We start from the raw sequence: 57,671 nt of genomic DNA on the forward strand, positions 1-57,671 counted from the left end.
CCTTCGGTTATTCGAAGACGAATCACTTTACGTAAAAGTGGGTATGGAATTGTATTACCAACATGGAGCAGAAATTGTGAAGTGGATAAAAGATTTGGGCCACGAAATTTTCCTGGATCTGAAATTGCATGACATCCCGAACACGGTTCACCGCGCCATGAAAGGCTTGGCCGCTTTGGATATAGACATGGTCAATGTCCATGCAGCGGGCGGTTCGGAAATGATGAAAGCTGCTAAAGAAGGCCTCGTTGCTGGTACGCCGGCAGGAAGCGATGTTCCGAAATTGATTGCAGTCACTCAATTGACTTCCACATCCGAAGAAGCGATGCAGAATGAACAGTTGATCAAAGTCAGCTTGCAGGAGAGCGTGCTGCATTACGCGGACCTCGCCTGCAAATCCGGACTTGATGGCGTCGTCTGTTCCGCATGGGAAGCGCGCATGATCAAGGACCACACGAATGAAGACTTTATCTGCTTGACACCGGGTATCCGCCCGGCCGGCAGTGCGGTTGGAGACCAGAAGCGCGTCGCAACACCAGGCCGTGCAAGAGAAATCGGTTCAACCTTTATCGTAGTCGGTCGTCCGATCACCCAGGCAGCTGATCCGGTTACAGCCTATCACGAAATCAAGAACCAATGGAATGGAGCAGAGTAAAATGACGATAGCAAAAGAAGTAGCAAAATCATTATTGGATATCAAAGCAGTGAGCTTAAGCCCACAGAACCCCTATACATGGGCATCAGGGCTCAGAAGCCCAATTTACTGCGACAATCGCGTCACGATGAGCTTCCCGGCGGTGCGCAAACAGATTGCCCAAGGTCTGGCTGATCTGATCAAAGAAAAATATCCGGATGTAGAAGTGATTGCCGGAACTGCGACTGCAGGAATCCCGCACGCAGCTTGGATCGCTGACATTTTGGACTTGCCGATGGTTTATATCCGCAGCAAAGCGAAAGACCACGGAACAGGCCGAAAAATCGAAGGCAAAATCACTGAAGGCCAAAAAATGGTCGTAGTCGAAGACTTGATCTCCACAGGGGGCAGTGTCATCGAAGCTTCCAAAGCAGCTGAGTCGGAAGGCGCAAATGTATTGGGTTGCGTTGCGATCTTCACTTATGAATTGGCTAAAGGCACAAAAAATTTCGCCGATGCTGGTCTTGCGATCGACACATTGTCCAACTACAGCACACTTTTGGAAGTCGCGCACGAAACTTCGTACATCACCGAAGCTGAAATGGACTTGCTGAAAGACTGGAGCAAAGACCCCGAGAACTGGTACAAAGGGTAAGTCATATATTTATTCATAAGAGGCGAATGGGTTTCCTGAGAGGAGGATGCCCATTTGTTTTGTTTATCGGACAAAAGCAGGAATGTCTGTGTACGGGCTGTCGGATACTATGCGTTAATCCGACAACCACGAAAACCGCACGCAAAAAATGCTCTCGGATATAATTCCGGGAGCATTTTTTGCGTGCATTTTTAACTCGATTAGATCAATCTGCTTTTAAGGATTTAATCAATTCTTTGTCAGGGGTCACATAGACCGTTTTTTGGCCTTCATAGATGACAAACCCGGGTTTCGCGCCGTTCGGTTTCCGGATCTGTTTGACGGCCACATAATCTACAGGAACATTGGCTGAGTTCTGGAATTTGGAATAGTAAGCTGCAATGTTGGCGGCTTCCAGTATCGTTTCCTCGCTCGGATTGTTGCTCTCGATGATGACATGCGAACCAGGTATATTTTTTGCATGCAGCCAAGTATCCGTCTTTTTGGCGGTCTTCAGGGTCAATTGATCGTTTTGTAGATTGTTTTTGCCGACCAGGATGCTGGTGCCATCAGTGGATCGGAAACGATGAGGTTTGCTGACTTTTTTCTTTTTGTTCTTCAGTGATTGCTTGCGCTTCAGATAACCCGATTCGCTCAACTCATCCTTGATTTCTTCCAAGTCCTGCGGATCGGATAATTGGATCTGTGTTTCGATTGTTTCAAGGTATTCGTTTTCCGCATGCGTCTGCCTGATCTGTTCGTTGACGTGGTTCACAGCGGTAGTCAGTTTCTGGTACTTCGAAAAGTACTTCTGCGCATTCTGTGAAGGCGTAAGGGAAGGATTCAGAGTAATCGCGATCGGTTTCTCATCGTCGTAGAAATTATTCAGCACAACTTCTTGTTGGCCTTTATTGAATTGATGCAGATAAGCAGTCAAAATCTCGCCTTTTATCCGGAAAACATCCGCTTTCTCGGTTTCCAGCAAAGTTTGATCGAGTTTCTGCAACTTCAATTGATTTTTCTTCCGTTCGGTACTGACGATCTGAAGCAGGTCTGAAGCGACTTGATGGATGCGGTCGCGTGTTGCTTTTTCCGCATAGTAAGCATCCAATAACTGACTGAGGGTAGCGAACGACTGCTTTTCACCGATCAGGCTTTCATAAGGGAAGGGCGTAAAATGCTGTTTCCTTTCGCTTTCGTCCGTCAAGGTCGGCATCACCGATTCCAGCCTTTCCTTGAAAAGCTGGATAGCGGCCGTCACTGAGTGATTTTCTGCAGTGGCATACTGCGCTATTTCCTGCGCAGAATCGCTTCCAAGTCCTTGGAATGTCTGTTGCAAAGCCTTCCGCAAAGGGGTTTCAGGATCGAATTGGGCAACGGTGCTTTCGATTTCTTCTGGTTCAAGCGCAAACAAATCCGAACGGTCCTGATGAGGGGGCAGCTGGTAAGCTACTCCCGGATGCAGCGGCCTGAAGCTGTTCTGGTAGAAAGGCACGTGCTTCAGGCAATCGATGATGATTCTGGACTCCTTGTCGATCAAAAAGATGTTGCTGTGACGCCCCATCAATTCGACGATGAGTTCCAACTGCTGTTGATCGCCCAGTTCATCGAAGTTCCGGAAAGAGAAGATGACGATTCGGTCATTGCCCAATTGGCGAATGCCCTCAATGATTGCACCTTCCAGTTTTTTTCGGAGCACCATACAGAAGTTTGGAGCCGACTCTGGATTGGATAATGAATCTTCAATGATTTGCAGCCGCGCGTATGAAGGATGCGCAGAAAGCAGCACGCGTTTATTTTTTCTGTTGGCACGCACTGTTAAAATGATTTCGTGCTGAAAGGGTTGATGAACTTTTCCGATTCTTCCGTTTTCCAACTCTCGGTTCAGTTCACTCACCATCGCACGCGTAAAAATACCATCAAAAGACATGGATGCACCTCCTATGGGCATGTCTGAATATGCTTTAACATTATAACACAATACCCAATCCGAAAAAACTGGGTAGACTACGTCCAGAAGAGCAGGGCGACCATTCGACTTCCGTTCTGTCGGAATCAGGGGAGATATGGGTATGAAACAAAATACCGTTAGTTTTCCACCCAAACAAACAAGATGGTGATAGTTAATTTATTTTGATGGATTTTTCGTATTTTAATAAACACGATTGCGGATTGTGTCCGGTAAATCGTACGAAAACAAACCGTTGCTCATGAACAAAATGTAAAGATAATACAATCAAAAGCTTATAAATAGGTATTTTAAGATGTTTTTGATGGAGTTTTCAGAGATCTAGTTAGATTGTTTTTTGTTATCGGAACAGGGGTCAGCTAACTATTTTCAAGGTAGATAATCAGTAGGTCTTTCGGTAAAAAATAAATTTATAAACTTTTACTGAAATAAAGTTGCTTTTATCTGTGGGGTGCATTATACTGTAAAAGTAATCGAAACATGAATTCCATTGGTAGCGCTTTCCGTCTGATTCGTCTGAACCCGGCTTCAAGGTGGTGGGTTATCCCCCTCCCATTATGGAGCGCTAATTGTTCCTTCGTAATCTTGAGTAAAACCTATCCAGTCGATTGTCGTGCCGTGTTGCAGGAAAGAAGGAATGTGTTTTCCGAACTGAATCCATCGCGGCATCGAGACTTGGGGGTATGTCGCTTAGAAAAAAAGCTCATCGTAATAGTGATGGGCACTAACCTTGGGGGGATGGAGTACGTAATGGATGAATCAATACAAACCAATGCAGGGTGATTTGCTCAGTTTATCATAAACCGCATGCGCAAAATTATACTGCCATTATCCAATGGATAGCCATCTTCTTTTCTGCACGCCGATTACTGCCACTTATCAAAGTGGTAAGAATTATTTCGAAATTCGGCATTACTTTGTTCTACAAAATACAGATTAGATATCAAAGGATAGATGAACAAGCACGGTACAGGATCCTCCTGCTCCCTTGCTTGTTTATTTTTTGATCCGAAGCTTATGGAAGGTTTTATGAGAATACCTCATCTTTTTCTAATCCAACTCTTGACTTTGTTTTTTGCATTGGGTACTATTGAATTATCACTAAATAAAAGGAGCAATCAATCATGTCAGCATATACACGCGTTTCCAAAATGAATTTTTTTGATTGGCAAAGCCACGTGGAGTAGGTTGTTCTTTGTGACGTATTGATTGTCCGTAGATACAGCCTCAGATGAAACATCTGAACAGTATCTATGTGGATTACTAAAGATATTTAAGCCGCCACATAGACAATATCGGTCTGTGTGGCGTTTTCTGTATTCAGCCGCCATACTTCGTTCAGATGGCGGCTTTTTTATCACCTTTTTACAGAATAAGAAGCAGAAAAATTGGAGGAATCAGAAATGAAAAAATTATTCAGAGTACGCGCAAGCATCTTGACCTTAATGGCAGCGACAGTATTAATGGCATGCGGCAATACGGAGGGCAATAATGCGGACACCTCTTCGGACGGTTCTGCAGCAAGCTCCACCGACAGCATCAACTCGGATTTGCCTTACATCGGTATTATGCAATTGACTACCCATCCGGCACTCGATCAGATTGGGGAAGGTATTATCGACCAATTAGAAGAAGCCGGCTATGTGGATGGCGAAACAGCAACGATCGATTTCCAGAATGCGCAAGGCGATCAGTCCAATATGCAGTCGATAGCGGAGCGGTTCGTTTCGAATGATGCGGATATCATGATCGGCATCGCTACCCCTGCAGCACAAGCGTTGGCGAACGCATCCAGCGATATTCCGATCATTTTGGGAGCCATTACGGATCCGGTGGCTGCCAGCCTTGTGCAGTCAATGGAAAAACCGGGCGGCAACATCACCGGCGTCAGCGACAAGACTCCGGCCCGCGATCAGTTTATTTTGATTCAACAATTGCTTCCTGACGTCAAAACGGTCGGTATCCTTTACTCATCAGCAGAGGACAATTCAATCAGTTCCGCTAATGAGGCTGAAGAAATTGCTGCTTCATTAGGCTTGAAGACCGTCACGAAAACAGTCACTTCAACGAACGATATCGCGCAAGTCGCTGAAAGCCTTGCTTCCGAAGTGGATGCCATCTACGTACCGACAGATAATACTATCGCAAGCGGACTGGCTACATTGATCCCTGTTGCGGACGCGTATAATATCCCTGTATTCCCGGCTGTGGACACAATGGTTGAAGAAGGCGGATTAGCGACAATCGGTTTGAATCAATATGCATTGGGAACTCAAACGGGTGCTGTTGCGGCTGATATCCTGGCTGGGGCCGATCCCGCTACTTACCCGGTACAGTACGCGACCGGGATCCAACTGGTCATCAATCGAGCAAAAGCGGACCAATTGGGCATCACGATTCCTGATGATATCGCACAGAATGCCATCTTTGTAGGAGAAGGAGAGTAGATTTAATGAACATGATTATTTCCGCCGTCTCCCAAGGGTTGCTCTGGAGTATTCTGGCACTTGGTTTATTTGTAAGTTTCCGTATTTTAGATTTAGCCGATATGACAACCGAGGGGGCGTTCCCTCTCGGTGCGGCTGTGGCTGTTCAAGCCATCACTTTAGGAGCGAATCCGTATATCGCGATTATATTTGCCATCATTGCCGGCAGTTCAGCCGGACTGATCACTGGCTTTTTGATCACAAAACTGCAGATTCCCAGCCTTTTGGCAGGTATTCTGACGATGACCGGCCTCTATTCCATCAACCTGCGCGTGATGGGAAGAGCAAACATCAGTCTGTTGGGCAAGAATACAATCTTCACGGTTTTCGAAAATATGAATCTTCCCAGACATTTCGACACCATTACCTTAGGCTTGTTGGTAGTCGTCATGATCATTGGGCTCTATGTCATCTTCTTCAAAACGGAATTCGGTCAAGCTGTCATCGCAACGGGTGACAATGAAGCGATGGCCCGCTCGCTGGGTATTTCCACAAACACGATGAAAATCGTCGGATTGATGATTTCGAACGGGATCGTTGCTTTGGCGGGGTCCATCATCGCCCAGGACAATGGCTACGCCGACATCAGTATGGGTATCGGAACGATTGTCATTGGTCTTGCTTCGATCATCATCGGCGAAGTATTGTTCACGAATGTCTCTTTCAAAATGCGTTTGGTTTGCCTGATGCTGGGTTCGGTCCTGTACCGACTGATCATGGTGATGGTATTGGAGGCGGGAATGAACCCGAATGACTTCAAGTTGATTTCAGCTGTATTGTTGACCTTCTTCTTGGCGTTGCCGAAAATCAAGGAAACCTACTACATGTATTCATTGCGAAAGAAGGTGAAGCGAAATGACTAATCAGGAAGCGATGTTGACGATGTCACATGTCTCCAAAACGTTCTACCCTGGTTCGCCCAATCAGGTCAACGCACTGCAGGACGTCAATCTAACGGTCAGACAAGGCGATTTCATCACTTTGGTCGGAGGCAACGGAGCCGGCAAATCAACCTTGTTGAATGCCATTTCCGGAAACTTCCTGCCTGATACAGGCGATATCATCGTAAACGGACAAAATGTTACCTTCTTCAAAGAAGACAAACGAGCGCCTTACATCAGCCGGGTCTTCCAAGATCCAAAAATGGGGACGGCCCCACGGATGACGGTGCAGGAGAATTTATCCTTGGCATACCGCCGAGGCCAAAAACGGACGCTGCGTTTCGGAACTTCGCATGAAGAAAAAGCGTTCTTCAAAGAGGAACTGAAAAAATTGGGCTTAGGCCTGGAAAATCGGATGGGCTCGGATATCGGGCTGTTGTCGGGCGGTCAGAGGCAAGCTATCGCTCTGCTGATGGCAACGATGAAACGACCGGATATCCTGCTGCTGGATGAACATACGGCAGCCTTGGATCCGAAAACGGCCAAATTGGTTCTGGAATTGACGAATCAACAGGTAATCGACAACAACCTCACCAGCATCATGATCACCCACAATCTGCAGGACGCGATCCAATACGGAAACCGCATGCTGGTGCTGCATCACGGTCAAATCATGAACGATTACGACGCTGAAACGAAGAAAACATTGACGCCCGAAAAAGTATTTGCTGAACTTCAGGAATTATCCATCCAAGATATCTTGGTCTGACAGAAAGGTAGTGATCTTTATGTGGCATCCGGGAGATGCGATCGGCTTCATCAGCTGTTCGAACGGATTAACGAATAATGATCGCTCGTTGGAAATCGTTTCGTCGCTCAGCCGGAAACTCAAGGATGATTTTGGCCTTGAGACCGTAATGAGTGATGTCCTTTTCCTGGATAAAGAGACACAGCAAACTGAGGCCCCTGCATCCCGTGCAGGGGCTTTGTTGTCCCTTTACTCCAACGCGAGCGTAAAGGCGATATTTGACTTATCCGGCGGGGATTTGGCCAATGAAATATTGCCTTATCTCGATTTCGGGATCATCAAAAGAAATCCCAAGCCTTATTTCGGATACAGCGATAATTCCGTGATCGTGAATGCGATCCAAGCCAAAACCGGCATCCAGAATATCCTCTATAATCCCAAAGTGCTCGTGAGCCGGGAGGAAGCATTCCAGACACAAGCCCTCCGTGATTTATCCAGCCGAAATGATGCAGACTGGACTGAAACGTTCGAAACAGGCGGAAATAATCCCTCTGAGCAATCTTCGGCAGTTTTTGCAGGCGGGAATCTGCGCTGCTTCCTGAAGCTGGCAGGGACCCCTTATTGGCCGGAATTGGAAAACAAAGTGTTGGTCCTCGAATCGGCAGGCGGCAGATACGAAGCGATGTGCAGCGGCTTGGCTCAACTGGAACAATTGGGCGCGTTCGAAAAGATCAACGGCATGCTCATCGGGCATTTCACGCAAATCGAGTTAGACGGAAAAAGGGCCGCTTTTATGTCTGTGTGCCGCAACTACGCTTCGCGGTACGGGTTCCCGTTATTGGAAACGGCCTTCATCGGACATGATGACCGTTCCAAGCCGATGCGCATCGGCTGAGGGGACTGTGTCCAGTTTGATCGAGAAAAAACACAGCATCCGCCTGGCCAGCATTGACAAAAGCAACTGTGCGCGTTATTATTTTAGCAACAGAATGAATTTCCTTTAACGAGAGTCCAGAGAGACTACTAAGGAGCATATCAGGCGTACTGCGCCTTCATCATGACTTTATGCCCATTGTCTCTTTGACCATGGGCTTTTTTTCTGGAGATTTATCCTATCGCACAATTTAATAGCGAATGTGAGACTTTAAGGGGGTCCTGTGAGGCCCGCAAGGTCACTAGATGGCCGCTCTGTATCTAAATCCGGGAGCGGCTGGCCTAGAACCTGAAGAGCTTACAAATTCTTCGGGTTCTTTTTGCCTCCATTCACAAAAAAACTAATTGGAGGGCTTTAAAATGATGCAGACTACAAATCAGACCGCATTAAAAAACTTTGTAAGTGTCGAGGAACTCACGAATCTGGAAATCATGTCACTGATCCTACGTGCATCCGAATTCAAAAGTGGTGTCCAACCTGACAGGACTTTGACTGAGGGAATCTACGCTTCGAACTTATTTTTCGAGAACAGCACTCGCACACACAAAAGTTTCGAAATGGCGGAACACAAGTTGGGGATGAAAGTCATCAGTTTTGACACTTCGACCAGCAGCGTCAGCAAAGGCGAAACACTTTATGACACAGTCCTGACCTTATCGGCGATCGGCGTGGATGTGGTCGTTATCCGCCACAGCGCAGAAGCTTATTACAAGGAATTGATCGAAAGCCCGGGCGTTACTGCATCCATCGTGAACGGCGGTGACGGCGCCGGCCAGCATCCGAGCCAGTGTTTGCTTGACCTGTTGACGATCTATGAAGAGTTCCATACTTTCAGTGGTGTGAAGGTGGCCATTTGCGGCGACTTGTCGCACTCGCGCGTCGCCAAAACAAACATGCAGATGCTACAACGCCTTGGAGCGACCGTCTATTTCACGGGTCCGGAAGAGTGGTACGATTCTACTTTCGACCAATACGGCACGCACATGGACATTGATGACATCATCGGAGAAGTCGATGTCATGATGCTGCTCCGCGTCCAGACGGAACGCCATGGCGGAAAAGCAATGCGCTATACAAAAGCAGAGTATCTAGACCAATTCGGACTGACAGTCGCTCGGGAAGCACGCATGAAGGAAACAGCCATCATCATGCATCCCGCTCCTGTCAACCGCGACGTGGAATTGGCGGACAGCCTAGTGGAATGCCGCCGCTCACGGATCGTGACGCAAATGAAAAATGGCGTCTTTGCCAGAATGGCCATCTTGGAAGCCATCGTAAACGGAAGAACAACGAATGTATAACAATAACAATTCACCAGTGGAGGGATAACATGTCAGTTTGGATAAAAAATGCGAAAATGTTGGGTCAAAAAGAGGAACTTATTCCTGTAGAGATATATGTGAAAGACGATAAAATTGCCGCAATCGGCCAGGATCTGCAAGGAACGGCTGAGGATGCGACAGTCATCGATGCCAAGGGCGGTCTGGTAACTCCTGGATTGATCGACGTGCACGTGCACTTGCGTGAACCAGGATTCACCTATAAAGAGACAATCGAAACAGGAACACAGGCAGCCGCTCGCGGAGGTTTCACGACAGTCTGCGCAATGCCGAACCTGAATCCAGTTCCGGACACAGCAGATAAATTCGCTGCAATCCAACAACTGATCAAAGACACAGCCATCATCAAAGTCAAACAGTACGCGCCCATCACCGAGAACTTGCGCAGTGATGTCCTCACCGATCAGAAGCAATTATTGGAAGCCGGCGCTTTCGCTTTCACTAACGATGGTGTAGGTGTCCAAACAGCTGGAACGATGTATTTGGCAATGAAGGAAGCCGCAAAGAATAACGTCGCTCTTGTTGCGCATACAGAAGACGATTCGCTGTTGTTCGGAGGCGTGATGCACAAAGGCACCCGTTCCGACGAATTGGATCTGCCGGGCATTTTGAGCGTTACGGAATCCACCCAAATCGCCCGCGACGTGCTTTTGGCGGAAGCGACAGGCTGTCATTACCATGTCTGCCACGTTTCCACAAAAGAGAGCGTACGCGTCATCCGTGATGCCAAGCGCGCTGGGATCCATGTCACTGCCGAAGTCGCACCACATCACTTGATTCTGATCGATGGTTCCATCCCAACGGATACTGCCATCTACAAAATGAACCCGCCATTGCGCGGCGCTGAAGACCGCGCAGCCTTGATCGAAGGTTTGTTGGACGGCACAATCGACTGCATCGCAACCGATCATGCACCGCACGGCGAAGAAGAAAAACAAGGCGGTATGGTCGGCGCTCCATTCGGCATCGTCGGCATCGAGACTGCTTTCCAATTAATGTATTCCAACTTCGTCTTGGGCGGCGTCTTCACCTTGAAACAACTGGTTGATTGGATGACCGTCAAGCCAGCAGCATTGTTCGGTATGGGGTCAGGAACACTGGATATCGGTTCCCAAGCGGACATCGCCATCTTCGACTTGGCCAACGAATACGAAATCCGCAGCGAAGACTTCCTTTCGAAAGCGACAAATACGCCATTCACCGGCTGGAAAGTAAAAGGCGAAACGCTGTATACATTAGTGGACGGAAAAGTCGTCTACTCAAAATAAATAGAAGATCCGGAGTAGGCAACGAATTGCAATTCGTTGCTTATTTCTTTATAATGACTTAGCAGAATAACGAATGGATAGGTGAAAAAATGACGAAACATTTAAAGAACATGTTATTGGTCATCGTGGCGGTCATCATAACCGCTATCGGTGCGAGCATCACAGTGAAAGCTAACGTCGGCGTTGGTGCCTATGAAGCCCTTAACATGAGCATCAACCAACTTTCCGGCATCAAAATCGGGACGCTGGCAATCATTTTGAATATCACATGTGTAGGCATCCAATGGCTTTTGATGAAAAAAGATTTTTCGCTCAGACAATTGTTTCAGATTCCTGTCACATTGATTCTCGGCCAAGTGATGAACCTGATGCTTTATACAGTTTTTTCCGGTTTGACGATCGACCAGTACTGGGTGAAGATCGCCATGGTCATTTTAGGGGGCATCATAGCCGCAATCGGGGTCGGATCGATGATGGCTTTAAATTACATCAGTATGCCTTTGGAGGGCGCTTGTATGGCCTTCAGTAACCGTTTCGGCTTCAACTTCGGGAAAGTGCGCCAAATAGTCGATGTGTTGTTGATCGCAGCTGCTTTGCTGATCGCATTCTCAACCGACACCGCCATTACCGTACGCGAAGGGACCATCATCAGCATGCTTTTCTTCCCGCCAAGCATGAATTTCGTCTATGAAAAAATCAGATCTTCGGCCGCTGCGCAGGAACTCTCCATCGATCTGGACTGATTTATTTAGTCATAAACCACTAGATATGGTTTGTTTTTTAATCGATAATACTGTATGATGTATCCATAAGCTTTATTCGAAAAAAGTTTTTATCGGATAATCAATGGAGGGAACCATCATGTCGAACAAGAATGTCACAGTATACACGAAACCAAATTGCATGCAGTGCAATTTCACAAAGAAATTTTTGGATGACAACAGCATCCGTTATGAAATCAAAGATATCCAGGAATCCGAAGTGGCCCTGGCTGAAGTCAAAGAGTTGGGTTTCCAATCTTTGCCTGTAGTCGTCTTTGATGGCGTTGAGCCATTTTTCGGCTTCAGACCTGATTTGCTTGAACAATTGATCACCGCGTAGCCGCCGTTATCCGAACAGCGCCAGATTGTCCTTTCAGGGGCATCCGGCGCTGTTTTTTCTGCTAATTGTGGTGAGTCGTGTTAAAATAGAGGAAACAAAACAACAATTAGAAAGAAAGGGGAGTAAATTTTATGGAAAAATCGTTATATCACACAGAGGTCATAAATAGTGAGGGTTTGAACGGAATAGCCAGAGTATCCGATGGGTCTTCTTTACGAACGTCGGACCCACTGAAAGATTTGCCTGGATTTAATCCGGAGCAATTATTCGGCCTCTCATGGTCGACCTGTTTAAACGCAACCATCGAAGCTCTGTTGAAAGCTAGAGGAGCCCAAGCACGCAGCCAGGTGCAAGTGCATGTCGATTTCTGCAGGGAAGAAGACGGAAAAGGCTTTTATTTCGATCTGAAGGCCTTTGTTTCAGTCGAAAGCATGGAGTTAGCAGACGTCGAGAAACTTGCGCAATCCGCCCATAAACGCTGTCCAGTTTCAAAAATCATCGGTGACTACAATCATGTCACCATCGAAGTTGTCCCTTTCACAGAATAGCGCCTTTTAAATCGTCTGCTGCAATTATCAACTAATCCGTATCACTTTGCATCAGTCTGTTTTGTGATAAAATAGTTAAAAGCAGAAAAGGTGGCGTAGCATATGTTAAAGGACTTTGATTTTGATAAAAAAGACAAGACATTATCCGGCACAAAAAGGTCTGAACTCGGCAGTGAATTGGCCGCTTTGCAAAGAAAATTGGTCAGTAGCGATTCATCCATGCTGATTGTCGTCGATGGCTGGGAATCCTCAGGAAAAGGGCATATATTGAAGGATCTGACGAGAGAATTGGATCCGCGTTATTTCGAAGTAAGCGCCTTTGATGATGCCTTGGACGATTACGCAGAGCAGCGTCCTTTTTTGTGGCGTTTCGCACGGGATTTACCCGGAAAAGGGAGGATCGCTTTTTTTGACCGGAGTTTCTATTCTGAACTCATGAACGATCTGAAAGTGAAGGATGAACGACTGGAACATCACCTTGGCTATATTAGTTTCTTGGAGCGGATGCTGGTTGCTGATAACACGATTGTCCTGAAACTGTTTCTGCACCAATCCGAAAACACGATGGAAAAACGGATTTCGAAACTGAAAGAAGATCCTTACAGAGAATTCCTCATCACGAAAGACGATGAAAAACAACTCAAAAAGTACCCTAAATATTTGAAACATTTCGATAAAATACTGGAAAACACAAATTTCGAATCGTCTCCGTGGCACGTAATTTCTTCAGAGGATCTGAAAGACGCTTCCCGAGAAGCGATCAGCATCGCAATCAGCACTTTGAAAAGTCATCTTGAGCAGACCGAAAAGAAACCACCCGCGCCGATACGTTCCGGCCTGAAGGAAAAGCCACTGGCCAAAGTCGATCTGAAAGCCGCCATAACGGAAGAAGAGTATGAGGCGCAGCTGCCAAAACTGCAGGAAGAAGCGGGGCAATTGGTCTACGAAATGTGGCTGAAAAAGATTCCGTGTATCCTTGTGTTCGAAGGGACGGATGCAGCCGGCAAGGGTGGTGCAATCAGCCGATTAACGAGACTGATCGACCCCCGCAGCTATGATGTCGCCACAACTGCTGCACCTACGGAAAACGAGAGCCGGTATAACTATCTTTGGCGTTTCTATCAGACTTTCCCGGTAAAAGGAAAGATGACCATTTATGACAGAAGCTGGTACGGCCGCGTATTGGTTGAACGGGTGGAAGGTTTCACGCCAGAACACCGCTGGGCCGCTGCCTATGATGAAATCAATGAAATGGAACACAACTTGGTCCATGACGGCTTGTTGATCATTAAGTTCCTGATCGTGATCGACAAAGAAGAGCAAAAACGGCGCTTCAAGGACCGGGAAAACGACCCGGAGAAGAATCACAAGCTGACCGACGAAGATTGGCGGAACCATGAAAAATTCGAGCAATACGAAAAAGCAATGAACGAAATGATCGTCAGAACGGACACGAAAGATGCTCCGTGGATCATTGTCGAAGGAACCCAAAAAGAATATGCCCGGATTAAAGTATTGAAGGAATTCATCAGCCGGGCGAGAGCCTTCATCGATAGCCAAGAGGGCAACAAGCAAGGAAAATAGTCGAATGTAAGCGGGGCGAATAATTTGTTAACAAACAAGAAAGTAACCATCTATGTAACAGGCGGCATCGCAGTCTATAAAGCAGCCGATCTCGTCAGAAAATTCATTAAAGCGGGCGCTGAAGTTAAAGTCGCGATGACCGCTTCGGCCCAGGAATTCGTAACGCCGTTGACATTCCAAGTATTGAGCAAGCACGATGTCTATACAGACACATTCGATGAAAAAGATGCACAGTTCGTCAGTCATATCCATTTGGCAGATTGGACGGAGCTTGCAGTCATAGCGCCAGCAACAGCAAACATCGTCGCCAAGATGGCGAACGGCATTGCCGATGATTTTGTGTCGACAGCGCTATTGGCTACGACGGCTCCACGCCTGATTGTGCCTGCCATGAACCAACATATGCTGGAGAATCCGGCTACAGCCCGGAATATGGAAGCTCTGAAAAGTTACGGCTATGAAATCATGGAACCTGACACAGGCTTTTTGGCTGAAGGTTATGAAGGCAAAGGGCGCATGCCTGAACCGGAAAAAATTGTGGAGGCCGCACAGCTGGTCGTTCTGAATAACGCCAAAGAACTGCCTTTGAAAGGTAAAAAAGTGCTCATCACAGCAGGAGGAACAAAAGAGCGCATCGATCCGGTAAGATTCATCAGCAATGATTCTTCCGGAAAAATGGGCTACAGTTTGGCTAAAGCCGCCCGTGATTTAGGTGCTGAGGTGACATTGGTAACCGCAACGAATCTGTTGCCGATACCTTTTGGAGTCGAATCAATTTACGTACAATCATCCGAAGAAATGGAATCAGAAGTTTTAGATAAATTTCACAATCTAGATATGGTCATCATGGCAGCGGCTGTATCTGATTACAGGCCGAAAACACAAGCAAACGTCAAAATCAAGAAAACAAACGAGGATTTAACTTTGGTTTTGGAGAAAACGACAGATATTCTGGCTGAACTAGGAAAAAGAAAAACAGGCCAATTTTTGATCGGTTTTGCGGCTGAAACGAATGATGTCGAACATTATGCGCTGGATAAGCTGAAACGCAAAAATGCGGACATGATCGTAGCAAATGACGTTTCGAAAGAATATGCAGGTTTCAACAAAGAAACAAATGAAGTGACCATTTTTCAAGCGGATAAAGAACCAATCCAAATTTCGGTGCGGTCAAAAGATTTGATTGCTGAAGAAATCTTGTATGCAGCGATCGATTCGATGCATGATGATGTTGACGCGGGATAAGTTAAAATGACGAATAAACAATAATATGTAGCAAAATTGCGATAACATTGATTATTTCGCAATTTTGCTATTATTATGCGGTATGGTCCGGACGATTATGGTTATCTCAGTATATGATCATTTTTATATTTAACTTAGTATAATATATATTATGTAAACTAGAATATAGAATTTTTGCATATAGGATTTGATGCGGCCATAATCCCCCGTTTTTCACGTATTTACAGGTCCAGAATCGCTTCAGGATATCTATTGATAATTATTGGCATCAAAAGCATCATTTTTTATATTCATCCGTTGGATTCGTTGCTTTAGGGTTAATCAAATCATAAATGCTGGCAGTTTAACAAAATAATTAGCTGGACGGTCAGCCATTACAAGCATTTATATGAATATAATCAGGCCGCTGATTAAGGTTATTGAACCGCGATTGAAGAAATCTAAGGAATCTTAAGGTACAGGAAGGTTTGCATTGGTATTTGGGTCATTTGACGCGACTGACGACATTTTTCATATAAATAGGCTTATCTGAGCTGCATGAACGGGATTAAATCCTGCTCGAATCACAGATAAGCCTAAGCACACTTTATAGTATAGTTGTCAGTCGAAATACGCAAAAAGCTTCTCTTTGACTTCCTCAAGAAATTCTAAATCTGAAGCAGTAGGATTTTCGATTTCCAGCAATGTGAGATAATCATCCGTATCCACGCTGTTGAGGACCAGTTCGGCTAAAGAGCCATGGGAAAATTTGTTCATACGGATGTCGAGCCCAGCTTCGAGATAGGCACGATTGCAACCTGAACAGGACTGAACCTTCCTGATCAAATCATCATAATTCACGTTTTTTCTTTGCTCTGTCACGATTTCTTCCATGAAGGTGAGGATATCTTGTTCCGTTTGACTCTTGTATTCTGGGGCCACCCTTTCTTTCAGAACCAGCAAAAACTGCTCCAATTTCAATCTGTTGACTGTTACGTTTTTCATAGTACCATTCACTCCTCGCTCCAGACAGGCTTCCAGCGTCGTTTACACTTATATATTACCACCTTGGGAGCTGATTGGACGAATGATACCATTTGTAGAATAGGCAACAAAAAAGCGGATGCGCCCTTTCCTTCTCTAGGAAAATGGCCGTATCCGCTACTTTTTTCTATTTTCAGCTTCCTACAGGCACAGCCTGCAGCATTTGGTACAATTCTGATGGAGATGGCACATCGCTGATGTTTTCGGAGTAATGGCTCAAAACAACCTGCCCTTTTCTGTCCACGACGATTGTCGCTTGCAGTTGCAGTTCATTGCCCTCAAAACGTTGACATTCAATCCCATAGTATTCGAATTCCAGCAGTTTTTCTTCGGAAACGCCGTAAACAAGATTGCGCATCGAGTCCGATGAAGGGATATCAAAGTGCTCATACAAGGATTGCTCAGGGTCCGCTATGACGGTGAACGGAATGTTCATTTTAGCCGTTCTCTCGGAAACAGCGGCTTCTGCCCCTTGTATCACCATCATGATCTCGATCCCTTGGTCTTTGAGGAAATGATAGGCATCCCGGTATTTCAGCATATCGAGTTGGCTCATGCCGCAGCCCAGATGTCTCAGGAAAATCACCGCAGTGAAATCTCGTTTCAGCTGAGATTGGAAATTTTCACAACTCCCATTCTTCATCAAAAATAAAAAATCGTCCATTTCTGCTCCTTCGGTCAACTTCACTTGGCCCACCCCTTCCGCATTTTGCTGCAATACTATGATTATCGTGCAGATTTCCGTTCCATTAAATAAATTTGTTTAATCCAGGTAAGCATATCTTACCGTTTCTTCCAGATTTTGTCGATGATAGTGTTACATTACTTGTAAGAAAATCTGACATGCATTTTTCTGAAAGCTATAAATGTTGTCTTATTTATCCAATGGCTTTAAATTGACAGCGCTTACGCACTGTGATAGATTGACTTTGATGAGGAAAACAAGTACTCAAGGAGGTGTATATATGGCAAGAGGTGGCGGTGGCGGATCACGGGGAGGTGGTGGTTCTTTCGGTGGCAGCCGTGGTGGCGGTGGCCGTAGTAGCGGCGGTCGCGGCAGTTCCTTCGGCGGAGGATCCTTCGGCAGCAGCAAAAGTGGTCGTGGTGGTAGAAGCAAAGGAAGTAGCGGATCTTTTGGGGGCGGCGGGTTTAATATCCCCCGTTCTTCCGGTTCAAGCGGTCCGATTTTCCGGAGTGGCCCCATTATCAGAGGCCCATCTTCCGGCGGTCCTAATTATTCTGGTGGTAGCCCTAGAGGTGCTCCGGGCTGCGGTTTAGGCTGCGGTACGATCGCACTGGTTGTGATCATTCTGGCTATTGTTTTCGGTTTGGTTTTCTCCTTCAATACGGGACCTTCTCTTTCCGGTTCGGGCGGGAATAACGAAATCACCCTTTCTACAGTGGAACGGGAGCCCCTTCCGGATGGTTCGGTCACGGAAACGGATTATTACACAGACACAATCGGTTGGATCGGAAACCGTTCTGAATTGACCTCGGGGATGAAGCATTTCTACGAAAAAACCGGCGTGCAACCCTATCTGTACTTGACGGATGACATCAACGGTTCGACGAATCCCTCGATGGAGGATTTGGAAAGCTTCGCGAACGAAAAATATGATGAACTATTTGCGGACGAGGCCCATCTGCTGTTGGTATTTTTCGAATATCAGTCCAGCATGTACATGGATTATTATGTAGTCGGTACCCAGGCGGCCACTGTCATCGATACCGAAGCCGGTGATGTTCTGCTTGATTACATCGATTCCTACTATTATGATGACAACAGAACGGACGAAGAGTTTTTCAGCGATGCATTCCGGGATTCCGCAGACCGCATCATGGAAGTGACGCGTTCCCCGTGGATCGCTGTTCTGATCGTTTTCGGAGTCATCATTCTGCTCGCCCTTCTGTTCTTCTGGTGGCGGCATGCAAAAAAACAAAAGAACCTGGAAGCGCAGCAAACGGAAGATATTCTGAAGACGCCGTTGGATACTTTCGGCAATACTGAGGCGGAAGAACTGAGGAAAAAATATGATGCCGATGTCCCGCAGAAAGTCGATACCAGCCCTACCCCGCAGGCAGAAGACGAAACCCAGGAAGACACGAACCCATAAGGAGGAAACGGAAATGGCAATACTGGAAAGATTCTCGGATATCATCAGTGCAAACATCAATGCTTTGATCGACAAAATGGAAAATCCAGCCAAAATGATCGACCAATACCTGCGTGACATGATGGAAGATTTGGCTGAAGTCAAAAGAAGCACAGCTGGTGTTATGGCGGAAGAGACCCGGACCAAGCGTTTGGTCGATGAAAATCAGGCGGAAGTCATCAAATACACCGATTATGCCAAAAAAGCTCTGGAAGCCGGCAACGAGAACGACGCCCGCATCTTCCTGACCAAAAAACAGGAATTGGAAAATGTAGGTGCAGGCTTGGCGACTTCATACGCCTCGGCTCATGAAAATGCCGTCAAGATGCGTCAGATGCACGATAAACTGGCAACCGACATCGAAACGCTCAAATCCCGCCGCGAAATGATCAAATCCAAGATGGCGGTCGCCAAAACCCAGGAAACACTCAACAAAGCGACGGATTCCATCGCAAGCACGAAAGGTGCCATGAGCTCTTTCGAACGCATGGAAGAAAAAGCCGACAAAATGTTGGATGAAGCGAATGCGATGTCCGAGTTGAACATGACACCGATCGACGAAGCGAAGGCACTGGAAGAAAAATACGCCAGTCAAGGCTCGGCATCTGTCGAAGATGAGCTTGAGAAAATGAAAAAAGATATGGGATTATAAATCACCATCAAATTAAAAAAGTGCACCCTGCCGACTTTAGATGGCAAGGTGCACTTTTTGCTGTTTTTGCGGAAACGCATTTTGAGGCGATTTCAAATGGGATAACGTACCCACCATCACGAAACTCTCTCAAAACACGTTATTTTTTTTATGGGTGTTAAAATCCGAAATCGACCCGTTTGTATACGTTGTTGATGTTCTCCTGGGTGATGTCTATATAGCGGAGCGTGACCGCTTGCGAAGAATGCTGAAAGATTGTTTGGAGCAGGGAAATATCGACGCCCTGCTTATAGGAATGATAGCCGAAGCTCTTCCGCAGCGAATGGGCGCTCAAGGTGATGCCGATCATATCCCCGGCATGCGCGATGATGCGGTGTGCTTGCGTACGCTTGATATGGCTGTTCTTGTCGGCGTTGGAATAGAACAAATAATCTGTCGCATCCAGCCCTTCCCTTTTAACATAATCCGAAATGGATTGCTTCAAGCGGTCATGGATGGCCAGCTCCTTCTTCTTGCCCGTTTTCATCTCGACGATCTGATACGACTCTTTCCCCAGCACTTGCCCTACCTTCACGTTCAGGATGTCGCTGATGCGCAGACCTGTCCGGATAGCGTACTCCAGCAGCAGGCGATTTTTCGAATATGGCGGATAAACGTCCATCAATGTTTGAATTTGGCTGATGTCTTTGATTGCATGGGTGGTATTCACTGAAATATCCTCTTGTTTCCTTTATTTTATGCCCTCCGATATCCGGGGTTTTTCGGTTGATTTCGCTAAAAAAAGCATACCATTTTGGCATTGATAAATCAACGTTTTATGAGGAACACAATTATACTTGTGTTCCTTCATTTGGTGTCCAAATTCATAATTTGAACGGCTGCAGAAACGACTTTTGAGACGATTTCGCGCATGACTAAGGACAACGGTGCGTGAAACGGTACAAATGGCCCCTATTAGGGAATACTTTGACTTTCCGCCGCGGAAGCTTCATACTTATTTAATAAAATCATAATACATTTCGTAGTCTATCTTTGATACAATTTTAGCAAGCTATGAAAGAAAGAAGGTTAAACCATGAAACTGAAAAAAATGATGACAACAGGTCTGGCTTCATTGGCCTTATTGGGAATTACCGCTCCGGCAGCGTTCGCCGATAAAGTCGCAATCGAACCGATCTTCACTTACGGCGAAAGTCTGAATGCCGCCCAACTGGAGGAAACCAGAGAAACACTGGGAGTGGCCGATGGGACGAATGAGTTGATTGTGGCCGTCAATGAACTGAACGGCTTGCTGCAGGATGATTATCCTTATAGCCAAGTCTATTCGAGCACGTACATCACGCCTGCCGACAGCGATGGTGCTGTTTCGGTGGAAATCCTGACTCCCGAAACAATCACCGCCATTACAGAGGCGCAATACAAGAATGCAGCCATCACTGCGGGCGCAGTGGATGTGGACATCAAGGTAGCGTCCGCCGTAACCGTTGACGGGTCCGGCGCATTGGCCGGTGTCTACAAAGCTTTTGCTGATTCAGGGAATACATTGGACTCTGAAGCCGTAGGGGTAGCCCAGGAAGAATTGGCTGTCACTTCTGCAGTTACCGAAGAAAATAAAGACAACAGCGGGTATTCGGATGAATTGATGAACGCAGCGATTGTAGAAATGAAACAAGATATCCAAGAAGCTAAGGATGCCAACAACGGGACCCTCAGTGCAGATGAAATCCGTAAGATAGTCGAGGATGTGCTGAAAAACTATAACCTTGACAGCATCCTGTCAGCGGACAACATCACAAATATCCAAAACTTGATGATAAATTTTGGTGACATCAATCTGACGGCCGAGCAAAAAGAACAGATCGCAGCTTTCGGTAAAGAACTGCAAGCCACTGGCGGAAAATTGTTCGAGAAGGCAAAAACAGCCTGGAGCAATGTCGATCAAGAACAACTGAAGGAAGACAGCATGAGCATTTGGGAATCCATCGTCCAATTCTTCACGAATCTTTTCGGCGGGAATGACAGCACTACAACCGAAACCGAATAACCCAAGCTTCAACAACTGGATAACGAAGAAGCCTCCCTTTCTGTATACGTCGAAAGGAAGGCTTCTTGCTATTTAGTGATTCGTTTGGATTTAATCATGATAATTCCCTATCATCTTCATAAAAATAAAATTTGCATGTAATCCTCTTGAATGAGTACTGATGCATTTATCGAAAGGAGGATACTCGTTTGATGGACCTTCCCGTATTGATTGTTCTCTTTGTTGCGGTAGCTTATTTCACCTATTCTAGCCGTGGCAGGTTTGCGTATACGTTCGGCATTTATCTGGACCTCCCCAACGTCATCATCCATGAGTGCGGCCATGCTCTGACGGCGCGCTTATGGGGCGGAAGCATCCAGTCGATAAAATTCAATGTCTTGCCCGCAATCGTCAAAAATAGCGGCATCCTCGGATTGGCCGAAATCGGAAACCGCAGCAGGTTGGGGATGTTCTTTAGCCTTTTGGGCGGCTATGTTTCGCAGGCATTGTTCTTTGTGGTCATGTCCTATCTCTATTTACAGGGACTGTTGCTTTGGATTATTCCGCTTTTTTTGGGCATCTATCTACTAACGAATTTGTTGGCTCGGGAAAAGAGTTTTTGGCAGAATCTGATCATCCTGATTGTGATTGGTATTTCTATTTTGATCTACCGGAACGACTCCAGCATTCTGATTAGGATTTATCAGTCAGTTGACATCATCACAATCAGTTTCGTCGTCTGGTATATGCTTGGCTTGGCCCATCAATTTTTCATTGTTTTGCTTTTGAAAAATGACAGCCATTGGGACGGAACAGCTTTGGCGACTAAAACATATATCCCTACTATCATCTGGAAAGGCCTCTTTCTCCTTGCCATGGGCGGAGCGTATTTCGCCCCCTCTTGGCTGCAATTACTATTGGTTTAAATCAGACAATCCAAAAAGCTGAAGAAACGCCTCTATAATGGCATTCTTCAGCTTTTTTTGCTGGTTTTATCGTTGGGCCAGATGCGCTTCAATTTTGGCGATGTCTGACAGATCTTTTTCCCGGCCCAGCTGCTTCTTCATAACAATGACTGATTCCAGGCTAGCGACCGGAACCCCCTCGATCATCGCGCTGTCCCCGCTGTGCCAATCCTCAAAAATTTCTACGTCTTCGCTGTAGATCACTTTGCGGGCAAATTCGCCTTGTTTGATCGGGTATCCCTGAGCTGCTAAAGCTTGGAACGCTTCCTTTGTGCAGCTGATGTCGATATCTTTAGTTTCCTCTTTTATGCCATGCATCACCAATGCCGTTCCGGTGATGACGCAATAGTCTCCAGCTTTCAACGGAAGCGTCGAAACGCTTTCCTTGATTGTTTCTTTTAAAAACATGTCCCTCACTCCTCGTTCATTCATCCAGAGTACATTATATCATGCAGCCAAATCAATTTATTAATGCGAGGCAAAAAAAGAGGGGCCAGCGAGCAGTTTATGTGCTCGCTGGCCTCTCTTTTTTGATTCCGTTTATTTCACGTCTTTGAAAAGACCCGTAAAATCGAACGTTGCAAAGTAATCCGCTGGTGTTTCCGCGCGACGGATCATTTCCGTGCCGCCGTCTTCCTTCAACAGGATTTCAGCCGAACGCAATTTTCCGTTGTAATTGTAACCCATCGAGAAGCCGTGCGCTCCTGTGTCATGGATCACGACCAAGTCGCCGATGTCGATTTTAGGCAACATGCGGTTGATGGCGAATTTGTCGTTGTTTTCGCACAATCCGCCGGTCACATCATACATGTGATCCGCTGGCTGATCTTCTTTGCCCATCACGGTGATGTGGTGATAAGCCCCGTACATCGCCGGACGCAACAAATTGACTGCGCTAGCATCCAGACCGATGTAATCTTTGTAGATGTGCTTTTCGTGGATGGCCGTCGCCACCAAACAACCGTATGGCCCAAGCATGAATCTGCCCAGCTCCGTATAGATCGCAACATCGCCAAGGCCGGCTGGTACCAAGATCTCTTCGAACGCCTTGCGGACACCTTCGCCGATTTTCGCTACATCCGCAGCTTTTTGTTCCGGCAGGTAAGGGATGCCGATTCCGCCTGAAAGGTTGATGAAAGTGATATCCGCGCCTGTTTCTTCCTTCAGTTCAACGGCAGTCTGGAACAGGATGCCTGCAAGGATCGGATAGTACTCATCCGCTACGTTATTGCTGGCTAGGAACGAATGCAGGCCAAAGTGTTTCACGCCTTTTGCCATCAACTTTTTGAAACCTTCCGTCAATTGCGGACGTGTGAAGCCGTATTTTGCGTCTTCGGGTTTGTCCATGATTTCATTATTGATCGTGAACTCGCCGCCTGGATTGAATCGGCAGCTGACCGTTTCCGGCAATCCGGCTGCTTCTTCCAGGAAATCGATGTGGGTAATGTCATCCAAATTGATGGTCGCATTCAGTTTGTGGGCGAATTGAAAGTCTTCTTTAGGCGTCACGTTCGAAGAGAACATGATTTCATCGCCTTTGAATCCGAGTGTATCAGCCATCATCAACTCTGTATAAGTCGAACAATCGACGCCACAACCTTCTTCTTTCAGAATCTGCAGAATGGCCGGTGTCGGTGTTGCCTTCACAGCGAAGTATTCTTTAAAGCCTTTGTTCCAGGAGAAAGCTGCATTCAATTTGCGCGCATTCTCACGGATACCTTTTTCATCATATAAATGGAAGGGCGTCGGATACTGTTGTACGATTCCTTCCAACTGCTCTTTTTCAACAAATACTTTTTTTGTCATTTCGCTTCAAATCCTCTCATCATTTCGACTACTTTGATTTCGTTCTGCAACGATTCTTTCAATAAATCAACTACATTTTTCTTCCCGGAATACAGGCACGTGGAAAACTCGCCCTCATCGATATCACCCGTCAAAACGGTCGTGGAGTCCACGATGATCCGTACTTGCTTCTTCGGCTTCTCTAAAACATGGACAGTCATGCCTTCCTGAGGGAACGGCGTATCAGTTATGACGACCATTTTTATGCCGCGCTGATGCGCAACCTGCATTTCCGTCAAAAGGTCCGGCAGGATATTTCCGGAAACGGACAAGTAGACACGGGACTTGGATTCTGAAATCATATTGCGCATTTTATCCAGTATGCGGTGTTCGCCTGTGATGGTTATGTACCCCTCCGCATCTTCTCTTCTTTGCGGGATATTCTTGATCAATTCCTGCTTGGATTCCTGCAGGGATCGGATCTTATTCCCGCAGAATTCCTCCACTGGCACTGGCGTGTATCGGGTTGTCTCCCCCTCAATGATGAAAGCCGCTCCTTTTTCAACCAATGAAGCTAATGATGCATAGGCGTTCGAGCGTGAAATGCCGGTTATTTTTGATACTTCATAGCCGTTCAAATCCCCGTCCGCAAGCAAAGTCAGGTAGATGGTTGCTTCGTGTCTGGTCAAATTAAATCGCGTCAACAATTCTGTGTTATCCACTGAATAAATCCTCTCGTTTCAATGCGTGTTCTGCTTTTTTGACAGTAGTATTACTGCATAGGAACACTATATACTATTTCCGTTTTCTTGTCTATTTCTAATGCTTTTTTCATGATTTTTTTGATTGATCTTTCGGTCCCATGCTGCTCTTCAGACAACATGATGGCTGTAGTGCTCAACTAAGTCCCCCAGCATGTCGGTGGCGATGTCGTTCTGACCTCCACGCGGGACGATGATGTCGGCCTGGATTTTAGACGGCTCAATGAAGGCATCATGCATCGGTTTGACGGTCGTCAGATAACGGGCGATCGTACTCTCATATGTGCTGTTCCGTTCTCGGATATCCCTCTCGATTCTTCTGATCAGACGGATGTCAGGTTCCGCATCCACAAATATTTTGATGTCGATCATTGGCACCAACTTGGGTATGGCCAAAATCAGGATCCCTTCCAGTATGACGACCGGTTTTGATTCGATCGATGTCGTCTTTTTCGAACGCGCTTGCGCACCGAAATCGTAGATCGGCGCCTCGATGTCTTGTCCGGAACGGAGTTTAACCAAATCTGAGATCAAAAGTTCGTTATCGAACGCATTTGGATGATCGAGATTCAGGTTTACGCGCTCTTCCACACTCAGATGTGTCTGATCCTTGTAGTACCAATCCTGCGATATATAGACTACATTGTCCTTACCCAGTCTTTTCGCGATTGTTTTTGCTACGGTTGTTTTGCCGGCTCCCGAACCTCCGGTAATCCCGATGATGATCATTTGTATCCTCCCCTATCGTAAAGGCTGGTTATTACCTCTTCTACATCCATTATAAGCTTTCACCGGGGCATAGGCGAACGCGAGTGGACAAAAAAGGAAACAAGAATCTGCTTCTGAGCAGACTCTTGTTTCCTTAGATAGGATTCAAATCAATAACAATGATTTCAGGACCGTTATGAACACAACCAAACTGAACATCGAAAAGATAGTAGTAAAAACGACGATCTGGCTCGCCAAATCCGGGTCTCCGCCCATCTGTTGCGCCATCGTGTAACTGGATACGGCTGTCGGACCGCCCAGCATCGTCATCATCGGCACCAGATTTTCTCCCGTCAATCCGTAAAGGACAGCCAGCGTCAGGCCGATTATCGGGATCAGAACCAACTTGAAGAATACCGTCACTGCCAGTTGGATCCGCGCATTATTCAAGGCGTCAAAGCGGAACGTTCCGCCCATGACAATCAATGCAAGTGGTGTGACCAGGCCTTTGATGCCGCTCAGCGTATCGTCGAGGAACAGAGGGAATTCCAAACCGGAAAGGCTGATCAGTATCCCGATTATCGTCCCGATGAACATCGGGTTCTTAAGGATGTCCAGAATAATCTGCGCTGGTTGGATTTTATGGTCCGAATAGATGGAAAGTGCCACGACCGACAAAACATTATTCAAGGGAACGATGACTGCAATCAGTATCGATGTCATCCCCAATTGGCTTTCCGACAACAGCGAAGTGGCAATCGGCAAACCGAACAGGACAAAATTGGAGCGGAATGTCCCTTGCAGCATCACTCCGCGTTTAGTATTGTCCTTTTCGATGCGCGGAATGAGCACTGCAAAGAGGCAGAAGATGCTCAACGTGAGGCCGACAGCGAACAGAAGCACGTCCACTCTGAAGGTGCTTCTGACATCGGCTTCGTAAACATTCATAAGAAGATTGATCGGCAAAAAGAATCGAAAAATAGCATTATTCAATTTTTGATAGGTAGTGCCATCCAATAGTTTTGCCCGCAATAATCCCTGCCCGATCAACATGAACAACAATAAAGGCATTACTGCATTCACTGCAATGGAAAAATTCTCCAATAAAACATCTCCTTTATGTGGAAGTAGAATTAACGATACGCAGCCTTTTTGAGTAATGAAAGGCTGAATCAAGCAACACTATCAGTGTACCATACACAGTTGGAGAAGACATACTGATCGCTTATCCACGGACTTTCGATTCAATATCTGTGCGTTATTCTTTGCTCTCAACCCTCTTAAAGCGCTATACTTGAATAAAGCAGAGAACAGGGGTGGTCAAGATGATTTATGAATTCAGGATTGCGGTCCGCGATATCGGCGTGCCTATATGGCGGGATATCCAAGTGAACAGCGATGAGACTTTCTATGATTTCAACAGCATCATCCAAGCAGCATTCAGTTGGAGCGGGTTTTTCGAACACCGTTTTGAAGTCACGCGCTCCGGAGGTACCGACCTCCTTCCCATCATCATCGAAGAGACACCTTTGGATACTCTAGAAGATTACACGGACGACAGCGACTTCAGGGGATATTCCGATGAAGAACGTGAAGATGTGAATGAAATCGAAGAAAATGACTACGATTATTACGATGAAAACGACAGCGCGGAAAATGAGGAGCAGACGCCGCAGAAATTTTTCACTGATATCGATGATGCTGCGACCTACATCTATTTCACAGATGCCGTGATAGAAGTGGATATCCAACTCACGGAGATGGTTGTTCCTCAAGAAGATTGCCGCTATCCGATTTGCGTAGCCGCGAAAAATGCTAGTCCTGACGAAATGGAGGACCGCCCCACGATTCTGCAGAATCGGGATAAGTTGAAGCTGACGGACTCACAAGATTTGATTCGTTTGATCAACTTCGCATTATCTCAATTGGGGGACTCGGATATTTTTGACACGGAATATGAAGACTATGGGTCAGAATATGCGTTCGATACAAGCTGGGATGATGTGCTGCCTGACGAAACGGAAGATTCGCCGCCAAATTTCTGATTCCTCTTTTACATTACGCAGCGTAACGCTCATTTAGCAGCGGTATGCTTTTTTGGTGCCTCCTGACCGAGTACCCTCACTTTTGCTTGCTTCGGTCCTCATTTTTTGTCATATGTTGGAACAGGTCATACTTTCTTAATAAAATAATCGTCATTCCGAAACAAATGCATCATAAATCTGTGTTATGATATCTTTTGACTGCTCCTGAATCGCAAAAAAAAGCGTTATTCCGCAATTTTTTCAGAGCAAATAGACATACAAGGGGGATTAGGCATGACCTACCCGATCATCATCGTTTTTCTACTTATCCTGACATTCATTCATATTATGAGACAACGCAACGGCAAGGAGTCCAGATTTCCATTTACGTCAGTGCTTCTCGGTATACTCTTTGGATACCTGCAGCAGGCTACTGCTATCGGCAGCATAGTCGGCCTTACGGACCTTGGTTTTTACCTTTCGTTCGCATTTTTAGGCCTGTCCACTCTACAAGTTCTGTTTGGAAAAAGTAAGCAAAAACGCGAAGCAAGTGCCCGAATCCGTAGCGGCGTATCCGGCTTGATATTGGGGACCGGGTTCCTCTATCTGCACACCCAAACAGCCAGCGATCAGCTCATAGTTGCCAGAACAGGCATTTCCGACTTGACGCTCTACGTAGCCATCGCTTGCTACGCACTGGCATTCCTCTCCTTTTCGGCCAACTTGAATAAATTGCTGAAAAAGCATGGCACTCATTTCAGAAATGGTATACTCGGCGTCTTCTTTGGTACATTTTTCCTTTTCCTCGATACGCAAACGATGGCCGGCGATTTTTTGGCGAACATCACGGGAGTGCACAATATGCTCCTGTATGCCGCACTCATCAGTTATGCGATTGCTGTCTTCAGTATGCTTATGGAGGGCAACAAGCGCTTGAAACTGGCCAGCGGCAACACCAAAAGGGCGATCCTTTGCGCAGGCTTGGGCGTACTATTGAGATACATCCATCTCCGGACAACTTTGGATGATCTCTTGGGCGTATCCGGCTGGATAGGCGCTCTCTCGTTCGGTCTCTTTATTGCAGCCGCAGTTTTCCTGGCGTTGGACCTGTTCAAATCGGGTAAGCTCAAAACCAAGAAGCGCTCTGCTGTAAAGTCGACCAAAAAAACGAAACCTAACTTTACAGAGGAACAGCCAGTTCCTGTAGAAAATCTGGATGCAAGCGGGCTCTCACGGTCTGAATACAGACGCAAACAAAACTTGTAAGCCTACCGAATCGCTTATATTTTAAATAAAAAAGCAGTGGACTCTCATCATCTGAGAGCCCGCTGCTTTTTTCAATCTTCGTCCTTGATGTCAGGATCTTCCGGCAAAGGCGTGTTTAAATAGGCCTCCAATTCGTGTTTGTACTTTTCCCTTTGTTCAATAAAAAAATTGAACTGATCGCGATTCAGTAATATTTCATCATCCACCTCGATTATGCGGACTTGCCGTTCGCGGATCAAACGATGGATTTCACTGATCGGAACTTCCAGATAATCGGCAGTTTCTTGAATATTCAGATACATAATAACACCCTTCATAAAACTCATTTTATTCATTGTACACCAAGTATAGAAATTTCGGAGGGAAATCTCTGATTCATCAACGCAGGCGATTGATGTCGGGATTGAAGTAGTTCTTTCGCTTGACCCAGATAGGACCGTCCCCCTTCGTGATCAAAAGCACATCGATTGGTCCACCGACCGTTTCCATCGCAAAGGAGATTTTCCCTTTGAAAGAGGTGATGTTGACCAATGTTTCAGCTATCAAAGCAAGTTCTTCCTTCGGCATCGAATCGATCGTCATCAACACGGGGGTCAAATGCCGTTCCTGTTTCATATTGTCGAAGGCATTCAGGCCCGATTCGATCAGCGTCGCCTTCAGTTTGTTGATTTCCGGAACATCGCTTTCCTTCAACAACTTTTTCTCGGTCAGTTCCGAAATGAGTTTTTCGAGTGTAGCGCGGAGCAATTCTCCGAGATCGGCCTCCAGATCAGGCGCTATCCCGTTTATGACCGTATGGACCATATCCTGTTGCGCAAACGGAACTATGGCCGATGAACATCTGTCTTCGGCGAAATCATTCAGCACGATTTGGCGCACAGTCAGCCGTTTTTTGATTACTCTATCGACGACGCCGGAAATGTCGTACTGATAGATGCTGGGGAACAGCTCATCGAAGCCGAAACCGGCGATCACCAGGCCGGAGTAGGTGTCGGGATAATAACTGTCGCTGTAAACATAATTCCGCACAAGCTTATAAAGATCCGACTTAAATTTGTCATAGAGGTTTAAGCCCAGGAACACCGTATCGAAAAGTTCCTTAAAAACCTCATCCAGTTTCTCCCCGTAACGATCGGCGAAAACTTTGATCGGCGCCTTTTTGGTGATGCTCTTCATTTTTTCGCTTTCTTTCAATAAAGCGGGAATTTTATCCTCGACAGCTTTTTGGTAATCCGCCAGAGTAAAAGTACCAGGAGAAGGTATATACGTCGTATTCTCCAAAATATTGCAGACATTCTCCGCATACCCGATGATAAGCACTTCGGTATAGATCGAGGAGTAGATCTCATCCACACTCTCAAGATAATTGAAAAATTCAGTACAGTAATCCCAGACCGAGTCCAATGGCCGGGCACCTATTTTCTGATGAAAGCCTGTTACGATGATTTCCCATGGAATCCCCATGAATTGTACATTCCCGAACATCATCATGGCAACCGAATGGCTCGGCCCCAACGAAAAAATCTTATTTCCGGAATTGAATATTTTCATTTGTTCGCTGTTCCCCATCGTCAGAGCGGAATCAGCTGCCAGCACTACTCCATTCGCGTTCAATATCCCTACTTCTGCGGTCATGACAGTTCCTCGCTTTCTTTTGTAAACCCATTCCCGAAAAGCGTTTTCTTTCCTTCATTATAGCCTTCCTCGGGCCTTTTCTCAAAACATTAGGATGCCCGCCTGAGGGCAACAAAAAAAGCCAGTCGCTACTATTGGGCAGCGACTGGTCCGGATTGATGCTAGTCAGTGAAAGAGTCCAAGCGTGCGTAGGACTGATAACGGTCTTTTGCAGCCAGGAGGCTCTCATCAAAGATAGCCTGTACATGCTCGGCATCATATTGGTTGTATAAGGAAGAGTAGCGAACCTCTTCCATCAGGAAATCCTGGAAACATTCAAACTGCGGTTCCTTAGAATCCAACTTGAAGGGGTTTTTCCCTTTCAGTTTGTTTTCCGGGTGGAAGCGGTAAAGATGCCAATAGCCAACTTCCACTGCATCTTTTTCGTGCTCTTGCGATACGGTCAACCCGCACTTGATGCCGTGGCTGATGCATGGGGAATACGCGATGACGATGGAAGGCCCATCATAGGCCTCCGCCTCGGAAATGACTTTCAGCGTATGCCTAGGGTTTGCGCCCATCGCAATCTGTGCGACATAGACATACCCGTAATTCATCATCATCATGCCCAAGTCTTTTTTGCGGACGGATTTGCCACCGGAAGCGAACTCGGCGATGGCACCCAGGTTGGACGATTTCGAAACCTGTCCGCCTGTGTTGGAATAGACTTCGGTATCCAGCACGAGGATGTTCACATCTTCCCCGCTTGCGAGAACATGGTCGATTCCGCCGAAGCCGATATCATAGGCCCAACCATCGCCGCCGATCATCCAGGTGGACCGCTTCATCAGATAGTCCTTATAGTCCGTCAGTTCATTGACCAATTGGCGTATTTCCGGATCCGTTGTGTCCGTAGTTTCCAAAGCTTGGATGTAAGCTTCAGCTAATTTGCGGGCGCCATTTTTGGCGTTGAACCCTTCAGTCCAAGCCGTTGCAGCTGATCTGAGCGAATCAGCTATCTGTAAGTTCAAAAGTTTCCCTGTCAATTCAAGTGTGCGTAGGCGCAGCTGTTTTGTCGCATGGTGCATCCCCAAGCCGAATTCCGCATTATCTTCCAAAAGGGAATTTGCCCAAGACGGTCCACAGCCTGCATCATTGGTTGTGTACGGCGTGGAAGGAGCAGAGCCCCCATAGATGGACGTACAACCAGTCGCATTCGCGATCTGCATGCGATCGCCCACCACTTGGGTGACCAGTTTGATGTATGGCGTTTCGCCACAGCCGGCGCAGGCACCGGAAAACTCGAACAACGGTTGTTCAAACTGGCTGCCTTTCACCGTATTGATGCCGACCGGATTTTCCTTGTGCGGCAGGCGGATCATATAATCCCAATTATTGTTTTCTTCAAGATGGTCTTCACGGTTTTTCATCTCGATCGCTTTTTTGCGGGCGGGACAGGTCAGGACGCAGATACCGCAGCCCGTGCAATCGGCAGCGGAAACTTGGATCCGGTATTTATAGTCTTTGTACGGGCGCATCCCGTCCAGGAATTCCACACCTTCAGGGGCATTGGCTGCCTCGTCTTCTGTGGCCAGGAACGGCCGGATGGCGGCATGCGGACAAACAAAGGAGCATTGATTGCACTGGATGCATTCCTCAGGGTTCCAGATCGGTATCTGTACTGCGATTTCGCGTTTCTCGTATTTCGTCGTCCCCTGCGGGAAAGTACCGTCAGCGCGGTCCACAAAGGCGCTGACCGGCAACTGGTCGCCTTCCATCCGTTCCATCATGCTGGCGATGTTGCGGACAAAATCCGGTTCTTCTCTTAATGCTTCCGGCGCATCCTGCGCATCCTTCCAGCTATCCGGAATGCTGATTTTTTGGACTGCTTCCATACCGGCATCAATTGCTTTTTCATTCATGGAAATGATCGCTTCACCTTTATGCCCGTATGATTTACGGGCGGCTTCCTTCATGTGCTTCATTGCCTCTTCGGCAGGTATGACCGGCAGGATTTTGAAGAAGGCCGCTTGACAGATCGTGTTGATCCGCCCGCCCAGCCCGATTTCCTTGGCGAGGTTGATGGCTTCGATCGTATAGAAGTCAATCTTGTTTTGGGCGATGTATCGTTTCATCTTGGCAGGCAAACGCATTTCGAGATCCTCAGCGCGCCAATTGGTATTCAGGAGGAAAGCGCCGCCCGGTTTCAAGTTCTTCAGCATATCATATTTTTTTACGTAGGCATGGTTATGGCAAGCCACAAAATCCGCCTTTTCGATCAGGTACGGCTCATGGATCGGCTCCTTGCCGAAACGCAGATCGGAAATGGTGACGCCGCCCGATTTTTTCGAATCGTAGGAAAAATACGCTTGTACATGCATATCGGTATGATCCCCGATGATTTTGATCGAATTTTTGTTGGCTCCGACAGTACCGTCAGAACCGAAACCCCAGAACTGCGCTTCAAAAGTGCCTTCCTGACGGACATCGATCTGTTCATCGATTGCAAGTGACAGGTGGGTGACGTCATCATTGATGCCGATCGTGAAGGGGTGCTGCGGTTGCTCTTGTTTCAGGTTTTTGAAGACTGCGAAAATTTGCTCAGGCGTTGTATCCTTCGAGCCCAAGCCATAGCGTCCGCCGATGACCATCGGACGCTCAATTCGGTTGTTGAAGGCCGCCACGATATCCAAAAAGAGCGGTTCGCCGATGGAGCCGGCTTCTTTCGTGCGGTCAAGTACCGCAATCCGTTTTACAGTATCCGGTAAAGCCTTCATAAAGTGCCCTACGCTGAAGGGACGATAAAGATGCACATTGAGGACACCAACTTTTTCCCCTAAGCGATTCAGGTAGTCAGCCGTCTCGCAGGCTGTTTCATATACGGAGCCCATGCAGATGATGACCCGCTCGGCATCCACGGCACCATGATAATTAAACAGGCGGTAGTCCCGGCCAGTCAATTTGTTCATTTTTTCCATATAGCCTTCGACAATTTCCGGAACAGCATCGTAATACCTGTTCGCGGCTTCTTTTGTCTGGAAAAAGACGTCGGGATTCTGAGCCGTTCCCCGCAATGTTGGATGGTTCGGGCTGAGACTGCGTTCACGGAACGCTTTCAATGCATCCTGATCCAGCATATCCGCGAGGTCGTCATATGATTGGACCTCGATTTTTTGGATTTCATGCGAAGTCCGGAAGCCGTCGAAGAAATGCAGGAACGGTACGCGCCCTTTAATCGCCGCCAAATGGGCGACCGCGGCCAAATCCGTCGTTTCCTGAACGCTGGAGGAAGCCAACATGGCATAACCGGTCTGTCTGCAGGCCATCACGTCCGAATGGTCGCCGAAGATGGAAAGCGCATGACCACCAACTGCCCGGGCGGCGACATGGATGACGGAGGGTAAAAGTTGCCCAGCCATTTTGTACAGATCGGGGATCATCAATAATAATCCTTGCGAGGATGTGTAGGAACATGCCAAAGCGCCTGCTTGCAGCGCCCCGTGCACAGTACCCGCTGCTCCGGCTTCGGATTGCATCTGAGTTACTTTCACAGTTTGGCCAAAAATATTCTTGCGGCCCTCCTGCGCCCAATGATCGACAGCATCGGCCATCGGGGAAGACGGTGTGATGGGATAGATCCCTGAAAGTTCAGTAAAAGCATAAGATGCATAAGCTGCGGCAGCATTGCCATCGACAGTCATATACATTTTTTCGTTGGACATAAAGGATTCCTTCTCTCAAATCGTATAGTTCACATACAGCGCTGTTCTTTCTGCTGTATTTCGACCAAAAGTCACAAAAAATGACGGACTGGTGCATTCGTGTACTTTCATTATAGCAAAAAAGTAAGTGCTCCGGTACACAAAGACAGGCCTTTATTCCGGAATTCCCAATTTTGAGGATTCTTTTTTAAAGGATCGGGATTTGCCTTCTGACGGATGGGACCCGCTCGAGATCCACCGTTACAATTGCAATACCTTCCTCAAATCCCAGTTGGGCCAAAACACAACCCCATGGATCCACTACAAGCGAATGACCATAAGCATGGTAGCTGAAATCAAGATCGCGTGCAGGGCTGACCCCCACCATGAAAAGCTGGTTGTCGACAGCGCGCGCTCGGAAAAGCAATTCCCAATGCGCCGGTCCGGTAGTCATGTTGAATGCACCAGGCACAATGCAGACGAGTGCTCCTTTTTTTTGGAGCAGCTGCCAATCACTTTGGAATCGGATGTCAAAGCAGATGCCCAGGCCGAAAAGACCGAATTCAGTCTGGAAAACACCCATTCCGACCCCAGGAGTCAGCGTATCGGATTCCCGGAAGGATTGCCCGCCGTCGACCTGAATATCGAACAAGTGGGTTTTGCTGTAGTCGTGGATCTCGTTGCCTTGGCGATCGAACGTGTAACTTGTGTTGTATATCTTGTTGTCCCTGATTTGCGGGATCGAACCACCGACCACATAGACGGCATTTCTTTTCGCCATTTCCGACAGTCTCCGGTAAGTTTCCCCGCCTTTCGGCTCTGCGTATTCTCGGAAAAAGGCACTGGCATAAGGACAATTGAACATTTCCGGCAATACCGCCATATCCGCTCCACCTTGCGCTGCTTTTTTGACCAGTTCCTCTGCTCGGTTTAGGTTTGTTTGCTTATCCGCTGTGACTATCATCTGAAGCAAGGCTATTTTCATTCCCGTCACCTTCCCCTTCGTTTTCATAAGTATAACGTTTTACCGACGCGATGGCACAAAAAAGCAGAACCGATAATACCGGCCCTGCTTTTTGATTCTAATAGACCACAACCGGTGTGCCTACCGGATAACTGTAATACAGTGTCCGAACTGCTTCATATGGCGTATTCACGCAACCATGTGAACCATAGTAGAGATAAATATCGCCGCCATAGCCGTGCGTTTGCCAAGGCGAATCGTGCAAACCGATCATATTGCCGACAAACGGAATCCAGAAGCTGACAGGCGATGCATAATCCGGTCCGATCAGGACGGATGGCGACTGTTTGAATGGCTGGATGTAGAACAAACCCCTTGGCGTAGCATTATTGGCCGATGGTTTACCGGTGATGACCGGAGCGGAAACGAGCCTCGTTTCGCCTTTATAAGCCCAAACACTTTGGTGACTCAAACTTACGATGATATAGCTGTTGCCGATGTAGTAATTGACTCCTGAGTTGCTGCGGAAATAGCCGTTGATTACTGTCCAATCCGGCCCTTTGGCATAGGTAGGCAATCCCGTGAGTGCCGCTTTGTCCACCCAACCGATGTAACTGCCGTTAAGAGAAAGCAGGACGTAATGACCGTCCGCGGATTCCTTGACGGCATCGACTTGTTGACCGACATAGCTGTCCGTGCTTGTCCGCCATTGATAACCTGGATAGCCCCACGGTAAAGTATCAACGGAAAAACCGCCCTTCGCGATTGTTGGAGAGTAGTTCACGGCAATCCCACCGGAAATATTCTGTGCCTGCGCTCGGTAACTGAATTCACCCAATGCTTTCTTGTCGACCCATCCGATTTTTTTACCGTTCAATGAAAGCAACACATACGATCCGTTGGCTGTCTCTTTCACGGCCTCAAACCGTTGTCCGAGGTAATCGGTTGAAGTGGCCATCTGTTGATAACCGGCGTAGCCCCATGGCAGACTGTCGATCGAATAACCAGGTGAGGTGACGGCAGCCGTATAGGCAACAACAATTGCGGAAGCAACATCCTGGACTTTTGGCGGAACTGCGATATCTGCGAGGGCTCGCTTATCGACCCAACCCAAACGGGTCCCGTTGGAAGAAATCAACACGTACAATCCGTTTGGTGACTCTTGTACAGCCTGGATGCGTTCCCCGATAAAGTTACTGGTAGTATCGATTTGCCCGTATCCGGCGTAGCCCCACGGCAGGTTATCGATAGAAAAACCCCCTGCGGCCACAGTGGCTGCGTAATCTACCGTTATTCCTGTGGCGAGTTCCTGTACTTTAAGCTCGACTTGAATATCCGTCAATGCACGTTTATCGATCCAGCCCAGTCTGTTGCCGTTCAAAACGATCAACGCATAGAGGCCGTTTGCGGTCTCTTTGACTGCCCGTACACTTTCATTCAAATAATCCGTACTTGTTGCCATCTGAGCGTAACCGGCGTAGCCCCATGGCAGGCTGTCGATGGAAAACCCGGCTGCCCCGATCCGGGCGGCATAGTCGACCGTCAGAGCTGATGCAACATCCTGCACTTTAGGCTGACTGTAAATGTCTGACAGAGCCCGCTTATCGATCCAGCCCAACTTTTCGCCGTTAAGGGAAATTAGGACATATTGACCATTCGCAGTTTCTTTTTCAGCCTGTATTTTCTGATCCAAATAAGTTGTGCTCGTTCCCATATACATGTAGCCAGCGTAGCCCCATGGCAAACTATCGATAGAATAATCTTTCCCACTGATACGTGCTGTATAATCCACAATACTCGCCGAAGCTAGGTCTTGTACTTTAGGGATGATGACAATATCGGACAAAGCGCGCTTATCGACCCATCCCAGCTTTTCCCCGTTCAGTACAGCCAAAGCGTAAAGACCGTTCTGTGATTCCCTGATAACCTCGATTTTTTGCCCTGTATAATCGTTCGTCATGTACCGGAAAGCGTAGCCAGGATAGCCCCATGGCAAATTATCAAAGGTAAAATCGCCTTTTGCAATGATGGCTGTGTAAGAAACGACTACGTCCGAAGAGCTTTCCTTCACTTCTGGTAATACCGCAGCAACGGGTGCTGACTGAATCGTAGTGTCTTCATCCGGTTCGGGAGCGACATCACCGCTGACGACCGGAATCTCTCCATTTTCTGGAGGAATCTCCTCATTGCTTGCAGGATTTTTTTCTGCGGGAACTTCCGATGAGATGTCCGATGCCGCTTCCTCTGCTACTTCCACTGATTCAGTCGCTTGTTCTTCGGTCAGCACATCATCAGCAGCACTGTTCATATCCTCATCAAAAACGGAGAATCGCTCAATGCTATCAGCGTCTTCTGTTTCGGAGGAATCAACCTCAAGAAGGTGGTTTGTATTTACTCCGCTAGTTACCGCCAAACCAAGGGGAGCCGGTGCTGCCATCATCATGACAGCCGACAATCCACAAACCGTAAGGACACACCATTGAGATTTAACTTTCCGCAATTTTTTCATCACTTACCCCACCAATCCGTTTGATATTGTAAAGATTTTCGAATGTTGCAAAAAATTTTTTTGATGGCGCTTAGCAATTATACTTTATACATCCATTATATCAATATATTATTTATCCGCAATATTTATAATCTTAATATTGACATTTATTCAGAAGTTTTCTACCTGATGTATGAAAAGAGTCGAACAGAGACCATTCCGGTCCATGCTCAACTCTTGTTTTCCAACTTAAACAGGCGCGGAAATCAGCGGAAGACGGGTTCATTCTGAATCGTACTCGTCACTGCTGTAATTGCTGAGCAGATCATGCGCAGTTTGGGCAGCTTCAATACTCTTGCTGTATTTATCCAGCTTCTCTTGGACTTTACGGAAGACACTGCCTTGTGTAAAATTACCGTCTTGTTCTCGTTTTCCGCAATTCAGGCCTGTCAGAAGCTCGAGCCCTTCCGCGACCGTTTTGACGGAATAGATATGGAATTTGGCAGCATTCACTGCCTCGATGATCTCCTCTTTCAGCATGAGATCGTCCACATTCTGTTCCGGAATGATAACCCCTTGTTCTCCGGTCAAACCTTTCGCCCCACAAAGATCGAAAAAGCTTTCGATTTTTTCGGTGGCTCCTCCGATGGGTTGGATTTCACCTTTCTGATTGATGGAACCCGTGACAGCTAGATTCTGCTTCAACGGAACATCGGCAAGGCTGGACAGGAGCGCATAAAGTTCAGCACTGGAAGCACTGTCTCCGTCGACACCACCGTAATTTTGTTCAAAAGTCAATTGGGCGCTCACTGCCAGGGGTTTTTCCTGCGCAAATTGCCAACCCAGAAATCCTGCCAGCGTCAATACACCTTTTGAATGGCTGCTGCCGCTCATTTTTGTTTCGCGCTCGATGTTTGTCACTCCGTTCGAACCGATATAGGTCCGGGCGGTGATCCGAGTAGGATGGCCAAAAGCATATTCCTCGGTCTGGATGACCGAGAGGCCGTTCACTTGGCCTATGACCGAATCTTCTACATCGATCATGATCTTGTTCTTCAATAACATTTCCTGGAATTTTTCTTCAATCATATTGGCCCTGTATTTCCTCTCAGCCAATGCTTTTTGCACGTGCACATCGGAAACGATCGTTGCACCTTCGTATTTCGCGATGGCGCTGGATTCATGTACAATCTCAGTGATTTCGTTGAATTGAGTGGACAATTTGGCCTGATTACCGGCAAGACGTGATCCGTATTCGATTATTTTTCCTAAGCCGGTACGGTCAAAATGGAGGATTCCCATTTCTTCGCAGATTGCGCTTATGAATGAAACATATTTTCTTATGTTCTCTTCGTTCCGTTCCATACTGATATCGAAATCGACTTTTACTTTAAAAAGTTTTCTGAAATCTTCATCATAGGTCAGTACTTTGTAGAATATTGGACTACCGATCAAAATGATTTTGACATTCAATGGAATGGTCTCTGGTTTCAATGTAACGGTCGGAACATAGCGGTACTGCTCGCCGATGTTCTCGATCAGTGCTTGTTGGTGTTTCAACACTTTTTTCAAGGCATCCCACATAAATGGGTCAAAAAGGACATCTTTGGCCTGCAGTACAAGATATCCGCCGTTTGCCTGATGGATGGCGCCGGCTTTCACCATCGTAAAATCAGTCGTCGTGTACATGAATTGATTTTTATATTCGATTTTCCCGAAAATATTGTAATAATTCGTAAAAGGTTCGATGATAGCCGGAGCGCCTTTACTGTTTTCGTTGTTCACAAAGAGGTTGACTTTGTATTTTATGAAGGGATCACCGTCGTTTTCCGGTAGTTGAAACGGATTTTGCGCTTGCGGTGCATCGGCCAAACGGAAAATGATGTTGTTTTCGGTGATGTCCGTCTGCACTTTGTCGAGGTAATCCTGGATTTTTTCCGAATATGCGTATTTTTCTTTTAATCTGGCGATGGGAGGCTCCGTCGCAAACCGGGTAATCTGCCTGTCCAATTCTTTGAGCTGTTTGTCAGCCTCTTTTTCGAGTGCACGAGAACCACGGATAATTTCATCCAGTCGCTTTTCAAGCTTGTAGGTATTTTCATCAATAATTTTACGTTCTTCTGCCGATAAAGCTTTGTATTCTTCCGGGGAAAGTTGCTTGCCGTCTTTGATCGGGATCAAGGCCACGCGTCCAGGTGCTTGCCTTACAATGAATCCCGATTTGAGCGCTTCCTGTTCAATATTTCGAAAAATAGAATCCACCTTTTCTTGGACCACTTGGATGATGGTGCCTTTCTGTTGATCATAATCACTGCTCTCGAACGTTTTCGGAATTAGGCTGCGCATATCCTCTACGAACTCGGTCATGTCATTGCGGAATATTTTGCCTTGCCCTGCAGGCAGAGACACCGCAATCGGTTTGTCCCGATCGGTAAAATTGTAGATATAGCACCAATCATCGGGCGTATTGCCTTTCTCGGCCAAACGGGACACCACGGTCTGGACGTAGGTGCTCTTTCCTGTTCCCGGTGGTCCGGAAACAAAGATATTGTAGCCGGGCACTGCCATTCCCAACCCGAAGTCCATCGATTTCACGGCCCGATCCTGACCGATGATGCCCTGCAAGGGAGGGACATCCCTGGATGATTCGCAAAAATTCAGTTCACCGGTATGCAGATAACTCCAACGCAGCTTCTCGACCGGAATACGGTATTTTTCTTCAAGCGACATGCAAAGGACTCCTTTACTGTTGAATTGCGCGTTTTTTGCCGGCGTAACGTATCTCCGGACACCGGAAAGTAAGCGCTGTCATATCTCAACTCTATTGTATAACAATTTTGCCGAGATGTGGAATTTTTTCTAATTTTTATTCAGTTATGAGCACGGGCCATTATTAAGCAAAATCATCATTATCCACTTTTCAGTTATGGATTGCTGCGCTATACTGATGCAATAGAATGGAGGTACCCCTTGCATGCGTTTTACTTTTGACACCAAATTTTTAGCTTTATCCCTATGGATGGCCGTTATTTTTTTCTTGTCCCACCAAAATGGCCATGATTCGTCCGAAACCAGCGGAATCTTATTGGAATTGCTGAAGTTACTGGGGATTGGACCCGGCAGTTCCGTTCAGGGTGCCCTCAGTTACCTAGTGCGTAAGGCTGGCCATTTCACTGAGTATCTGATTCTGGCTATCTTGTTTCTGCGATTCAGCAAACAACGAGGTTTATCTGGGAAATCAGCTTTCTATGCTGTTCTGTTTGTTTTTCTGTATGCATCCTCAGACGAGTTCCATCAGTCCTTCATTCCGGGAAGAGGGCCGGCCTTTTCCGACGTATTGATCGATACCGCAGGAGGATTTACCGGAGTTTTACTGTATGAATGGAAACAGAAAGTTATGGAGCGGCAAAATCCGCTTTATTGCAAAAAATAAGAAGCCGCCTCATTTTTATTTTGAGGCGGCTTTATCTATGCTGAATACTTAATCGAAAGTATCTTTTGGCTCATTGAAGACATAGACATTCAGATCGACTGAATCATCGTTGACGCTCTTCGCCATGATGTGCAACCCTTCGCAGATTAACGCATCATCTCTGAAGAGGGGGGTTACCCGATAGCGGACTGTTGAGCCTGACTGGATTGCTTCACTGACAATGAACTCTGAGGCAAAATACATGGCTGGATAATTTGCGTTTCGGTACAACGTAACCAGATTGCGCCAGTCCTCACCACTTCCTCCCAGCACATCAGCCAACAGATGCCCGCGGTTCAGCTGTTTAGGATTGGAATCATTCTGATTGCTTTTCGACCAACCAGTCGGCAATATGCTGCTGTCCGCATCGGTTCCCGTCTGGTACATTTCCGGCGTGATCATGGCATCCATCGTTGTGACGCGGTTCAGCTTATCCAAATCTCCGTAATGGATCCAGCCTTCCCCGTCATATTGCAATTCTGAAGAATCAAAGTTACTCTTTCCATCATTGATTTCGATTGTATCTGCACCTGCATATTGAGGTGCATCATTTACTGAAAGGATAACCGAAGTGCTGAAAGTTCCATCCTGATTTGAATTCGGATCTACCTCTTCATGTATTTCGATCCAAGACAGGATGAAAAACCATATAAGCAGCATCAGCAGCCGAGACAATTTACGATTGGCTGAAGTTTTTCTTTTTGCCATTTGTTCCTCCTACTTGTAATAATTAAAAGCATTCCTCTATTCTATCAGCCAACCATGAGTAGAGCAAATAAATTTGGAGCAACAAGTGATCGCAATTCCGTGGTCAGATCTGAACACCTTGTTGAGAACAAAAAACTCCTCTCGCAATTGCAAGAAGAGTCGATAAAGTAAGTTTACCCTGCTGCTGGCCCATTTTTCACACTCGCGCGGATATCAAATTTCGCGATCGGGTCCGGCCCACGCATGACTTCTCGTTTAATCTGCAAGATTCCGTCTTCATTCACGCGTGTTTTCCATCTGACCAATTGGATCTCCCCACCGGTGATTTCAATGGCGGTGATACTTGTCGGATAGATGCAGCAACCCGAATTGAAATAAGGCAAATCTTTGGTTTTCGGATATTTGAAACGGTGGGTATGTCCACATATCAGCATTTTTTCATGCTTCTGGATCCACTTCACATAATTTTTTTCAATTTTATGCCGTTTGTTCATATTTTTTACGGGGCTTGTCGGACTTTTGACTCCGAAAGCGTGCAGGAACCGCCAAAAGTACTTCAAAGAAAGCATGGTTGGATACCACAGTTGGTCGTTGGGCAGATCCCCTTGCATACCATGGACGACAAAAATTTCCTGTTTTGTATTGCGATCCTTCAAAACCAAGGCTTCAATTGGTCGGATTCCAGGAAGAAAATCGTAGAAGAACTCGGTATATTCATCATAGTTCCGAAAGTAATTTTGTTCCACATACCACGCGTTTTTCAGATAAATATTGTGGTTCCCATAAATCATGATCAGACGCTTTTCGTCATAAAAACGTTTCAGAATAGCAAATACCTCAGGGTGAGCATTTTTTATATGCTTGAACTCATGGTGCTCCCACAGTTCATCGCCGTCCCCGTTTTCTACGTATATAAACTCATTTTTGTAATAGTATTCCAGAGCGTACAGAAAAATATTTTTGTTCCTTGCAAATTCATCCGAAAGGCTTCCGTCGCCCCTGTGACAATCGCTCAAAAAAACATAGTTCGAGGTTTCATCGATGTATTCCACCCTCGCTTTTTCGTAAGCTTCCGTCAGTCGTTTATCCGTAAACATGCATAGCACCTCATCTCACTGAATCACACTTACCTCTATTATAGTTCTCCAAGATCGGAAGTGCCACTATTTGAAACGCAGAGGAATAATTCAAGCAAAAAAACCCAACGCTTGCACCGGGTTGGGTCACTATCACTTATGGATGTAAGGCTTAAACCTGAAACACTGGGGTTGAGAGGTATCTTTCACCGTTATCCGGTGCGATCGTCACTACTGACTTGCCTGCACCAAGTTGGCCGGCCAAGGCTATTGCTCCTGCCACTGCCGCACCGCTGGAGATGCCCACAAGAATGCCTTCTTCTTTGGCAAGTCTGCGCGTCATTTCGAAAGCTTCTTCACTTGAGACCTGGAACACGCCATCGAATACCGCTGTGTCCAATACCTGCGGAATGAAGCCGGTACCGATGCCCTGAATCTTATGCGGTCCTTTTTGGCCTCCGCTCAACACTGCGGACTCGGAAGGTTCAAGCGCATAAATGCCGACATCCGGATTCGCTTTTCGCAAGGCTCTGCCTACCCCTGTGATCGTACCGCCTGTTCCGACAGCCGATAAGAAGGCATCGGGGCCGACGCCGTCGAAAGCCGCGATAATTTCCGGACCGGTTGTCGTTTCATGGATAGCCGGATTGGCTAGGTTTTCGAACTGCAAAGGCAGAAAATGGCCGGGTTGAGCCGCAATTTCTCTGGCTTTTGCGATAGCTGTAGGCATCCCCTCGGCCCCGGGAGTCAAAACGAGTTCGGCTCCATAAGCCGAAAGCAACAGACGCCTCTCGATGCTCATCGTATCCGGCATCACAAAGATGGATTTATAGCCTTTAGCTGCTGCCAACATAGCCAATCCGACGCCCGTATTGCCGCTTGTCGGCTCTACGATCGTATCGCCCGGTTTCAAGATGCCTTCTGCTTCTGCTGTCGCGATCATGTTCAAGGCGATGCGATCTTTGATACTGCCACCGACATTGAACGCCTCCAATTTTACATAGACATCGGCGAATCCTGCCGGTACGACTTGATTTAATTTAATGATTGGTGTTTCCCCAATCAATTCTGCTACCGATGATACGATTTTAACCATAATAATTCCCCCAATAAGTTTAATATGTACGACAGTATGTGCCAAAATTCGAGAACGCCCTTACTTCTCGGATCTTGAGTGATGATACTAGTTTAACACGCGAATGCTGCTGTGAAAATCAGACATAAACGAACAAGGGTGATCGGTTATTCCGAACACCCTTACTCAATAAGCATATCGCTCTATTATTCGTGCCCCATCAATTTATCTATCGCTTCCTTCGCTTGCTTGTAGCGCGCGTAGTAACTGAATTCGTCCTTATCGCCGTCCCCTTTCGCGTCAAGCAAGACAACTTTATCCAGATTGCCGCTTTTTGCGATTTCCTCAAGCATCATATCATGGATGGTCCTCAAAAAGACGTTCTCTGAAAATTCCATATTGCGGTAACCGTCGTCGACATATTTCAGAGTCGGTGGTACAACCAAAATCAGATCCCATAATTGTCTAGCAATAAAGGCATTGGCCGATTGCTCGAAAATTGCATATTCATCTTGAGTGATGGCATAATCATCGTCCTTAGCGCCAAGACGTGCATAGACTTTCGTTACCATAACATCCGTATCCAAGATTGCCATCCCTTGGCTAGCTGGATCGGCTATTGTATCCCGGTTCAGCTGGAACTGTCCCGTGACTAACCGCTGATAGTCCATGCCATCCAATTCGAAGTCATTCACATTCGACTCTTCTTGATACTGGCGTGAATATTCAAAACTGAAAGGGCAGGAATACAATTTCGCCAAATCCTTGACCAATGTCGTTTTTCCCCCGCTCGGAGCACCCAAAACCAGTATTTTTTTTGTGAACGCCCTGCGGAAAGGCAAAGCGATGGCATTAAAATAGCGCAAGGCATCGTTTCGTATATTCAGACCGGTTATAGGATACAAGCTGGTATCAACCAGATGGACTTCGTCGCTGGATTCTTTTTCTAATGCATCCGCCTGCATCGTTTTACCGGTGTACCAGATTTTTTCCGCATCGCTGTTCTGTAATGAATCAGCTATCTTGAGCTTGATGACTTGCAACCAAGACTTCCACGCGCTTTCTTTTTGCGGAATACGTTGACCGGCTGCCATCACCACATAAATCTGGTTATCATCCGCAAATAATTCGCGCATATACCGGAATCTCCTGTATACATCCAGACCGAAAGGCTCGCCGAAATCACCATCTTCACCACACACGATCACAACGCAACCGTCATTCTCTTTCTTGGCTTTCAGGATGACTTCCAAATGGCCGATATGGCAAGGTGCGAACGCCCCGAAAACGATACCGATCCGGCTGCCGCTTAATTTGTCTTTGTACAGATTCCCCATCTCAATTCTCCCTTCTGCAGAACGTATTCTCTAGGATACTCATCTTACCTCTTACCTACATTCTACAACTTCTTCGGCGCAGCGTATAGCACGAAGGTCCTATCTAAACATGGTTATCAGAAAAACCTGATTCCATCAAAAAAACAGATGCTCAGATCACACTGATCTTTGCATCTGCTCTAGCATGTTTGTTCCGGATCTCCTGCATTTTTACCGTCTTGTCTTCTCAACAGACGTGCCTCGTACCCGCATTCGTTGATTGCTTTTTCCGTCGTCTTTCCGATTGCATAGAACATTAAGGTCTTTTTGGCTGTCTTTTCATACACAGAAAGAAATCTGTGCCAAGCTGATGGGCTGGCAAAGTAGACAGCGGACAGTTCATCCAAATTGAGCAGCTTCGCCAATTCAGCTTTGCTTTCGTCCGGGAAGACGTTTTGGTAAAGGACAGAACCGGTTACCTCGTTTTGGATACCCAGATGTTCCTCGATGTAGTCATCAGCGAGTTGGCTCTTAGAGTAGAAAATCGAAGTCCCTGATGGAAAACGTTCCTGCCAAGCGGAAACGAGCTGTTCTTTTGTTTCCTGCGGGCTGACGAAAGCCACTTCAAATCCGCATGCTTGGACCATAGCACCGGTTTTCTTGCCGATAACGGCAATCAAAGGGCGATGCCCTTTTTCAACAACGCCCAAGACACTCTTTACAGGCGCTTGACTCGTGAAGAAAAGCCACTCGGCCGCATTGATTTTATTTTTGATGGATTCCGGTATCGGTAACTGTTTGATTTCACATAAAGGTATTTCGTAAAACCTTCCGTATCCTGCCTCACGGAAGCGGACCTGATCTTCGGCATTCATGGCTAGAGGCCTGGTCAACAATACCGTTTTCTTCATGGCAACAATTCGGCAGCAGCCATTTTCGACAACTCAAGCGGATCATCCCCGACATAACGTTTCCTTACCCCAGGTTTGTTGGTCGATTCGGCCAAGAAAGCCAAAAATTCCCATTGGCCATCATCCAATCGATGCGCATAGCCGCCTATCGGCAAGTCGCAGTTGCCATTAGCCCGATGCAGAAAGAAACGTTCTGTACGGCATGCAATTGCTGCAGCTTCATCATTGATTCCGCGCAGCAATGCCATCAGTTCCTTATCGCCCTCACGGCACTGGACAGCCATGATCCCTTGTCCGATCGCCGGCACACACACTTCTGGTTCGAGCATAAGGATATGCAATCCCTTCAGATAATCCATCCTTTCAAGTCCTGCTGCCGCTAGGACAATACCGTCCAATCCTTCTTCCTTCATCTTTCGGAGTCGGGTCTCGATATTACCGCGGATCGGCATAAACGACATGTCCGGAAATGCAGTCTTCAACTGGTTGATCCTGCGTACACTGCTTGTGCCTATCACCATAGGCACAGCTGTACCCGAAAAAGGTTTGTCATCATTCCAGATCAAACAATCGAAAGGATTCGCCCTTTTGGGTGTGGCGACGATGGTCAATCCCTCCGGCAAACGGGCTGGCACATCCTTGAGGCTGTGCACAGCAAAGTCGATTGTCCCGTCCAACAGTTGGGCCTCGACTTCCTTCACAAACACGCCCTTGCCTCCGATTTGCGCCAAGGGCACGTGCACCAGCCTGTCTCCTTTGGTGGTGATGCCGACCACCTCGATATCTACCGAAGGATCCACCCTTTTCAGAGCCTCAATGACCAGTTCGGTTTGTTTCAGGGCCAATGCACTGCTTCGTGTGCCTACTCTTAGTGTCTTCATGCAACGTCCTCCCTTCTGTCACTATTATAGAAGACTTACGCTTGAAATAAAAAGGTTATCTACTTTCTCGCATACCGATTCTGTAAGCCATGAAATAGAGTCCGCCCATGAAGAATCCGCCGCCCACCAGATTTCCGATCCAGACAATGCTGATGTTCAGCATGAATTCCGTCCAAGTCGCCCCTCCGGCGAAAATTCCTGCCGGAATCAGGAACATGTTCGCTACGACATGCTGATAACCGGCAATCACGAAAGCCATGATCGGCAGAAAAGTACCGAAAATTTTCCCGATGAAATCCTTGGCTGCATAGTTCATGTAAACGCCTGTGCAGACCAGGATATTGCAAGCAACCGAAGAAAAGAACAATTGAACGGGTGCCACATCGATACGGCCTCTGGCGACAGCAATCGTCCTATCGATAAACGCTCCTTGCAGCGTGCCGGACAAGTAACCAAAGAAATAGGCTACAAAAAGGGCTCCCATCAAGTTGAAAAGTGTGACGACCGCCATGTTCCTCAACCAGGATTTTCCGGATATTTCTTTTGCGAACAACGCAAGTGATACAGACAACATATTCCCTGTCACCAATTCGCCGCCCACCAACAACAGGCAAATCAGGCCGACCGGGAAGACCATCGCCCCCAACAAGTTTACGAGCGTGCCCCACTCAACTGGCATCGATCCCATAGTGCGGATCATCGCAACACCCGCCAGTCCGATGAAGACACCGGCCATGATTCCCAACGTTGCCATCGTCATGATGCTGTAATCAGCTTTATGTTTGCCTCTTAGAATGGCTTCTTCTAATAATTCTTTCGGGCTCAATGCTCCCATAATGGCTTCACCTTTTCCGCTTCATAGCTATTTTTTGCTGCTTCATCAACAAAGATGATGGTATCGAAATGCCGCTCCGCTAAGTAGTGCTTGTTTACCTCATCAAAACGGTGATCCCGCGTTTCGCCTACTTGCATCCACCAGACATCCGCGCCTTTTTGTGTCTGCTCAAGCAGTGCATACATGTCAGGTCTGTTTGTTGAAATATACAGTATCGATTCGCCTTTTTCCGGCAAGTCCGAAAACCAATCAAAGCGTTCCCCGGCATGGACGACTTCACCCAGGATGATCATGGCCGGATTCTCGATTTTGGTTTCGCTGATTTTTTGCCTGATGTCCGCTAATGTTCCTTGCAACTTTACCTGCCTGCCGTATGTTCCCCATTGGGTGATCAGGATAGGCATTCTCGCTGACATCCCTTGCGCCAAGGCCGCTTCCACAAAACGGTCGAGCGCCTCCACACCCATGTAAAGGCATACAGTCTGGCCGTTCAACAATTGCTGGAAAGTGTTTTTTTCATTATCGACCAGTCTGCCGGTGGTAAAAGTCACCGAAGTGGCCACTCCTCTTTGCGTCAACGAAATCCCGCTGTAGCCGGCAGTGCCGCTGGCGGCAGTGATCCCGGGTGTAATGTCGAAGCGCATACCGGCGTTCTGACAAGCCTCTAATTCTTCCGTCAGACGGCCGAAAATGACAGGATCTCCGCCTTTCAGTCGGACGACCGACTCGTAAGATTCGGCTGTTTCAATCAGTTTTCCATTGATTTCTGCCTGTCTGATCGAGGGCCGATCAGGTGTTTTGCCGACATAGATGAAACGGCAATCCTGCTTGCAATGAAAGAGCAGCAACGGATTGACCAGCCGATCGTAGATGACCGCATCGGCATGCTGCAACAGCCGCACACCTTTTGCAGTCATCAATTCCGGATCTCCCGGTCCTGCCCCTACGAAATGGATCATAGCGAAGCACCCTTCAAGTAAATGTCCCCGTCTTCAAGCAACAGCTCATATACCTTCAATTGGCCTTCATCGGGGTCCTGGATGCGCCCGTCAAGCAAGGATATTTTATAATCCCGCAGCGGTTCATAAAGGTATTCGCCTGATACGGTCCCTTCCAGAACAGGTCCGCCAGTCAATGGGCAAAAATCTTCGATGGCCGTGATACGGCCGTCTGATAGTTGGAAAAGGGCAATCTTTTTGTTCCCGATCGATACGGATCGTCCGATCTGCGGAAACAAAGCATCTGTTGTGGTCAAAAATATTTTTTCTGTCATTTTAATCACCCACCGTTACAAGTTCTCTTCTGTCTATCGAATATAATTTTTCCTGGATATCGCGATCGCCGACGACTTCGTGCCATGGATCTTTCCGTTTCACTGCAGTTGCCACATCCAAAGCCTCGATCAAGTCTTTGCGCTTGGCGGCATCGCCCAGTATATGCTTGACGGCCTCAAACCCTAACCGTTCCATCCATGGAGCGGTTCTCTCGCCGTAAATGCCGGTTTCACGATAGTACTGCAGCAAAGCACCGCAATATTCAATGACTTCTTCTTCCGTTTCCACTGTCGTAAGCAACTGCGCTTCCTTGACTTCAGTACCGCCATTTCCGCCGATATAGATCTGATAGCCGTTCTCGACACAAATGATGCCGAAATCCTTCACGCCGGATTCTACGCAGCTGCGCGGACAAGCTGATACGCCAACTTTGAATTTGTGCGGTGTGTCGATGAACTCAAAGCGTTCTTCCAACTTGATGCCAAGCCCCATTGAATCCTGGGTGCCGAATCTGCAGAAGTTCTTCCCGACGCAAGTTTTAACCGAGCGGAAAGCTTTTGCATAAGCCTGTGCTGAAACCATGTCCAATTCTTTCCAGATGGCCGGAAGGTCTTGCTTCTTGACGCCGTACAGGCCGATTCGTTGGCTTCCTGTGACTTTCACTAATGGCACGCTGTATTTTTCGGCTACTTTGGCGATCTGCAGCAGTTGCTGCGGATTCGTCTGGCCGCCCCTCATTCTCGGAATGACCGAGAACGTTCCGTCTTTTTGGATATTGGCATGCATGCGCTCGTTCACATAGCGTGATTGGCGCTCATCTTTATGTTCAGTCGGGAAGGCAACATTCAAATAGAAATTGACTGCCGGTCTGCATTTCGCGCAGCCTTCAGGATTTGCAAAATGCAGTTCTTTGAATACATCCGTGCTGGTCGTCAGATGCTTCGCATAAATCTGAGTCATGACTTGGTCCCTGTTCAAATCCGTGCAGGAGCAGATGCCGGTTGAAGCTGTGACACCCTCACCGAGTTCGTGCTCCAACAAAGTCTGTACTTGCGGCTTGCATTTTCCGCAACTGGTTCCGGCTTTGGTGACTTTTCCGACTTCAGCTACATTTGTCAAGCCTTTGTCACGGATGCCTCTGATGATGTCGCCTTTCGTGACGCCGTTGCAGCCGCAGACGGTCTCATCGTCATCCCAAGCAACGACATCATCGCTGCCTGCCTCTTCACCTGCGGCCTGCAAAATCGCGATCGATTGCAGATCAGCGATTTCCTGGCCTTTTTTCATCATGTTGTAGTAACGGTTGCCGTCCGCTGTTTCGCCGTAGAGGACGATCCCCTCGATGCGGTTATCCTTGATGAACACTTTTTTGTAGTTCCTGTTGACGCCGTCGAATGCTTCGATGCTCTGCATCCCTTCAGTATCCATGATGTTCCCTGCTGAATACAGATCGCATCCGGAAACTTTCAAGGAAGTGAACGTCTTGGATCCTTGGTATGGTTTGGCTTCGATGCCTGTCAATACATCGGCCAGCACTTTTCCTTGTTCAAACAAGGGGGCAACCAATCCGTAGGTTTTCCCGTCATGTTCCACGCACTCCCCGATTGCATAGATAGCCGGCAAATTGGTTTCCATGAAGTCATTCACGACAATCCCGCGGTTTACTTCCAGACCGACTTCGCGCGCCAATTCGGCAGCTGGTCGGATACCGATCGACATGACGACAAGATCGGTATCGATCGCGGTGCCGTCCTTGAAGCGCAGGCCAGTGACGCGCTCGTCACCCAATATTTCGGTTGTTGCGTGTTCCAGCAGGAATTTCAGTCCCTGTGCCTCGAGATCTCCCTGCAACAATTTGCCTGCTCTCTCATCCAATTGGGTTTCCATCAACCATTTGGCCAAATGGACAACGGTGACGTCCATTCCCTGCAGCTGCAGGCCTTTCGCGGCTTCCAACCCAAGCAGACCGCCGCCGATGACGACAGCTTTCTTGTGCTTGCCTGCGGCTTCCATCATTTCAGCCGTATCATCGATGGTTCGAAAGGCGACTACGCCGTCTTTCTGCGAACCGGGAATCGGTAAAATGAATGGATGGGAACCAGTGGCAAAAACCAATTTATCGAAAGGGATCTTCAGCCCTTTTTCGCTTGTGACAAGCTTATTCGCTGTATCGACTCCGACCGCCGGATCTTCGTTGATCAGCGTGATATTGTTCTCTTCGTACCATGTATATGGATTGGTGATGATTTCATCCACCGTCATTTTATTCTGCAGCACATTGGACAGCATGATACGATTGTAATTCGGGTAGCATTCCTTCCCGATGATCGTGATATCATAGCGTTCCGGATCTCTTTCCAGAATTTCTTCAACCAAACGAACCCCTGCCATACCGTTTCCGATCAAGACCAAATGTTCTCTCATTTGCGCACCCTCTTCTATTCGTTGTTATAAAATTCACAATAAAGTATTTGTGAATCATTTAATATTAGGGAAACGCCTATGTTTTATTGAATGCCATATTTTGGACAAAAACGTTGTGCGCGGATGCAACGGAGAAAGCAATGGAGAACACAACGGAGAATCCGGCTCCGGTCCGAGCTGCCTACCTCCGGCCGGCTTGCCTTTGACCGGAGGTACTGTCGCTTTCAGCATGCTCAGCTCCGATTAAGCAGCCTTCGCCGGAGGACAGCACGTAAAAGCGCCGTTACCTCCGGCGAATGGGCGCTCGTCGGAGGTCCGGTTTCGAACCACTTGGTTTCCCGTGGTCATCCCCGTTCCACAACTTCTTCTGCAACAACAAAAAAACTCAAGCACTAGGCTTGAGTCGGATTTATTTTTTCGGCTATTTCATGAAGTATCTGTTTGGCTTTTCGCGGATCATTCCCGTAAGTGGAGACAGCCACCAGGTAGTCATCCTGGCGCAGCGTCGCAAGATTGATGAAGTCACTGTTGCTTCGGTCGGTCGTGTCGTTCAGGAACTGATGCGGTCCGATTTCCGACCTTGCCGCTTTGTTTGTTGCCAGATCATCCGTGCAGATGAAGATGAAAGTTGCATCTTCAAGATCGCCGGATTTGTATGCCCGCCTGACCAGTAATGCTTTGCCGCTTTCAGCCCACTCCAGGATTTCCTGACTTACGGTAGGAGCGATGACGGTCGGCTGGGCACCGCAACGGATCAATTCCTGCAATTTCCGCGTCGCGATCTTGCCACCGCCGACCACCACTACTTTACGTTTGCTGATGTCAACCATCATCGGATACATCCGGTATCCTCCAACCGTTCCTTAAGGGCTTTATGGACGGCTTCTGCATCGAGCAATTGTTCCAGCAACATATCCTGAGGTCGATTTTTTTCGAACCAGCATCCTATTTTTTGGGCCAAGTATCCATCCGTAAAGAACAGCCGTTGCACGATGTAGGACTGATCTCCGGAAATCGCTTGGTAATGCGGTTCGCCGAGATGGTTTGTAGCGAAGACTTCGCGACCCAAATCCGATCTCAAGGCAGCAGCAATCCTTTCCAGTTGTTCGCCAGGCTCAGGATAATGGGTCGTTCCGTGAGCGACCAACATGATTGGAAATGTCGGGTGTGTCTCTGCAGCTTCCTGCAACCGGCCTTTCAGCCAGTCGTATACAGCTTTCGTTGTCCCCAGTGTCTCGCAGATTTCAAACGGAACTGCAGCGCATGCCTGCATGCGCTGCGGGATATCCTCCCGAGCGTGCGTGGCCGGGAAAAGCAGCACTGGAACGACAATTATTTTGTCCACCTTTTGTTTTTCCAGCTCCTTGACTGCATCCTCCAACATCTGTTGTTGCCCTTCCAGCATACCGATTGCTTGGGGCAGATCCAAGGTGTCGCTGAAATCTTTGACGATATTGGACAGTTTTTGCGGGATACTTGTCTTTCTGCCATGCAGCACGTACATGATTCCGATTTTCATCTTATTCCTCCTAGAAATCGACCAGATGATTTTTCACACTATAACGCAAAAGATCGGCGTAGCTGTCGACCTTCAGTTTTTTTCTGATGTTTGCTTTATGAACCTCTACCGTTTTGACGGAAATGAACAGTTTTTCGGCTATGTCCCTGTTGTTGTAGCCCAAAGCGACGAGCGGCAGGACCTCTTTTTCCCGTTTCGAAAGGCTAGCATAGAGGCTGTCGCCCTGAAAGGTGTCCAGCTCATCCAAGTTGTCACTTGTATATCCGCTGTAATAACGTTGGTTGGCATGGACTTTCCGGATGCCGTCCAGCAAGATGTCGTCGGTTGTGCTTTTGAGGATAAAACCATCTGCTCCTGCATTCAATGCTTCCCTCACGTAGCTTTCCTCGTCATGCATCGTCAATACAATCACTTTGATCTCCGGATGCGTTTCTTTGATCCGGCGCGTCGTATGCAAACCGTTTTCCCCGGGTGGCATACTGATGTCCATCAATACAAGATCCGCCTGCGTATTTTCCAGCTTCATGAAAACTTCGTTGCCGTCAGCGGCGTCACCGACGACCTCCATGTCCGGTTGCGCATTCAACATGAAGGTCAGTGCGTTGCGCACCAGTGCATGATCGTCTGCAATAATGATTTTCATGCTAAGCCCTCCTTATAAGGCACGATCATTGTGATGCGTGTCCCTTTTCCTATACCTGTTTCGACTTCGATTGTCCCGCCTACAGATTGGGCGCGTTCCCGCAAGTTCAGCAATCCGAACCCCAGGTGATAAGGATCGTAGATGAACCCTTTGCCTGCATCCGCAATCGTGACGCGCAGTTCATTTTGGCCAAAATCAAGGGTGATGGACGCTTCATTCTCTCCGGAATATTTCAGAGCATTCGAGATTGCCTCCTGAATACTGCGGTAGATGACGACATTCCCTCGGCTGCTAAGATCAATCCTGTCCCCGTCTACGATAACATGGATGATGAATCCTGTCATTTCCATTGTCTGTTCGACAAACTGATTTATCGCCGGGATAAGCCCGACATCATCCAGAATGCTCGGCCGCAATTCGGTAGCCAAACTCTTGATTTCCAAAAGTACGTCCGCAAAATGCCGATCTATCGCCTGGAGCTTTTGCTGATGTTCCTCAACCGGTGTCCACTTCAGCCCTCTCGTTTCAAGCATCAAGCTGTAGATGCTCTGGGCGATCCCATCATGGAGTTCGCGCGCAATCCTTTTTTGCTCACTCTCGCGGGCTTCGTTCAAGTAGGTCAGCATGCTTTTCCCCTCTGATTCGAAGGGCTTATCGATATAGCGGATCTCCAGCATCCAGTCGTGTTCCCTTTTCACAAGTTTTCCGAAAAATTCATAGGAGACTCCGTCACGGCCCATAAAAGTGATCGGGAACCCATCCGAAGCCGCCCATTTACTCTCGAGCGGGCAGTTTTTGCATGCTGTTTTATCTGTATGGAATGCGCAACAAGTGCCCTTGGCTACCTGTACCGCATATTCCATTGAAATGACATAATCTTTCTCGAACTTTTCTGCCTGTGCATTCTTGTCGATTACAATGTAGTCAGCATCCATGAGCCAAGTCGGTTGGGGCAAAATTTTGGAAATGCGTTCATTTGGATCAGCCATCTTTGTGCCCCTCCTCTTCCAATAGGGCTGCTAAGCCTGGCAAAGATTCGTAGACAACAGTCACATCAGCCAGATGGGACTCTATCGGATGGCGGTATCCAAGCAACAAGACCGCTCGGATGATGCCGTTCTTCATTATCGGAATGCCGATTGTCATGTCGAGCTGCTCGAGCCTTGCAATTGGATACTTCAAAAGATTCTGGCTGTCTGATTGGATTTCAGTGGCACGTTGTTCCCGGCCGGTGCGCCAAACTTCGCCGGCGATGCCTTTACCGATCCGCAAGCGGATCGTTTTGTAGTGATCGCTTGTATTTCCGGCAACATGCGTCCAACGCAGTTCAGTTTGTTGGCAGGCCAGGGCAACATCCTGAGCCAAGCCTAAAAAATCTGCCTGCCATTCTTTTCTTTTCTCCTGCAACCACAAATCTATTTGTGACATTATTCACTACTCCAATTCCCTATATTTTTCGAAATCTGTGGATTTTTGTTGCCCTTTATCCAAAAAGTTACTATGATGATACCAATTGTTGGAAGCAAATTATTAATAAGGAGTTTATTATGAAACCAACCAAAAGTCTATCATTTTTCAATCTGATACTGATCATCGTCATGACCGTATATTCTTTTTCAAGTATGTCGTCCTCATTTTTCATGATGGGTCTGAAATCATTCCCTTGGTTTTTGATCAGCGCTTTTTTTTATTTTATACCCTATGCCCTTATTGTATCAGAATATACACGCAGCTATTCGAATCGCACAGGCGGCATCTATGATTGGCTGAAGGATGCTTTTTCACCGCGTATCGCGTTCATTACCGCCTTCCTGTGGTACTGCAGCTACTTCACGTGGATCATCAGCCTCTTCATGAAATTGTTGATTCCTTTCACGATCATGCTTTTTGGACAGGACTTGACTTCCGCTGAGCAATGGTTCGGCATCGACACGGCCTACTGGATTATGGTTCTCTCACTTGTAGCTGTATTTTGCATGACTTGGGTGATCAACCGCGGTCACCAGGCCGTCTTTTCATTTTTGAAGACGAGCAGCTATGCAATGGTCGGTCTGCTGCTCATTTCTGGAATCGGCAATCTGATGTTGATGGTGAACACTCCGCAACTCATCGCTCAAAATATGCAGCAGAGCCTTGCCGCCCCGAGTTTCTTCAAAGGGACCAATGATTCATTCCTTTCGCAGTTGCCCTTCTTTATTTTTGCCATCACCGCATTCGGCGGATTGGACACGATCGCCAGTCTTGTAGACAAATCCGGCCAACAGCGAAAGAAATTTCCGAAAGCATTGATCATCAGCGCTGTGATCATCGTCGTCCTTTATTTCGGCGGCATTATGCTATGGAGCGGTGCGAATAACCTGAATGTATTGCGGGAAACCGATCAGTTCCATCTCGGCAATCTGATGTACGGTTTGATGGGCAGTCTTGCCAATAACCTCAGCATTGCCTTCGGTCTGTCGGCATCCGCTCAGGCATTCCTATATCAAGCATTCATACGCTATACTGCCTTCACCTTGTTTGTGGCCTATATCGGATTGTTGTCGTCCATCACCTATACACCATTAAAAAGTTTGATCCAGGGCACGCCAAAGGAAATTTGGCCGCAATTTCTGACTAAAATCAACCACAAACAGATGCCACAAACGGCACTTTGGATCCAAGCTTCGGTTGTTTCTTTGTGCATCATCGGCTTATCTTTAAATAGTACCATTTTAGGTACATTATTCAACCAACTGACCTATATGACGAATGTAGCCCGTGCCATTCCGTATTTCGTCGTAGCCGCAAGTTATCCGTTCTATCGTATCAAGAACCCTGGATTGCTGAAGCACTCACTGATTGCTGCGCACTGGCAAGGTTACCTTTGCTCGCTGAGTGTCTGCACAGCTACTTTGATTGCCATCACCTTCCAGGTCTACCAGCCATTCCACACCGGTGAATATGTCCAGGCGTTGTTGCTGATCGTTGGACCGATTCTGTTCGGATTGCTTGGCAGCAGCATTTACCAACGGTTCGAGAAGAAACGAACACAACTATTCCTTGAAGATAATCTGTAGAGCATACGTTATGAATGCAAAAAGGAACCGCTCAGGTGATTTGGCCTGATTGGTTCCTTTTTGGCGTCTGGAAGCCGGTTTCCCCGCTGGCGTTCCTTGTGGATACCGCAAGCCCCAATACACCCTACTTCAGGCCACGCCTCAGTGCATAGAAATATTGCACAATCGGATGCTTCATTCTCACTGATTGTTCCATGTCCATGATTCGTTTCTTGCCGACGCGCCTATCCAACAAGGCCAAGCAATTCAACAGAATGTCTTTACTTGCGAGACTGTCTTCGATGGGTTGGCTCAAAAATACATCAGCGGTTTTGTTGAAATCGGTTTTGCTTAAGGTCACTTGGGCGGCCATCGTTCCCTTCACATAGGCCATCAGTTTGCGGTCGCTCGCGATTACTGCCAACCGTTCTTCAGGTACTTTTCCGCCGGTTTCTTTCCTGATTTGTTCAATTTCGGCTTCGCTGAGCGGAATCATGACTGCAGGATCATTCTTGATGTCCTGTTCCGACAGGTACCACCTTATTCCTGTCGTTCCGTCCTTCATGTTGAAGATTTTTTTATTGTCTACGGCTATGCGACACTGGCCGTTTTTTTCGGGTGAATAGCGGTAGCTGGTGGATAGGTACTCCACTCTGCCCACTAACACAGGCGCGAGGAAGTTCTCCAACTGCGGCTTCATTTTACTCCAAATCATAATATCCTCCATCAGCAGCTTCAGTGCTGTCCATTTAGTCTACTTTACATTATGTCCAAAAATGTCATGGTCGGTCAATCTTTTTTTACAAGCGAACAGGGCTGAATGCTCACAGCACTAAAATCAACCTCTAAACGATTATAACTAACTGGCAGACTCTGAGTCATTCTATTTACACAACTGACCTCTGGGTAGTTAAATATGGGATTTATGCCATATTCTTGACCACAAAGCAAAAAGCCAGCCACAGCGATCGCATGGATCATTGTGGCTGGCTTTTTTGGTCCG

At 47.2% G+C, this 57,671-nt stretch carries 52 protein-coding genes (1 of these 52 only partly in view); 21 read left to right on the forward strand and 31 right to left on the reverse strand.

What is annotated here, in order from left to right; all coding sequences use genetic code 11:
- Together pyrF and pyrE are read left to right on the forward strand one after the other, a co-directional pair.
- Positions 1-655: the 3' portion of an orotidine-5'-phosphate decarboxylase gene (gene pyrF, locus ACKPCD_RS08900; protein WP_321432988.1), read on the forward strand. Its footprint begins 59 nt before the window's first position; the window shows 655 of its 714 coding nt (coding positions 60-714); the start codon falls outside the window, past its left edge; it ends in the stop codon at positions 653-655.
- Between the two features lies 1 nt (position 656).
- A complete protein-coding gene (gene pyrE / locus ACKPCD_RS08905; RefSeq protein WP_086987980.1) occupies positions 657-1,289 on the forward strand; it encodes an orotate phosphoribosyltransferase in 633 nt (210 codons plus the stop codon).
- 205 nt (positions 1,290-1,494) lie between these two features.
- On the opposite strand, the gene ACKPCD_RS08910 is transcribed toward pyrE, so the two are convergent.
- Entirely contained in the window at positions 1,495-3,198 is a 1,704-nt protein-coding gene (locus ACKPCD_RS08910; RefSeq protein WP_321432989.1) for an NFACT RNA binding domain-containing protein, read from the reverse strand.
- Positions 3,199-4,640: 1,442 nt separating this feature from the next.
- Between ACKPCD_RS08910 and trpX the strand changes: the two genes are divergently transcribed.
- The 11 genes from trpX (at position 4,641) to coaBC (ending at position 15,372) form a co-directional block, all read left to right on the forward strand.
- Positions 4,641-5,684, forward strand: a complete 1,044-nt coding sequence (gene trpX, locus ACKPCD_RS08915; protein ID WP_321432990.1) for a tryptophan ABC transporter substrate-binding protein — start codon at positions 4,641-4,643, stop codon at positions 5,682-5,684.
- 5 nt (positions 5,685-5,689) lie between these two features.
- Complete coding sequence (locus ACKPCD_RS08920; protein ID WP_276641328.1) at positions 5,690-6,586, forward strand: ABC transporter permease; 897 nt, start codon at positions 5,690-5,692, stop codon at positions 6,584-6,586.
- Positions 6,579-7,373 carry an ABC transporter ATP-binding protein gene (locus ACKPCD_RS08925; protein ID WP_086987983.1) on the forward strand — a complete coding sequence of 265 codons (795 nt, stop codon included), beginning with the start codon at positions 6,579-6,581 and terminating at the stop codon, positions 7,371-7,373. The genes ACKPCD_RS08920 and ACKPCD_RS08925 overlap by 8 nt, the downstream gene beginning before the upstream one ends.
- Before the next feature lie 19 nt (positions 7,374-7,392).
- On the forward strand, positions 7,393-8,247 hold the full coding sequence (locus ACKPCD_RS08930) for an LD-carboxypeptidase (RefSeq protein ID WP_321432991.1): 855 nt from the start codon (positions 7,393-7,395) through the stop codon (positions 8,245-8,247).
- A 398-nt stretch (positions 8,248-8,645) separates the two neighbouring features.
- Positions 8,646-9,587 (forward strand): aspartate carbamoyltransferase catalytic subunit, encoded by a 942-nt coding sequence (locus ACKPCD_RS08935; RefSeq protein ID WP_086987985.1) that lies wholly within the window; start codon positions 8,646-8,648, stop codon positions 9,585-9,587.
- Between the two features lie 29 nt (positions 9,588-9,616).
- On the forward strand, positions 9,617-10,894 hold the full coding sequence (locus tag ACKPCD_RS08940) for a dihydroorotase (RefSeq protein WP_276648743.1): 1,278 nt from the start codon (positions 9,617-9,619) through the stop codon (positions 10,892-10,894).
- Positions 10,895-10,983: 89 nt separating this feature from the next.
- The gene (locus ACKPCD_RS08945; RefSeq protein WP_086987987.1) at positions 10,984-11,637 is read left to right on the forward strand and encodes a YczE/YyaS/YitT family protein; all 654 of its coding nucleotides are present in this window, start codon (positions 10,984-10,986) and stop codon (positions 11,635-11,637) included.
- Between the two features lie 118 nt (positions 11,638-11,755).
- Positions 11,756-11,995, forward strand: a complete 240-nt coding sequence (nrdH, locus tag ACKPCD_RS08950; protein WP_068559518.1) for a glutaredoxin-like protein NrdH — start codon at positions 11,756-11,758, stop codon at positions 11,993-11,995.
- 131 nt (positions 11,996-12,126) lie between these two features.
- Positions 12,127-12,543, forward strand: a complete 417-nt coding sequence (locus tag ACKPCD_RS08955) for an OsmC family protein (protein ID WP_321432992.1) — start codon at positions 12,127-12,129, stop codon at positions 12,541-12,543.
- Positions 12,544-12,645: 102 nt separating this feature from the next.
- The gene (locus ACKPCD_RS08960) at positions 12,646-14,127 is read left to right on the forward strand and encodes a phosphate:AMP phosphotransferase (RefSeq protein WP_321432993.1); all 1,482 of its coding nucleotides are present in this window, start codon (positions 12,646-12,648) and stop codon (positions 14,125-14,127) included.
- Positions 14,128-14,151: 24 nt separating this feature from the next.
- On the forward strand, positions 14,152-15,372 hold the full coding sequence (coaBC, locus tag ACKPCD_RS08965) for a bifunctional phosphopantothenoylcysteine decarboxylase/phosphopantothenate--cysteine ligase CoaBC (protein WP_321432994.1): 1,221 nt from the start codon (positions 14,152-14,154) through the stop codon (positions 15,370-15,372).
- A 600-nt stretch (positions 15,373-15,972) separates the two neighbouring features.
- Here coaBC and ACKPCD_RS08970 read toward each other — a convergent pair.
- Positions 15,973-16,356: a hypothetical protein gene (locus tag ACKPCD_RS08970; protein WP_086987991.1), complete on the reverse strand. Its 384-nt coding sequence runs from the start codon at positions 16,354-16,356 to the stop codon at positions 15,973-15,975.
- Positions 16,357-16,528: 172 nt separating this feature from the next.
- Positions 16,529-17,083, reverse strand: coding sequence for a redoxin domain-containing protein (locus ACKPCD_RS08975; protein ID WP_086987992.1), 555 nt, complete (start codon positions 17,081-17,083; stop codon positions 16,529-16,531).
- Between the two features lie 277 nt (positions 17,084-17,360).
- Here ACKPCD_RS08975 and ACKPCD_RS08980 point away from each other — a divergent pair, with 277 nt between their 5' ends.
- Complete coding sequence (locus tag ACKPCD_RS08980; RefSeq protein WP_321432995.1) at positions 17,361-18,509, forward strand: hypothetical protein; 1,149 nt, start codon at positions 17,361-17,363, stop codon at positions 18,507-18,509.
- A gap of 13 nt (positions 18,510-18,522) precedes the next feature.
- Positions 18,523-19,200 carry a PspA/IM30 family protein gene (locus ACKPCD_RS08985; RefSeq protein WP_086627915.1) on the forward strand — a complete coding sequence of 226 codons (678 nt, stop codon included), beginning with the start codon at positions 18,523-18,525 and terminating at the stop codon, positions 19,198-19,200.
- Between the two features lie 157 nt (positions 19,201-19,357).
- On the opposite strand, the gene ACKPCD_RS08990 is transcribed toward ACKPCD_RS08985, so the two are convergent.
- On the reverse strand, positions 19,358-19,909 hold the full coding sequence (locus ACKPCD_RS08990) for a tyrosine-type recombinase/integrase (protein ID WP_086627914.1): 552 nt from the start codon (positions 19,907-19,909) through the stop codon (positions 19,358-19,360).
- Between the two features lie 366 nt (positions 19,910-20,275).
- On the opposite strand from ACKPCD_RS08990, the gene ACKPCD_RS08995 reads away from it, so the two are divergent.
- Both ACKPCD_RS08995 and ACKPCD_RS09000 read left to right on the forward strand, forming a co-directional pair.
- Positions 20,276-21,244, forward strand: a complete 969-nt coding sequence (locus tag ACKPCD_RS08995) for a DUF1002 domain-containing protein (RefSeq protein WP_321432996.1) — start codon at positions 20,276-20,278, stop codon at positions 21,242-21,244.
- A 191-nt stretch (positions 21,245-21,435) separates the two neighbouring features.
- Entirely contained in the window at positions 21,436-22,149 is a 714-nt protein-coding gene (locus ACKPCD_RS09000; RefSeq protein ID WP_321434553.1) for a M50 family metallopeptidase, read from the forward strand.
- Between the two features lie 66 nt (positions 22,150-22,215).
- On the opposite strand, the gene ACKPCD_RS09005 is transcribed toward ACKPCD_RS09000, so the two are convergent.
- From ACKPCD_RS09005 to ACKPCD_RS09025, 5 genes are all read right to left on the reverse strand, one after another.
- A complete protein-coding gene (locus ACKPCD_RS09005; protein ID WP_288927120.1) occupies positions 22,216-22,596 on the reverse strand; it encodes a hypothetical protein in 381 nt (126 codons plus the stop codon).
- 132 nt (positions 22,597-22,728) lie between these two features.
- Positions 22,729-23,994 (reverse strand): diaminopimelate decarboxylase, encoded by a 1,266-nt coding sequence (locus ACKPCD_RS09010; RefSeq protein ID WP_321432997.1) that lies wholly within the window; start codon positions 23,992-23,994, stop codon positions 22,729-22,731.
- Positions 23,991-24,695 (reverse strand): TrmB family transcriptional regulator, encoded by a 705-nt coding sequence (locus ACKPCD_RS09015; protein ID WP_276641117.1) that lies wholly within the window; start codon positions 24,693-24,695, stop codon positions 23,991-23,993. The genes ACKPCD_RS09010 and ACKPCD_RS09015 overlap by 4 nt, the downstream gene beginning before the upstream one ends.
- A 150-nt stretch (positions 24,696-24,845) precedes the next feature.
- The gene (gene udk / locus ACKPCD_RS09020; protein ID WP_321432998.1) at positions 24,846-25,463 is read right to left on the reverse strand and encodes a uridine kinase; all 618 of its coding nucleotides are present in this window, start codon (positions 25,461-25,463) and stop codon (positions 24,846-24,848) included.
- 144 nt (positions 25,464-25,607) lie between these two features.
- Entirely contained in the window at positions 25,608-26,546 is a 939-nt protein-coding gene (locus tag ACKPCD_RS09025) for an AEC family transporter (protein ID WP_321432999.1), read from the reverse strand.
- Between the two features lie 221 nt (positions 26,547-26,767).
- Between ACKPCD_RS09025 and ACKPCD_RS09030 the strand changes: the two genes are divergently transcribed.
- Together ACKPCD_RS09030 and ACKPCD_RS09035 are read left to right on the forward strand one after the other, a co-directional pair.
- A complete protein-coding gene (locus ACKPCD_RS09030) occupies positions 26,768-27,487 on the forward strand; it encodes an IS1096 element passenger TnpR family protein (protein ID WP_321433000.1) in 720 nt (239 codons plus the stop codon).
- 273 nt (positions 27,488-27,760) lie between these two features.
- A complete protein-coding gene (locus tag ACKPCD_RS09035; RefSeq protein WP_321433001.1) occupies positions 27,761-28,732 on the forward strand; it encodes a hypothetical protein in 972 nt (323 codons plus the stop codon).
- A gap of 71 nt (positions 28,733-28,803) precedes the next feature.
- Here the strand turns inward: ACKPCD_RS09035 and ACKPCD_RS09040 are convergent, their stop codons facing one another.
- From ACKPCD_RS09040 to ACKPCD_RS09065, 6 genes are all read right to left on the reverse strand, one after another.
- Positions 28,804-29,034, reverse strand: coding sequence for a MerR family transcriptional regulator (locus ACKPCD_RS09040; RefSeq protein ID WP_086988004.1), 231 nt, complete (start codon positions 29,032-29,034; stop codon positions 28,804-28,806).
- 76 nt (positions 29,035-29,110) lie between these two features.
- Positions 29,111-30,367, reverse strand: a complete 1,257-nt coding sequence (locus tag ACKPCD_RS09045) for a hypothetical protein (protein ID WP_321433002.1) — start codon at positions 30,365-30,367, stop codon at positions 29,111-29,113.
- A 161-nt stretch (positions 30,368-30,528) separates the two neighbouring features.
- Complete coding sequence (nifJ, locus tag ACKPCD_RS09050) at positions 30,529-34,068, reverse strand: pyruvate:ferredoxin (flavodoxin) oxidoreductase (RefSeq protein ID WP_321433003.1); 3,540 nt, start codon at positions 34,066-34,068, stop codon at positions 30,529-30,531.
- Between the two features lie 187 nt (positions 34,069-34,255).
- Positions 34,256-35,032: a carbon-nitrogen hydrolase family protein gene (locus tag ACKPCD_RS09055; protein ID WP_321433004.1), complete on the reverse strand. Its 777-nt coding sequence runs from the start codon at positions 35,030-35,032 to the stop codon at positions 34,256-34,258.
- A 97-nt stretch (positions 35,033-35,129) separates the two neighbouring features.
- A complete protein-coding gene (locus ACKPCD_RS09060; protein WP_321433005.1) occupies positions 35,130-37,520 on the reverse strand; it encodes a L,D-transpeptidase family protein in 2,391 nt (796 codons plus the stop codon).
- Positions 37,521-37,781: 261 nt separating this feature from the next.
- On the reverse strand, positions 37,782-40,229 hold the full coding sequence (locus ACKPCD_RS09065; RefSeq protein WP_321433006.1) for an AAA family ATPase: 2,448 nt from the start codon (positions 40,227-40,229) through the stop codon (positions 37,782-37,784).
- Between the two features lie 244 nt (positions 40,230-40,473).
- Here ACKPCD_RS09065 and ACKPCD_RS09070 point away from each other — a divergent pair, with 244 nt between their 5' ends.
- A complete protein-coding gene (locus ACKPCD_RS09070) occupies positions 40,474-40,932 on the forward strand; it encodes a VanZ family protein (protein ID WP_321433007.1) in 459 nt (152 codons plus the stop codon).
- Between the two features lie 48 nt (positions 40,933-40,980).
- On the opposite strand, the gene ACKPCD_RS09075 is transcribed toward ACKPCD_RS09070, so the two are convergent.
- From ACKPCD_RS09075 to ACKPCD_RS09145, 15 genes are all read right to left on the reverse strand, one after another.
- Entirely contained in the window at positions 40,981-41,679 is a 699-nt protein-coding gene (locus ACKPCD_RS09075; protein ID WP_321433008.1) for a DNA/RNA non-specific endonuclease, read from the reverse strand.
- A 173-nt stretch (positions 41,680-41,852) separates the two neighbouring features.
- Complete coding sequence (locus ACKPCD_RS09080; protein ID WP_321433009.1) at positions 41,853-42,776, reverse strand: metallophosphoesterase; 924 nt, start codon at positions 42,774-42,776, stop codon at positions 41,853-41,855.
- A 151-nt stretch (positions 42,777-42,927) separates the two neighbouring features.
- Positions 42,928-43,851 carry a cysteine synthase A gene (cysK, locus tag ACKPCD_RS09085; protein WP_321433010.1) on the reverse strand — a complete coding sequence of 308 codons (924 nt, stop codon included), beginning with the start codon at positions 43,849-43,851 and terminating at the stop codon, positions 42,928-42,930.
- 185 nt (positions 43,852-44,036) lie between these two features.
- Positions 44,037-45,167 carry an AAA family ATPase gene (locus ACKPCD_RS09090; RefSeq protein ID WP_321433011.1) on the reverse strand — a complete coding sequence of 377 codons (1,131 nt, stop codon included), beginning with the start codon at positions 45,165-45,167 and terminating at the stop codon, positions 44,037-44,039.
- A gap of 179 nt (positions 45,168-45,346) precedes the next feature.
- Positions 45,347-46,057 (reverse strand): uroporphyrinogen-III synthase, encoded by a 711-nt coding sequence (locus ACKPCD_RS09095; protein ID WP_321433012.1) that lies wholly within the window; start codon positions 46,055-46,057, stop codon positions 45,347-45,349.
- Positions 46,054-46,938 carry a hydroxymethylbilane synthase gene (hemC, locus tag ACKPCD_RS09100; RefSeq protein WP_321433013.1) on the reverse strand — a complete coding sequence of 295 codons (885 nt, stop codon included), beginning with the start codon at positions 46,936-46,938 and terminating at the stop codon, positions 46,054-46,056. The genes ACKPCD_RS09095 and hemC overlap by 4 nt, the downstream gene beginning before the upstream one ends.
- Before the next feature lie 55 nt (positions 46,939-46,993).
- Positions 46,994-47,773 carry a formate/nitrite transporter family protein gene (locus tag ACKPCD_RS09105; protein ID WP_086988019.1) on the reverse strand — a complete coding sequence of 260 codons (780 nt, stop codon included), beginning with the start codon at positions 47,771-47,773 and terminating at the stop codon, positions 46,994-46,996.
- Positions 47,761-48,732: a uroporphyrinogen-III C-methyltransferase gene (cobA, locus tag ACKPCD_RS09110; protein ID WP_321433014.1), complete on the reverse strand. Its 972-nt coding sequence runs from the start codon at positions 48,730-48,732 to the stop codon at positions 47,761-47,763. Before cobA ends, ACKPCD_RS09105 begins: the two co-directional genes overlap by 13 nt.
- The gene (locus ACKPCD_RS09115; RefSeq protein ID WP_321433015.1) at positions 48,729-49,046 is read right to left on the reverse strand and encodes a nitrite reductase (NAD(P)H) small subunit; all 318 of its coding nucleotides are present in this window, start codon (positions 49,044-49,046) and stop codon (positions 48,729-48,731) included. The genes cobA and ACKPCD_RS09115 overlap by 4 nt, the downstream gene beginning before the upstream one ends.
- 1 nt (position 49,047) lies before the next feature.
- Positions 49,048-51,471, reverse strand: coding sequence for a nitrite reductase large subunit NirB (gene nirB / locus ACKPCD_RS09120; RefSeq protein WP_086988022.1), 2,424 nt, complete (start codon positions 51,469-51,471; stop codon positions 49,048-49,050).
- A gap of 392 nt (positions 51,472-51,863) precedes the next feature.
- Positions 51,864-52,313 (reverse strand): precorrin-2 dehydrogenase/sirohydrochlorin ferrochelatase family protein, encoded by a 450-nt coding sequence (locus tag ACKPCD_RS09125; RefSeq protein WP_321433016.1) that lies wholly within the window; start codon positions 52,311-52,313, stop codon positions 51,864-51,866.
- Positions 52,301-52,990 (reverse strand): sirohydrochlorin chelatase, encoded by a 690-nt coding sequence (locus tag ACKPCD_RS09130; RefSeq protein ID WP_321433017.1) that lies wholly within the window; start codon positions 52,988-52,990, stop codon positions 52,301-52,303. The genes ACKPCD_RS09125 and ACKPCD_RS09130 overlap by 13 nt, the downstream gene beginning before the upstream one ends.
- 10 nt (positions 52,991-53,000) lie before the next feature.
- Positions 53,001-53,633 (reverse strand): response regulator, encoded by a 633-nt coding sequence (locus ACKPCD_RS09135; protein ID WP_321433018.1) that lies wholly within the window; start codon positions 53,631-53,633, stop codon positions 53,001-53,003.
- The gene (locus ACKPCD_RS09140) at positions 53,630-54,622 is read right to left on the reverse strand and encodes a sensor histidine kinase (RefSeq protein WP_321433019.1); all 993 of its coding nucleotides are present in this window, start codon (positions 54,620-54,622) and stop codon (positions 53,630-53,632) included. Before ACKPCD_RS09140 ends, ACKPCD_RS09135 begins: the two co-directional genes overlap by 4 nt.
- The gene (locus ACKPCD_RS09145; protein WP_321433020.1) at positions 54,615-55,061 is read right to left on the reverse strand and encodes a GAF domain-containing protein; all 447 of its coding nucleotides are present in this window, start codon (positions 55,059-55,061) and stop codon (positions 54,615-54,617) included. The genes ACKPCD_RS09140 and ACKPCD_RS09145 overlap by 8 nt, the downstream gene beginning before the upstream one ends.
- 119 nt (positions 55,062-55,180) lie before the next feature.
- Between ACKPCD_RS09145 and ACKPCD_RS09150 the strand changes: the two genes are divergently transcribed.
- The gene (locus ACKPCD_RS09150; RefSeq protein WP_321433021.1) at positions 55,181-56,689 is read left to right on the forward strand and encodes an amino acid permease; all 1,509 of its coding nucleotides are present in this window, start codon (positions 55,181-55,183) and stop codon (positions 56,687-56,689) included.
- 124 nt (positions 56,690-56,813) lie between these two features.
- Here ACKPCD_RS09150 and ACKPCD_RS09155 read toward each other — a convergent pair whose 3' ends face one another.
- Positions 56,814-57,383: an SF0329 family protein gene (locus ACKPCD_RS09155; RefSeq protein WP_321433022.1), complete on the reverse strand. Its 570-nt coding sequence runs from the start codon at positions 57,381-57,383 to the stop codon at positions 56,814-56,816.
- Positions 57,384-57,671 lie beyond the last annotated feature (288 nt).

The organism is Trichococcus flocculiformis (genome assembly GCF_963662535.1).
In the GTDB taxonomy this organism is placed as follows: Bacteria; Bacillota; Bacilli; order Lactobacillales; family Aerococcaceae; genus Trichococcus; species Trichococcus flocculiformis.

What these genes read in the sequence shown, in the direction of transcription:
- ACKPCD_RS09010 (WP_321432997.1), bottom strand. Translation starts at nt 23,994, where the DNA reads ATGACAAAAAAAGTATTTGTTGAAAAAGAGCAGTTGGAAGGAATCGTA.
- ACKPCD_RS09035 (WP_321433001.1), top strand. Translation starts at nt 27,761, where the DNA reads ATGACCTACCCGATCATCATCGTTTTTCTACTTATCCTGACATTCATT.
- ACKPCD_RS09135 (WP_321433018.1), bottom strand. Translation starts at nt 53,633, where the DNA reads ATGAAAATCATTATTGCAGACGATCATGCACTGGTGCGCAACGCACTG.
- ACKPCD_RS09095 (WP_321433012.1), bottom strand. Translation starts at nt 46,057, where the DNA reads ATGAAGAAAACGGTATTGTTGACCAGGCCTCTAGCCATGAATGCCGAA.
- ACKPCD_RS09155 (WP_321433022.1), bottom strand. Translation starts at nt 57,383, where the DNA reads ATGATTTGGAGTAAAATGAAGCCGCAGTTGGAGAACTTCCTCGCGCCT.
- ACKPCD_RS08935 (WP_086987985.1), top strand. Translation starts at nt 8,646, where the DNA reads ATGATGCAGACTACAAATCAGACCGCATTAAAAAACTTTGTAAGTGTC.
- ACKPCD_RS08920 (WP_276641328.1), top strand. Translation starts at nt 5,690, where the DNA reads ATGAACATGATTATTTCCGCCGTCTCCCAAGGGTTGCTCTGGAGTATT.
- pyrE (WP_086987980.1), top strand. Translation starts at nt 657, where the DNA reads ATGACGATAGCAAAAGAAGTAGCAAAATCATTATTGGATATCAAAGCA.
- ACKPCD_RS09055 (WP_321433004.1), bottom strand. Translation starts at nt 35,032, where the DNA reads ATGAAAATAGCCTTGCTTCAGATGATAGTCACAGCGGATAAGCAAACA.
- cobA (WP_321433014.1), bottom strand. Translation starts at nt 48,732, where the DNA reads ATGATCCATTTCGTAGGGGCAGGACCGGGAGATCCGGAATTGATGACT.
- ACKPCD_RS09040 (WP_086988004.1), bottom strand. Translation starts at nt 29,034, where the DNA reads ATGTATCTGAATATTCAAGAAACTGCCGATTATCTGGAAGTTCCGATC.
- ACKPCD_RS09150 (WP_321433021.1), top strand. Translation starts at nt 55,181, where the DNA reads ATGAAACCAACCAAAAGTCTATCATTTTTCAATCTGATACTGATCATC.
- ACKPCD_RS09105 (WP_086988019.1), bottom strand. Translation starts at nt 47,773, where the DNA reads ATGGGAGCATTGAGCCCGAAAGAATTATTAGAAGAAGCCATTCTAAGA.
- nifJ (WP_321433003.1), bottom strand. Translation starts at nt 34,068, where the DNA reads ATGTCCAACGAAAAAATGTATATGACTGTCGATGGCAATGCTGCCGCA.
- nrdH (WP_068559518.1), top strand. Translation starts at nt 11,756, where the DNA reads ATGTCGAACAAGAATGTCACAGTATACACGAAACCAAATTGCATGCAG.
- ACKPCD_RS08910 (WP_321432989.1), bottom strand. Translation starts at nt 3,198, where the DNA reads ATGTCTTTTGATGGTATTTTTACGCGTGCGATGGTGAGTGAACTGAAC.
- cysK (WP_321433010.1), bottom strand. Translation starts at nt 43,851, where the DNA reads ATGGTTAAAATCGTATCATCGGTAGCAGAATTGATTGGGGAAACACCA.
- ACKPCD_RS09070 (WP_321433007.1), top strand. Translation starts at nt 40,474, where the DNA reads ATGCGTTTTACTTTTGACACCAAATTTTTAGCTTTATCCCTATGGATG.
- ACKPCD_RS09140 (WP_321433019.1), bottom strand. Translation starts at nt 54,622, where the DNA reads ATGGCTGATCCAAATGAACGCATTTCCAAAATTTTGCCCCAACCGACT.
- ACKPCD_RS09060 (WP_321433005.1), bottom strand. Translation starts at nt 37,520, where the DNA reads ATGAAAAAATTGCGGAAAGTTAAATCTCAATGGTGTGTCCTTACGGTT.
- ACKPCD_RS09000 (WP_321434553.1), top strand. Translation starts at nt 21,436, where the DNA reads ATGGACCTTCCCGTATTGATTGTTCTCTTTGTTGCGGTAGCTTATTTC.
- ACKPCD_RS09130 (WP_321433017.1), bottom strand. Translation starts at nt 52,990, where the DNA reads ATGAAAATCGGAATCATGTACGTGCTGCATGGCAGAAAGACAAGTATC.
- hemC (WP_321433013.1), bottom strand. Translation starts at nt 46,938, where the DNA reads ATGAAGACACTAAGAGTAGGCACACGAAGCAGTGCATTGGCCCTGAAA.
- ACKPCD_RS08945 (WP_086987987.1), top strand. Translation starts at nt 10,984, where the DNA reads ATGACGAAACATTTAAAGAACATGTTATTGGTCATCGTGGCGGTCATC.
- ACKPCD_RS09065 (WP_321433006.1), bottom strand. Translation starts at nt 40,229, where the DNA reads ATGTCGCTTGAAGAAAAATACCGTATTCCGGTCGAGAAGCTGCGTTGG.
- ACKPCD_RS09145 (WP_321433020.1), bottom strand. Translation starts at nt 55,061, where the DNA reads ATGTCACAAATAGATTTGTGGTTGCAGGAGAAAAGAAAAGAATGGCAG.
- ACKPCD_RS09090 (WP_321433011.1), bottom strand. Translation starts at nt 45,167, where the DNA reads ATGGGGAATCTGTACAAAGACAAATTAAGCGGCAGCCGGATCGGTATC.
- ACKPCD_RS08985 (WP_086627915.1), top strand. Translation starts at nt 18,523, where the DNA reads ATGGCAATACTGGAAAGATTCTCGGATATCATCAGTGCAAACATCAAT.
- ACKPCD_RS09075 (WP_321433008.1), bottom strand. Translation starts at nt 41,679, where the DNA reads ATGGCAAAAAGAAAAACTTCAGCCAATCGTAAATTGTCTCGGCTGCTG.
- ACKPCD_RS08955 (WP_321432992.1), top strand. Translation starts at nt 12,127, where the DNA reads ATGGAAAAATCGTTATATCACACAGAGGTCATAAATAGTGAGGGTTTG.
- udk (WP_321432998.1), bottom strand. Translation starts at nt 25,463, where the DNA reads ATGATCATCATCGGGATTACCGGAGGTTCGGGAGCCGGCAAAACAACC.
- ACKPCD_RS08995 (WP_321432996.1), top strand. Translation starts at nt 20,276, where the DNA reads ATGAAACTGAAAAAAATGATGACAACAGGTCTGGCTTCATTGGCCTTA.
- ACKPCD_RS09045 (WP_321433002.1), bottom strand. Translation starts at nt 30,367, where the DNA reads ATGACCGCAGAAGTAGGGATATTGAACGCGAATGGAGTAGTGCTGGCA.
- ACKPCD_RS09005 (WP_288927120.1), bottom strand. Translation starts at nt 22,596, where the DNA reads ATGTTTTTAAAAGAAACAATCAAGGAAAGCGTTTCGACGCTTCCGTTG.
- ACKPCD_RS09080 (WP_321433009.1), bottom strand. Translation starts at nt 42,776, where the DNA reads ATGTTTACGGATAAACGACTGACGGAAGCTTACGAAAAAGCGAGGGTG.
- ACKPCD_RS08960 (WP_321432993.1), top strand. Translation starts at nt 12,646, where the DNA reads ATGTTAAAGGACTTTGATTTTGATAAAAAAGACAAGACATTATCCGGC.
- ACKPCD_RS08930 (WP_321432991.1), top strand. Translation starts at nt 7,393, where the DNA reads ATGTGGCATCCGGGAGATGCGATCGGCTTCATCAGCTGTTCGAACGGA.
- ACKPCD_RS08980 (WP_321432995.1), top strand. Translation starts at nt 17,361, where the DNA reads ATGGCAAGAGGTGGCGGTGGCGGATCACGGGGAGGTGGTGGTTCTTTC.
- nirB (WP_086988022.1), bottom strand. Translation starts at nt 51,471, where the DNA reads ATGAGAGAACATTTGGTCTTGATCGGAAACGGTATGGCAGGGGTTCGT.
- ACKPCD_RS09030 (WP_321433000.1), top strand. Translation starts at nt 26,768, where the DNA reads ATGATTTATGAATTCAGGATTGCGGTCCGCGATATCGGCGTGCCTATA.
- ACKPCD_RS09125 (WP_321433016.1), bottom strand. Translation starts at nt 52,313, where the DNA reads ATGTATCCGATGATGGTTGACATCAGCAAACGTAAAGTAGTGGTGGTC.
- ACKPCD_RS08970 (WP_086987991.1), bottom strand. Translation starts at nt 16,356, where the DNA reads ATGAAAAACGTAACAGTCAACAGATTGAAATTGGAGCAGTTTTTGCTG.
- trpX (WP_321432990.1), top strand. Translation starts at nt 4,641, where the DNA reads ATGAAAAAATTATTCAGAGTACGCGCAAGCATCTTGACCTTAATGGCA.
- ACKPCD_RS09115 (WP_321433015.1), bottom strand. Translation starts at nt 49,046, where the DNA reads ATGACAGAAAAAATATTTTTGACCACAACAGATGCTTTGTTTCCGCAG.
- ACKPCD_RS08925 (WP_086987983.1), top strand. Translation starts at nt 6,579, where the DNA reads ATGACTAATCAGGAAGCGATGTTGACGATGTCACATGTCTCCAAAACG.
- ACKPCD_RS08940 (WP_276648743.1), top strand. Translation starts at nt 9,617, where the DNA reads ATGTCAGTTTGGATAAAAAATGCGAAAATGTTGGGTCAAAAAGAGGAA.